Source organism: Paenibacillus sp. FSL H8-0317 (assembly GCF_045040685.1).
Taxonomy (GTDB): Bacteria; Bacillota; Bacilli; order Paenibacillales; family Paenibacillaceae; genus Paenibacillus.
The window spans coordinates 4612499-4670169 of sequence record NZ_CP150294.1 but is presented as its reverse complement, the minus strand read 5'-3'; the positions used below and the strand labels follow the sequence as shown (position 1 = coordinate 4670169).

Annotated in this window: 59 protein-coding genes and 1 other annotated feature (2 of these 60 running past the window's edge); of the genes, 57 read left to right on the top strand and 2 right to left on the bottom strand. The window is 46.7% G+C overall.

All coding sequences use genetic code 11. The features are described from left to right. The 11 genes from MHB43_RS20870 to MHB43_RS20820 form a co-directional block, all read left to right on the top strand. Positions 1-449, top strand: the final stretch of a protein-coding gene (locus tag MHB43_RS20870; RefSeq protein ID WP_405117914.1) for a D-alanyl-D-alanine carboxypeptidase family protein. The gene continues 739 nt to the left of window position 1, outside the view; the window shows 449 of its 1188 coding nt (coding positions 740-1188); its start codon lies beyond the left edge, outside the window; it ends in the stop codon at positions 447-449. A gap of 31 nt (positions 450-480) precedes the next feature. Then, a complete protein-coding gene (locus MHB43_RS20865) occupies positions 481-1107 on the top strand; it encodes a nucleoside recognition domain-containing protein (RefSeq protein ID WP_036672256.1) in 627 nt (208 codons plus the stop codon). 6 nt (positions 1108-1113) lie between these two features. Further along, on the top strand, positions 1114-1647 hold the full coding sequence (locus MHB43_RS20860) for a spore maturation protein (protein WP_017687658.1): 534 nt from the start codon (positions 1114-1116) through the stop codon (positions 1645-1647). 63 nt (positions 1648-1710) lie between these two features. Further along, on the top strand, positions 1711-2529 hold the full coding sequence (locus tag MHB43_RS20855; RefSeq protein ID WP_405117913.1) for a serine protease: 819 nt from the start codon (positions 1711-1713) through the stop codon (positions 2527-2529). Between the two features lie 196 nt (positions 2530-2725). Beyond that, positions 2726-3475, top strand: coding sequence for a pseudouridine synthase (locus MHB43_RS20850; protein ID WP_036607741.1), 750 nt, complete (start codon positions 2726-2728; stop codon positions 3473-3475). Positions 3476-3609: 134 nt separating this feature from the next. Further along, entirely contained in the window at positions 3610-4137 is a 528-nt protein-coding gene (locus MHB43_RS20845; protein WP_221822071.1) for a redoxin family protein, read from the top strand. 14 nt (positions 4138-4151) lie between these two features. Continuing rightward, positions 4152-5825 carry a cytochrome c biogenesis protein ResB gene (locus tag MHB43_RS20840; protein ID WP_237174685.1) on the top strand — a complete coding sequence of 558 codons (1674 nt, stop codon included), beginning with the start codon at positions 4152-4154 and terminating at the stop codon, positions 5823-5825. Continuing rightward, the gene (gene ccsA / locus MHB43_RS20835; RefSeq protein ID WP_017687663.1) at positions 5822-7084 is read left to right on the top strand and encodes a cytochrome c biogenesis protein CcsA; all 1263 of its coding nucleotides are present in this window, start codon (positions 5822-5824) and stop codon (positions 7082-7084) included. The genes MHB43_RS20840 and ccsA overlap by 4 nt, the downstream gene beginning before the upstream one ends. A gap of 139 nt (positions 7085-7223) precedes the next feature. After that, positions 7224-7940, top strand: coding sequence for a response regulator transcription factor (locus tag MHB43_RS20830; protein WP_017687664.1), 717 nt, complete (start codon positions 7224-7226; stop codon positions 7938-7940). 55 nt (positions 7941-7995) lie between these two features. Continuing rightward, complete coding sequence (locus MHB43_RS20825) at positions 7996-9393, top strand: HAMP domain-containing histidine kinase (RefSeq protein ID WP_017687665.1); 1398 nt, start codon at positions 7996-7998, stop codon at positions 9391-9393. 194 nt (positions 9394-9587) lie between these two features. Next, on the top strand, positions 9588-14366 hold the full coding sequence (locus MHB43_RS20820; protein ID WP_405117912.1) for a BclA C-terminal domain-containing protein: 4779 nt from the start codon (positions 9588-9590) through the stop codon (positions 14364-14366). A 315-nt stretch (positions 14367-14681) separates the two neighbouring features. Here MHB43_RS20820 and serA read toward each other — a convergent pair whose 3' ends face one another. Next, positions 14682-16277, bottom strand: coding sequence for a phosphoglycerate dehydrogenase (serA, locus tag MHB43_RS20815; RefSeq protein WP_047843574.1), 1596 nt, complete (start codon positions 16275-16277; stop codon positions 14682-14684). 199 nt (positions 16278-16476) lie between these two features. Continuing rightward, positions 16477-16707 (bottom strand) — a binding site (T-box leader). 335 nt (positions 16708-17042) lie between these two features. Here serA and MHB43_RS20810 point away from each other — a divergent pair. Genes MHB43_RS20810 through MHB43_RS20800 form a run of 3 tightly spaced genes read left to right on the top strand, consistent with a single transcriptional unit; the run spans position 17043 to position 18912 of the window. Beyond that, positions 17043-17636, top strand: coding sequence for a CPBP family intramembrane glutamic endopeptidase (locus MHB43_RS20810; RefSeq protein WP_036607728.1), 594 nt, complete (start codon positions 17043-17045; stop codon positions 17634-17636). Continuing rightward, positions 17633-18085, top strand: a complete 453-nt coding sequence (locus tag MHB43_RS20805) for a hypothetical protein (protein WP_405117911.1) — start codon at positions 17633-17635, stop codon at positions 18083-18085. The genes MHB43_RS20810 and MHB43_RS20805 overlap by 4 nt, the downstream gene beginning before the upstream one ends. Positions 18086-18114: 29 nt before the next feature. Next, positions 18115-18912, top strand: a complete 798-nt coding sequence (locus tag MHB43_RS20800) for a metallophosphoesterase (RefSeq protein ID WP_405132455.1) — start codon at positions 18115-18117, stop codon at positions 18910-18912. Between the two features lie 45 nt (positions 18913-18957). Here MHB43_RS20800 and MHB43_RS20795 read toward each other — a convergent pair whose 3' ends face one another. After that, a complete protein-coding gene (locus tag MHB43_RS20795; protein WP_405117910.1) occupies positions 18958-19854 on the bottom strand; it encodes a polysaccharide deacetylase family protein in 897 nt (298 codons plus the stop codon). Between the two features lie 94 nt (positions 19855-19948). On the opposite strand from MHB43_RS20795, the gene MHB43_RS20790 reads away from it, so the two are divergent. The 43 genes from MHB43_RS20790 to MHB43_RS20580 all read left to right on the top strand — a co-directional run. Continuing rightward, on the top strand, positions 19949-20302 hold the full coding sequence (locus tag MHB43_RS20790) for a hypothetical protein (protein WP_221820297.1): 354 nt from the start codon (positions 19949-19951) through the stop codon (positions 20300-20302). Positions 20303-20489: 187 nt separating this feature from the next. Then, the gene (locus MHB43_RS20785; protein WP_339177534.1) at positions 20490-21104 is read left to right on the top strand and encodes a genetic competence negative regulator; all 615 of its coding nucleotides are present in this window, start codon (positions 20490-20492) and stop codon (positions 21102-21104) included. 43 nt (positions 21105-21147) lie between these two features. Then, a complete protein-coding gene (prsW, locus tag MHB43_RS20780) occupies positions 21148-21843 on the top strand; it encodes a glutamic-type intramembrane protease PrsW (RefSeq protein WP_237174690.1) in 696 nt (231 codons plus the stop codon). Between the two features lie 114 nt (positions 21844-21957). After that, the gene (locus MHB43_RS20775; RefSeq protein ID WP_165980215.1) at positions 21958-22128 is read left to right on the top strand and encodes a hypothetical protein; all 171 of its coding nucleotides are present in this window, start codon (positions 21958-21960) and stop codon (positions 22126-22128) included. A 121-nt stretch (positions 22129-22249) separates the two neighbouring features. Beyond that, positions 22250-23596 (top strand): germination protein YpeB, encoded by a 1347-nt coding sequence (gene ypeB / locus MHB43_RS20770; RefSeq protein ID WP_124116198.1) that lies wholly within the window; start codon positions 22250-22252, stop codon positions 23594-23596. 148 nt (positions 23597-23744) lie between these two features. Next, positions 23745-24398: a flagellar brake protein gene (locus MHB43_RS20765; RefSeq protein WP_076209903.1), complete on the top strand. Its 654-nt coding sequence runs from the start codon at positions 23745-23747 to the stop codon at positions 24396-24398. A gap of 63 nt (positions 24399-24461) precedes the next feature. Further along, positions 24462-24686, top strand: a complete 225-nt coding sequence (locus MHB43_RS20760; RefSeq protein ID WP_237174691.1) for a hypothetical protein — start codon at positions 24462-24464, stop codon at positions 24684-24686. Positions 24687-24789: 103 nt separating this feature from the next. Beyond that, positions 24790-25494 carry a (d)CMP kinase gene (gene cmk, locus MHB43_RS20755; protein ID WP_405117909.1) on the top strand — a complete coding sequence of 235 codons (705 nt, stop codon included), beginning with the start codon at positions 24790-24792 and terminating at the stop codon, positions 25492-25494. Beyond that, complete coding sequence (locus MHB43_RS20750; protein ID WP_076209906.1) at positions 25491-26078, top strand: 1-acyl-sn-glycerol-3-phosphate acyltransferase; 588 nt, start codon at positions 25491-25493, stop codon at positions 26076-26078. The genes cmk and MHB43_RS20750 overlap by 4 nt, the downstream gene beginning before the upstream one ends. A gap of 142 nt (positions 26079-26220) precedes the next feature. After that, on the top strand, positions 26221-27435 hold the full coding sequence (rpsA, locus tag MHB43_RS20745; protein ID WP_036607712.1) for a 30S ribosomal protein S1: 1215 nt from the start codon (positions 26221-26223) through the stop codon (positions 27433-27435). A 185-nt stretch (positions 27436-27620) separates the two neighbouring features. Further along, positions 27621-28943, top strand: a complete 1323-nt coding sequence (gene der, locus MHB43_RS20740; protein WP_076209907.1) for a ribosome biogenesis GTPase Der — start codon at positions 27621-27623, stop codon at positions 28941-28943. An 11-nt stretch (positions 28944-28954) separates the two neighbouring features. Beyond that, a complete protein-coding gene (gene plsY / locus MHB43_RS20735; RefSeq protein WP_076209908.1) occupies positions 28955-29578 on the top strand; it encodes a glycerol-3-phosphate 1-O-acyltransferase PlsY in 624 nt (207 codons plus the stop codon). Then, a complete protein-coding gene (locus MHB43_RS20730) occupies positions 29571-30611 on the top strand; it encodes an NAD(P)H-dependent glycerol-3-phosphate dehydrogenase (RefSeq protein WP_091018053.1) in 1041 nt (346 codons plus the stop codon). The genes plsY and MHB43_RS20730 overlap by 8 nt, the downstream gene beginning before the upstream one ends. Before the next feature lie 103 nt (positions 30612-30714). Then, positions 30715-30990, top strand: a complete 276-nt coding sequence (locus MHB43_RS20725) for a stage VI sporulation protein F (protein ID WP_017687687.1) — start codon at positions 30715-30717, stop codon at positions 30988-30990. 173 nt (positions 30991-31163) lie between these two features. Then, on the top strand, positions 31164-31343 hold the full coding sequence (locus MHB43_RS20720; protein ID WP_017687688.1) for a DUF2768 family protein: 180 nt from the start codon (positions 31164-31166) through the stop codon (positions 31341-31343). Positions 31344-31426: 83 nt separating this feature from the next. After that, positions 31427-32044 carry a hypothetical protein gene (locus tag MHB43_RS20715; RefSeq protein WP_405117908.1) on the top strand — a complete coding sequence of 206 codons (618 nt, stop codon included), beginning with the start codon at positions 31427-31429 and terminating at the stop codon, positions 32042-32044. Positions 32045-32061: 17 nt separating this feature from the next. Then, a complete protein-coding gene (locus MHB43_RS20710) occupies positions 32062-32412 on the top strand; it encodes a 2Fe-2S iron-sulfur cluster-binding protein (RefSeq protein ID WP_405132454.1) in 351 nt (116 codons plus the stop codon). A gap of 46 nt (positions 32413-32458) precedes the next feature. After that, a complete protein-coding gene (locus MHB43_RS20705; RefSeq protein ID WP_405117907.1) occupies positions 32459-33232 on the top strand; it encodes a hypothetical protein in 774 nt (257 codons plus the stop codon). A 460-nt stretch (positions 33233-33692) separates the two neighbouring features. Beyond that, positions 33693-35171, top strand: coding sequence for a stage IV sporulation protein A (gene spoIVA, locus MHB43_RS20700; RefSeq protein ID WP_017687692.1), 1479 nt, complete (start codon positions 33693-33695; stop codon positions 35169-35171). Positions 35172-35388: 217 nt separating this feature from the next. Further along, positions 35389-36486 carry a sugar ABC transporter substrate-binding protein gene (locus MHB43_RS20695; protein WP_036672016.1) on the top strand — a complete coding sequence of 366 codons (1098 nt, stop codon included), beginning with the start codon at positions 35389-35391 and terminating at the stop codon, positions 36484-36486. Positions 36487-36600: 114 nt separating this feature from the next. Continuing rightward, on the top strand, positions 36601-38118 hold the full coding sequence (locus MHB43_RS20690; protein ID WP_237174698.1) for a sugar ABC transporter ATP-binding protein: 1518 nt from the start codon (positions 36601-36603) through the stop codon (positions 38116-38118). Continuing rightward, positions 38115-39101: an ABC transporter permease gene (locus tag MHB43_RS20685; RefSeq protein WP_405117906.1), complete on the top strand. Its 987-nt coding sequence runs from the start codon at positions 38115-38117 to the stop codon at positions 39099-39101. The genes MHB43_RS20690 and MHB43_RS20685 overlap by 4 nt, the downstream gene beginning before the upstream one ends. A 217-nt stretch (positions 39102-39318) precedes the next feature. Next, positions 39319-39591 carry an HU family DNA-binding protein gene (locus MHB43_RS20680; protein WP_024630670.1) on the top strand — a complete coding sequence of 91 codons (273 nt, stop codon included), beginning with the start codon at positions 39319-39321 and terminating at the stop codon, positions 39589-39591. A 286-nt stretch (positions 39592-39877) separates the two neighbouring features. Beyond that, a complete protein-coding gene (gene mtrB / locus MHB43_RS20675; protein ID WP_017687697.1) occupies positions 39878-40099 on the top strand; it encodes a trp RNA-binding attenuation protein MtrB in 222 nt (73 codons plus the stop codon). Between the two features lie 121 nt (positions 40100-40220). Then, the gene (locus MHB43_RS20670; RefSeq protein WP_405117905.1) at positions 40221-40772 is read left to right on the top strand and encodes a hypothetical protein; all 552 of its coding nucleotides are present in this window, start codon (positions 40221-40223) and stop codon (positions 40770-40772) included. Positions 40773-40873: 101 nt separating this feature from the next. Beyond that, positions 40874-41737: a heptaprenyl diphosphate synthase component 1 gene (locus MHB43_RS20665; RefSeq protein WP_405117904.1), complete on the top strand. Its 864-nt coding sequence runs from the start codon at positions 40874-40876 to the stop codon at positions 41735-41737. A 15-nt stretch (positions 41738-41752) separates the two neighbouring features. Continuing rightward, the gene (locus MHB43_RS20660) at positions 41753-42481 is read left to right on the top strand and encodes a demethylmenaquinone methyltransferase (protein WP_036607690.1); all 729 of its coding nucleotides are present in this window, start codon (positions 41753-41755) and stop codon (positions 42479-42481) included. Beyond that, positions 42474-43340 carry a UbiA-like polyprenyltransferase gene (locus MHB43_RS20655; protein ID WP_076250002.1) on the top strand — a complete coding sequence of 289 codons (867 nt, stop codon included), beginning with the start codon at positions 42474-42476 and terminating at the stop codon, positions 43338-43340. The genes MHB43_RS20660 and MHB43_RS20655 overlap by 8 nt, the downstream gene beginning before the upstream one ends. After that, on the top strand, positions 43341-43961 hold the full coding sequence (locus tag MHB43_RS20650; protein WP_405117903.1) for a UbiX family flavin prenyltransferase: 621 nt from the start codon (positions 43341-43343) through the stop codon (positions 43959-43961). It begins immediately after the preceding gene. A 344-nt stretch (positions 43962-44305) separates the two neighbouring features. Beyond that, the gene (locus MHB43_RS20645; RefSeq protein ID WP_017687703.1) at positions 44306-45280 is read left to right on the top strand and encodes a polyprenyl synthetase family protein; all 975 of its coding nucleotides are present in this window, start codon (positions 44306-44308) and stop codon (positions 45278-45280) included. A 154-nt stretch (positions 45281-45434) separates the two neighbouring features. Further along, entirely contained in the window at positions 45435-45878 is a 444-nt protein-coding gene (gene ndk / locus MHB43_RS20640) for a nucleoside-diphosphate kinase (RefSeq protein WP_017687704.1), read from the top strand. Between the two features lie 25 nt (positions 45879-45903). Further along, the gene (locus MHB43_RS20635) at positions 45904-46698 is read left to right on the top strand and encodes a protein-glutamate O-methyltransferase CheR (protein WP_047843560.1); all 795 of its coding nucleotides are present in this window, start codon (positions 45904-45906) and stop codon (positions 46696-46698) included. Between the two features lie 178 nt (positions 46699-46876). Next, positions 46877-48046: a chorismate synthase gene (aroC, locus tag MHB43_RS20630; protein ID WP_017687707.1), complete on the top strand. Its 1170-nt coding sequence runs from the start codon at positions 46877-46879 to the stop codon at positions 48044-48046. 1 nt (position 48047) lies between these two features. Then, positions 48048-49142, top strand: coding sequence for a 3-dehydroquinate synthase (aroB, locus tag MHB43_RS20625; protein ID WP_127549783.1), 1095 nt, complete (start codon positions 48048-48050; stop codon positions 49140-49142). Between the two features lie 5 nt (positions 49143-49147). Continuing rightward, positions 49148-49525: a chorismate mutase gene (aroH, locus tag MHB43_RS20620; RefSeq protein ID WP_036607677.1), complete on the top strand. Its 378-nt coding sequence runs from the start codon at positions 49148-49150 to the stop codon at positions 49523-49525. A gap of 729 nt (positions 49526-50254) precedes the next feature. Further along, complete coding sequence (trpE, locus tag MHB43_RS20615; protein WP_036607674.1) at positions 50255-51823, top strand: anthranilate synthase component I; 1569 nt, start codon at positions 50255-50257, stop codon at positions 51821-51823. Positions 51824-51891: 68 nt separating this feature from the next. After that, positions 51892-52932 (top strand): anthranilate phosphoribosyltransferase, encoded by a 1041-nt coding sequence (gene trpD / locus MHB43_RS20610; RefSeq protein WP_091034830.1) that lies wholly within the window; start codon positions 51892-51894, stop codon positions 52930-52932. Continuing rightward, complete coding sequence (trpC, locus tag MHB43_RS20605) at positions 52922-53710, top strand: indole-3-glycerol phosphate synthase TrpC (RefSeq protein ID WP_405117902.1); 789 nt, start codon at positions 52922-52924, stop codon at positions 53708-53710. Before trpD ends, trpC begins: the two co-directional genes overlap by 11 nt. 35 nt (positions 53711-53745) lie before the next feature. Further along, entirely contained in the window at positions 53746-54447 is a 702-nt protein-coding gene (locus tag MHB43_RS20600) for a phosphoribosylanthranilate isomerase (RefSeq protein ID WP_405132453.1), read from the top strand. Next, positions 54444-55643, top strand: a complete 1200-nt coding sequence (gene trpB / locus MHB43_RS20595; protein ID WP_405117901.1) for a tryptophan synthase subunit beta — start codon at positions 54444-54446, stop codon at positions 55641-55643. Before MHB43_RS20600 ends, trpB begins: the two co-directional genes overlap by 4 nt. Continuing rightward, a complete protein-coding gene (gene trpA / locus MHB43_RS20590; RefSeq protein ID WP_405117900.1) occupies positions 55640-56446 on the top strand; it encodes a tryptophan synthase subunit alpha in 807 nt (268 codons plus the stop codon). The genes trpB and trpA overlap by 4 nt, the downstream gene beginning before the upstream one ends. Before the next feature lie 86 nt (positions 56447-56532). Next, positions 56533-57633: a histidinol-phosphate transaminase gene (gene hisC / locus MHB43_RS20585; protein WP_221820327.1), complete on the top strand. Its 1101-nt coding sequence runs from the start codon at positions 56533-56535 to the stop codon at positions 57631-57633. A gap of 26 nt (positions 57634-57659) precedes the next feature. Next, a protein-coding gene (locus MHB43_RS20580; protein ID WP_221820328.1) for a prephenate dehydrogenase crosses the window boundary here: on the top strand, positions 57660-57671 show its start. Its footprint extends 1083 nt past the window's final position; 12 of the gene's 1095 nt are visible here — the first part of the coding sequence; it begins with the start codon at positions 57660-57662; its stop codon lies beyond the right edge, outside the window.

Here is a 57671-nt window from a genome sequence, read left to right as displayed (position 1 = left end):
AGCTCGCCGCGGTAACGCTGAACGACGGAAACGATTGGAACGATCATGCTCGGATGCTAGATTTCGGGTTTGAATACTTCCCATTGGTAGAGGTCGCCAAGCAAGAACAGCCTGTGCAAAATACGGATGTCGTTACGGGCCGGGGATTCTGGTACCCACTGGCTAAGAGTGAACAAGGCTCATTGACCAAGAAATTGATACTACACGAAAATCGAGGACAGTCGGAAACGGAAGGCCAGGAACAATCGACAGATCCTTCGTTCGGATTGGCAGGTCGCATTGATATGCAGCTTGACGGCAAACTTGTTGGCTCAATTCCCGTGTATCGCAAAGGCAGTTATATTCCTCCTGAACCGAAGACAGAAGATGCAACACTGGGTGGAGTCGGTGATGTCTCTTCCTGGGCAGCTGCATGGCGTGCCGTGTTAAGCCATCTATTGTCTCCTTAGCCAAATCGCCATTGAAGGGAGGATATAATCCGTGATTAATTTAATTTGGCTGCTCATGATTTTAATCGGATTTGCTTTTGCAGCCGTCAACGGCAATATCGAAGTGGTCACACAAGCTGCTTTTGATGGGGCGGCAACGGGAGTCACGGTCTGTTTTGGACTGATTAGTGTGCTAGTGTTCTGGATGGGCATGATGAAAATGGCTGAGGATGCTGGCCTCTTGGCCCGGATTGCCAAGCTGCTTGGCCCGGTTGTGGGTTTCTTGTTCCCCGATGTGCCCAAAAATCATCCGGCGATGGGTTATATTCTCTCCAATATGAGTGCGAATCTGCTGGGGCTAGGAAATGCGGCTACACCGATGGGAATCAAAGCCATGCAACAGCTGCAGGAGCTTAATCCGGACAAACAAACCGCTTCTCCTGCGATGTGCACCTTACTGGCTCTGAATACGGCTAGTATTACCATTATTCCGACAACGCTGATCGCCATCCGCTTAAACTATCATTCTGCCAATGCAACAGAGATTGTGGGAACAACATTGATGGCTACCATTATCGCTACACTTGCTGCTATAATCGCCGATCGCTGGTATCGGAACAGGGCTTTACATAAACCGCCGCGCATACAGAAAAGTGGCAATCCCGGCATGAAAGGATGAGCACCTTTGTTAACCTTCATCAACTGGATCTCCGTCTGGGCCATCCCGGTTATTATCGCGTTTGTTCCATTATATGCGTTTACCAAAAAGGTCCCGGTTTACGAATCCTTTGTTGATGGGGCCAAGGATGGATTCTCTACTGCAATCAGTATTATTCCGCATCTCGTGGGCATGATGGTCGCAATCAGCGTATTTCGTGCCTCGGGTGCACTGGATTTTGTGATTAGTCTGTTCGCTCCACTTGTGTCATGGATGGGTGTTCCAGGGGAAGTGTTGCCACTCGGAATACTGCGTCCTTTAACGGGGACAGGCTCTCTGGCGTTTACAACCGATCTGATCAAAACCCATGGCCCTGACTCCATGATTGGACGTATGGCATCTACGATTCAGGGAAGTACAGACACCACGTTATATGTGCTGACTGTTTATTTTGGAGCTGTAGGCATAAGGAACGGTCGGTATGCACTCAAAGTAGGGTTGTTTTCCGATGTCGTTGGTTTTATTGCTGCCCTCGCCATTTGTTTGCTCGTTTTTGGTTAAAAGATATCTCCTTTCCTTCCGATATATTAGATATGCTAGAATAATAGCGGAGGAGAGTGAGACATGCAGAAGAGTTGGAAACGAATGCTCCGTGTCGGAATGTCAGGCGTGCTTGCTGTTGCAATGCTCGCGGGGTCAACGGGGTTGGCGGCAGCTCAAGCCGTTCAGACGATACATTTTACAGGTTACTTCGACAAACAGCTGCGTGCACAAATGGCAGTCACAGCGGATTCTTTTCCAGTCGTGAATGTACGTTTGGTCAAGCAGGATGAACCCGATATGGTATATTATGATGTTGGTACCTCAATATTGATCTCAAAGGATGAAGTGCTCACGAATTACCATGTCGTTCAGAGTTTTGCTGAACTGTCTGATGGTGATGAAGGTACACTGACTGTTGCAAGTCCGGGTTCCCTTAGCAAGCCTGTAAAGGCGAAGATTATTAAGACAGATCCGGTCACAGACATGGCACTGCTGAAGCTGGACAAGGAAATAGACGCCCAACCGGTCGCATTTGCAAATGCAAGGGATAACCAGGTTGTCTATACGATTGGATTTCCCAAAAATCCTGCTGGTGATCTTGTCATCCTGGATGAAGATTTTCCTTCAACCTACAATACGATAGCCAAAAGCAGAGTGTTCAGTTCTCAAGCTTCGGACGTTCCAGGTAAAAAGGGAATCGGCAGTATTGTGAAATCCATGGCCCAAGGTAATTCAGGTGGCCCTGTTATGGATCAGAACAACCGGGTCATTGGTATGATGACATTTGTGTACGGTGGACGTACTTATTATATTACTTCCAAAACATTGCAGACTTTCATTAAAGAGAGTACTAAACCTGCCAAAAAACAGGTTGCAGTTGCCGGCAAAGTTTCCAATTAAATGATTTGAGAAAAAGGTCTATCTTTACGCCATCTGTGTTCAACAGGTCGTGTAAAGGCAGGCTTTTTTTGCGTCAACCTCAAAGGGAAAGGTAGTCTAAAATGCATATTCGTGTCGCCAGTTTACAAAATCCTTGGATTATCCTTGTGATTTCCCTGCGTGATGGGTATCATTAGTGTGAGGTGACATGACAAACATGGAAAGATTACAAAAAATTATCGCACAGGCAGGCATTGCATCCCGCCGCAAGAGCGAGGAACTAATCCTGTCCGGCAAAGTAGAAGTTAACGGGGAGGTCGTAACCGAACTGGGTACAAAAGCGAACCCCGAAGAGGATATGATTACGGTTAATGGAAAACCGATCCGCAGTGAGAAAAAAGTGTACTTGATGTTAAACAAGCCAAAAGGCGTAATCACAAGTGCATCTGACCCGGAAGGTCGGAAAATTGTATCCGACTACCTGAAAGGTGTCAAGGAACGTGTATATCCTGTGGGGCGTCTGGATTATGACACAGAGGGCTTATTGATCCTTACCAATGATGGTGAGTTTGCACATTTGCTGACGCATCCGAAGCATCACGTACCCAAAACGTATCATGCAACGGTTAAAGGTGTGCCGCATGGTACAGCTCTGGAGAAATTAAAGACAGGCATTATGCTGGATGACGGCATGACTGCTCCTGCAGAGGTAGAGTACAAAGATGTGGATACAGCGGCCAATGAGTCGGTCATTTCCATTACGATCTATGAAGGACGTAACCGTCAGGTTAGACGTATGTTCGAGGCAATCAACCATCCGGTAACCCGTCTGAAACGGATTTCGTTTGGTGGTATTTTGCTACAAAACCTGAAACGTGGTCTGACACGTCATCTGACCAAAGAAGAAGTCAACAACCTAATTACCCTCGCACAATCAGAACCAGCCAAAAAAATGAAAAAAAGGTAATGTGAGGACACATAATTTTCATAAAACCGCCGCAGTTTTGTGACGAAATTCGCTATAATTGTTCATAGGATGTTCACAGTTGTCTTAGACCAATAAGATGCGAATGCTACAGTCACTTAAAAGGGGAGCAGCACATGGGGAAATCAAGAAGAACGGTGCAAATCGTCATTTTGTTATTGATCCTGGTGTTGGGCGGATATGCGATTACGACATCGGTATCCGGCTCGAATGGCAAGCCAAAGGAAGGGGACAAGTCTCCTTCTTTTGAACTGCTGGGCCTGGATGGTCAAGTTCATACGTCTGATGAGTACAAAGGAAAAGCGATGGTGATCAATTTCTGGGGCACATGGTGTGAACCTTGTGTTAAAGAAATGCCTGCACTTCAGGCGCAAGCTGACAAATGGAAGGAACAGGGAGTACAATTTGTCGGGATTAATGTTGGAGAAGACCAGATGACCGTGGATAATTTTGTTCGGCAGGTTGGGGTTACGTTTCCAATCATGCTTGATCGGGAGAAAAACTCGGTTCGTGATTTTGGGATCTCTCCGATGCCAACGACATTCTTTGTATCCGACACGGGCAAAATCTCTACCATTCATATCGGTCAACTTGATTTGGACACACTTGACGCTCAAATTTCGCAACTGGCGAAGCAGCCCTGACAGGAGGTCTATTCGTGTTCCAAAATACCAAATGTGAGTGCGGACACCAGAATCCGGTAGGCACTGTACTATGTGAAGCATGTGGGAAACCGCTGCTGGAGTCTGAAGCTAAATCGGATGAAGTGTTGGAAATGCGTTATGATGGCATGGCGCGCCGTTCACAGCGTAGTAATCCCAACATCATTGACCGCATATGGAACTTTTTTTCTTCCGTTAAAATTGCCGTCTATATGATTGTTTTTACGCTTGTAGGTTCTATGCTTGGTACGATCTATCCGCAAGAAAGTACATTTCTGAATATCGATCCTTCCGTGTACTACAAAGAAACATACGGTCAGTTGGGACATATCTATTATCTGTTGGGTTTATCCCATACATACGAATCCTGGTGGTTTATTCTACTGCTGGTGCTGATTGGGGCATCTTTGGTGATATGTAGTCTGGATCGCGTCCTGCCGCTCTACAAAGCACTGAATAAACAAAGAATACGTAAGCATACGCAATTTTTGACAAGACAGCGTCTGGTGTACCAAGGTACCATCGAAGAGGCACCAGAAGACTGGATTAAGAAAGCGGTTACGCCACTGAAAAAGAAAGGATACCGCGTGCACACCCAGGGTGATGCATTACTCGCCGAGAAACAGCGATTCAGTCGATGGGGCCCATATGTCATCCATATTGGACTCATTATATTTTTGCTGGCGGTGCTCGCACGAGGACTTCCTGGTCTGAATCTGGACGAGCATGTCGCTTTTCCTGAAGGTGAGATCAAAAAGATCCCGAATACGTCGATGTATCTGCAAAATGAACAGTTTAATGTTGAATTCTACAGTGAGGAAGAAGTACCTGAGCAATTCCGTAACCTCAATAAAACCGTTCCGAAACTGTTCGAAACAAAAGTTGTTTTGTATGAATGTACAGCAGATTGTTCGGATCTCTCGAAGAAACCTCAGTTAGCTGAGGTGGCCAGACATGATGTACGCGTGAATCATCCATTGAATTATAACGGTCTGAAAGCATATCAGTTTGATTATGATCTAACACCCACCATTCGGTCCGTAACACCTGATCTGGTCAATACAAAGACGGGTGAAGTATACGGGGCACTCAAGATCGATATGGTAGATACCCAAAGAACATTTGAAGCTGGTCCTTATAAGCTTACGGTAAAAGAAAAGTTTATGGACTTTGGATTGGATGAGAATGGTCAGCCCAAATCAAAATCGCCTTCACCTAATGCACCTGCTTTTCTCTTTCTCATCAAGGGACCGGATCTGCCCGAAGAGGGGATACAATATCTGTACTTTGCGAAGCAGATTGATAAACAACGGTTTCAACAGGATGCGATTAACCAACAGCTGATTGGAGCTGATATTCCTTTACAGCTGGAAGTAGACAGCATGGACAAGGTCGATATTATTCAGTCCGTAAGTTATCTCAATATAAGAGTGGATAAGGCAATGCCTTTTGTGTGGGTAGGAGCCGGTATTGTTATGTTGGGTCTGGTCATGGGTTTTTATTGGCATCATCGCCGCATTTGGATTCGTTTTGATGATAAACAGCTCACCTTGGGTGGACATACCAACAAAAACTGGTTTGGCTTCAGGCGTGAAGTTGCGGCCGTTTTGAAACAGATGAATCTGGAAGTTGAAGAGAAGTCGTTGGATAACGGGGGGAACCAGGCATGAGATTATTGGATTTCAGCAGCGACGCATTTATCGTATCTTTCTTTCTCTATTGTGCTGCATTCTTGTTATATGCTGTCGCGGTCATGGGCAAAAAATGGAGTAATCGTGATCCTCTGGACCATATGAATCGCTGGGGTAAAAGAGCTTTTATCGCTTCGACTGTTGCCTTGGCGGCGCATATCGTATTTTTTGTAACCCGATGGGCTGGGGCAGGTCATATCCCGGTCAGTAACATGTATGAGTTCATGTCTTTTCTGTCCATGATGATCATGGTTGCATTTATTGTTGTATATGCCATATACCGAAAGTCATTACTGGGTTTGTTTGCCTTACCACTTACCATTATTATTATGGCGTACGCCGCTGTATTTCCTCAGGAGGTACAACCATTAATCCCGGCGCTTCAGTCCATTTGGCTGAAAATTCACGTGACATTGGCTGCGCTTGGTGAAGCATTCTTCGCCGTGGGTTTTGCCGCAGGGTTCATGTATTTGCTCCGTACTGTTGATTTCAGTGGTAAAGATAAGTCTTCAAGACGTCAACGAGGATGGGTTGAATTCACCTTGGTTACGATCGTTGTAGTCATCGGATTTATCGGAACGGTATTTGCCTTTCGTACAGCTGGTTACGAGGCGGTTTTTGTACAGAAAACGGTCAGCATTGACACAGAGGTACAGGAAAATAGTACAATAGAGAAAGTGATTTATCGCATGCCTCCGATTTTTGCACCATATAATAGCGAAGTGGAGAGCATGACACCGTTTCTTGGCATGAAAAAACCTTTACTTGAGACGCCTTCCTGGATGAACGGGGTAAATGCCGGGCGCAAGCTGAATACGGTGGTTTGGTCACTTATTGTAGGTCTAATCCTGTATGGAATTGTACGACTTCTTGTGCGCAGACCACTGGGACAAGCGTTACAGCCAATGATGGATGGAATCGATGCCGATGATCTGGATGAGATAAGTTATCGCGCGATTGCCATTGGTTTTCCGATATTTACGCTGGGAGCATTAATTTTTGCCATGATCTGGGCTCAGATTGCCTGGAGTCGCTTTTGGGGTTGGGACCCCAAAGAGGTGTGGGCATTGATTACATGGCTATATTATAGTGTGTATCTGCATTTGCGTTTATCCAGAGGTTGGCAAGGTCAGAAGTCTGCATGGCTTGCAGTTCTTGGCTTCCTGGTCGTCATGTTTACACTAGTTGGGGTGAATTTGATCATTGCCGGATTACATTCTTATGCTGGAGCTGACTAGGACAGACTCGTATTGCAAAGGTTGAGTTTAGAAGCGGGAAACACAAACGTACCTTTTTATTGAAGGGTATTCAAATATTGTTCGCCAGATCGAACATAATAGAAGTGATGAGGAGTTATTGCAAAGGGGCTGGAGAGGCATGGCTGAACATGAGAATCGAATACTGGTCGTGGATGACGAAGAGAGAATCCGCAGGCTTTTGAAAATGTATCTTGAAAAAGAAGGTTATGAAATCGATGAAGCTGAGGATGGGGAAACTGCGCTGCGTAAAGCAACAGCAGGGGACTACGGGCTGATTTTGCTTGATGTGATGTTGCCGGGTATGGATGGTGTTGAAGTGTGTACCCGTCTTCGTCAGGTGAAATCAACGCCGGTTTTGATGCTCACTGCAAAAGGTGAAGAGATTAACCGGGTTCAAGGCTTCGAAGTTGGCGCTGATGATTATGTTGTAAAACCATTCAGCCCGCGTGAAGTGATTTATCGCGTCAAAGCGATTTTGCGTCGATCTTCCGCGACAGCTTATCTCTCCAAGGAGAGCAATTCGAGTAACAACATCGTGTTCCCGCATCTGGTTATTGAGCATGATGCCCACCGGGTAACCGCTGGTGGCGAAGAGATTAGTCTTACACCAAAAGAATATGAATTGCTGCACTACCTGGCAACATCTCCCGACAAAGTTTTCTCCAGAGAAGAATTGCTCAAAGATGTATGGAATTACGAATTCTTTGGCGATCTTCGTACCGTGGATACGCACGTGAAGCGTCTTCGCGAGAAACTTAACAAGGTATCGCCTGAATCGGCGGCCATGATTACGACGGTGTGGGGTGTGGGTTATAAACTGGAAGTACCGAAGTAGTTTTAGTTTCTGGAGATCACTGGTCGGGAAGTTATGGATCACTATTATCTGCCTTGTGGGTTGTGTACTTATAGCGCTGGGTCTTTTTTTGCTGCCCTACATTGATACAAACTTTGCAGAATCCGAATCCAGAGATATTAAGCGGTTGTTCACCTATATCTGTATTATCGGATTCAGTTTAACCACGTTTTTTGCATTGTTTCTATTCACCAAAATAACGCAACCCATGCAGCAATTGATTCAGGCAGCCAATGCGATTCGCAAAGGGAACTACGGAACACGTCTCTCCCTGGTAACGAGTGATGAGATTGGTGAACTTGCCAACACATTTAATCATATGGCTGCCCAACTGGAAGATAATATTCGAAACCTTAACCATGAGAAGGAACATTTGGCGAGTGTGCTTCGCAGCATGACCGATGCGGTGGTTACATTTGATGGTGAAGGCAAAGTTATTCTGACGAATCCGCCTGGAGAAAAGATCATGCAGACATGGTATGATTTGGATTGGGCAAAAATGGACGAAGGACAAGAATCCGAGCAGTCTGACAAGACATCGCGTGATGTACCTGAGCCCCTTCTTCCTTTGTTCAGAATGGTGATGGAGCAAGGTGGGGACCAGAACTCCAATGTTCACGTACAGCAAGGTGTCTGGTCTGTTCAGATGGCACCGTTGTATGCTGACAGTGTTGTCAGAGGGGCTGTGGCTGTCTTAAGAGATGTAACAGAAGAAGTGCGTCTGGAGAAAATGCGGCGTGATTTCGTGGCTAACGTATCTCATGAGATACGTACCCCATTATCTATGATGCAAGGCTACAGCGAAGCGCTTCTGGACGGCATGGCAACCTCACCCGAAGAGAGCGAAGAACTGATCCAAGTCATTCATGATGAGTCCTTGCGGATGGGCAGACTGGTTAAAGACTTGCTTGACCTTGCGCGGATGGAAGCTGGACACACGGACATGGTGATGAAGGAAGTTGACCTCGGAGAGCTACTTGAACGTGTATATCGGAAGTTCTCTGTGCGTTCAAAAGAACAGGGAATTCAACTGCAATTTAAGTTCGAACAACCAACTATTGAACTTCAACAGGCAGATGAGGATCGACTTGAGCAAGTATTTACGAATTTGCTGGATAATGCGTTCAGACATACACCTACTGGCAAAAATGTAATGATCTCAGCCGAGAGGGTCACTTATCTTCGTGCTCCATTTGTCAGAGTTTCTGTGAAAGATCAGGGTGTAGGTATCCCTTCATCCGACTTGCCATTTATTTTTGAACGATTCTACAAAGCAGACAAGGCTCGTGTTCGGGGAGAAAGTGTAGGTACGGGGCTTGGTTTAGCGATTGTGAAAAATATTGTTGATGCGCATCAAGGCATGATTACTGTCAATAGTGTGCTTGGCGAAGGAACAGAGTTTATTTTGCAATTTCCTTTGGATTCATCGAAATAGCCTGAATTTCATACAAAAAGTGCGGAAACACCCTCTTAAGGAGGGTGTTTTTTTGTTGAAGACTACCGTTTAATCTTGTTCAACGTGGAACATGAATGGTCTTTTTTTGACTAAAAAGAGTGTCCAAGATAATTTTCCTTCCTATGTTACATAAGCTTGAAAAGCGAGCAAGATAGAGGAGGATTGAGATAAGCATGTCCGATGATCGAAAAAGGGTCAATATTAAAGCTTTTCTGGACGGCAGATCTTTTAGAGCGGGCTCTCCGTTTATTCCAATAACTACAAGAGAACTGGAGGAGTTTGAATCCATACTGCGTTCTTTGGCTATGGCTATTCCTGCTGCAATCAGTCAGCCGACTTCAGCCAATATACTGTCTTTGCAGAACGCATTACGCCAGTTACTTACTTTTGTGAATCAATCCGGATTTCGTGCCGGAGTAAAGGCAGAATTACAAGCCGTATTGGAATTAACGATTGCAGGTTCAGAGATTGTCCCTGTTCCTCTTATTAATCTCGCAGGTAACTTGCAGAACTTACTGGATGACTTGTTAAGTGTGACGTTGCTTCTGGAAGCACCACCTGCAGAAAAAGATAAACTTGTGGGATTAATTCGATCGATCTCCATATCGTTAGGCCGGGCGACGACAACTCTTGGAACTGGAGGGATTACCGGACCAGCTGGTCCACAGGGAGTGCCAGGAGTTCCGGGGGTACCCGGTGTCCCGGGAGTCCCTGGGGTGAAAGGGGCTACTGGAACACCTGGAGGAATTGGACCTGTAGGGCCGGTTGGCCCAGTCGGTCCACAGGGAGCACAGGGTCCGGCAGGAGCACCTGGTGTTGGCTTGAACAATATTACTGCATATGATCCTGCACTGGGACCAACTTATGCTCAAGGTCAAGTAGTAAGCTACGAGGGCAGTCTTTATGTTGCCAATGTAAACGGTCCCTCGGGTACACCCGGAAGTTCTCCAGACTACACTCTTTTGCTGTCGGGTGGAACGACTGGAGCAACGGGAGCAACCGGAGGTGGTTTGACAGGAGCAGTAGCATTTAATCCAGCGCTCGCCCCGGGTTATCCAGCAGGTCAAGTCATTACGTATAACGGTAGTACTTACATTGCAAGTGTAGCTGGTCCTCTAGGAACACCGGGATCTTCATCGGATTACACATTAATCGCTGCTGCGGGGGCGACTGGTGTAACTGGAGCCACAGGTGCAGGATTAAGTGGCATCGTGCCATTTGATCCCGCATTAGCCCCGACATATCCAGCTGGACAGATCGTCACGTTTGGTGGCAGTACTTACATTACAAATGTCGCTTCGCCAACGGGTACGCCAGGAAGTTCTCCAGATTATACGTTGTTAGCAGGATCGGGAGTTACAGGTGAGACCGGAGCTACGGGCATCGGTCTCAATGGTGCAGTTCCGTTTGACCCTGCAGTAGCTCCAACGTACCCAGCAGGTCAGGTCGTTACCTTCAATGGCAGTACGTATATAACGGCTGTGGCTTCACCTACGGGTACGCCAGGTACTTCGCCAGACTATACATTGCTTGCAGGTGCAGGACCTACAGGAGCGACAGGTGCGTCAGGTGTAACGGGAACAACCGGGGCGGGATTGACAGGCCTAGTGCCATTTGATCCAGCCGTAGCCCCAACGTATCCAGCGGGTCAGGTCGTCACTTTCAATGGTAGTATGTATATTGCAAATGTGGCATCGCCAACCGGAACGCCTGGGACTTCACCGGATTACACTTTGCTTGCTGGGGCAGGATCAACGGGAGTTACGGGAGTAACTGGAGTTGGAGTAACGGGAAGTACCGGAGCTACAGGAGCGACTGGTCTTACGGGGTTGACTGGGGCGACGGGAATTACAGGAGCCACGGGTTTAAGCGTAACGGGATCAACAGGAGTAACTGGAGGAACCGGGGCAACTGGTGAAACAGGAGCGACAGGCGTAGGTTTGAGTGGTATCGTGCCATTTGATCCAGCCGTGGCCCCAACGTATCCAGCGGGTCAAGTAGTAACGTTCAACGGCAGTACGTATATTGCGAATGTGGCATCGCCAACCGGAACGCCTGGGACTTCACCGGATTACACGTTGCTTGCTGGAGCAGGAGCAACGGGAGTTACGGGAGCAACTGGAGTTGGAGTAACGGGAAGTACCGGAGCTATAGGAGCGTCTGGTGTTACAGGGTTGACTGGGGCGACGGGAATTACAGGAGCCACGGGTTTAAGCGTAACGGGATCAACAGGAGTAACTGGAGGAACCGGAGGAACCGGTGCAACTGGAGCGACAGGCGTAGGTTTGAGTGGCATTGTACCATTCGATCCAGCCGTGGCCCCAACGTATCCAGCGGGTCAAGTAGTAACGTTCAACGGCAGTACGTATATTGCGAATGTGGCATCGCCAACCGGAACGCCGGGCACATCGCCGGATTACACGTTGCTTGCGGGCGCAGGAGCGACAGGTGTGACCGGTGCAACTGGAGTTGGAGTAACGGGAAGTACTGGTGAAACCGGAGCGACTGGTCTTACAGGGTTGACTGGGGCGACGGGAATTACAGGAGCCACAGGATTAAGCGTAACGGGATCAACAGGAGTAACTGGAGGAACTGGGGCAACTGGCGAAACAGGAGTGACAGGCGTAGGTTTAAGTGGTATCGTGCCATTTGATCCAGCCGTAGCGCCAACGTATCCAGCGGGTCAGGTCGTCACTTTCAATGGTAGTACGTATATTGCGAATGCGGCATCGCCAACCGGAACGCCGGGGACTTCACCAGATTACACGTTGATCGCTGGAGCAGGAGCGACAGGTGTGACAGGAGCAACCGGCATTGGAGTAACGGGAAGTACCGGAGCTACAGGAGCATCAGGGGCAACTGGATCGACAGGCGTAGGTTTGAGTGGCATTGTACCGTTCGATCCAGCCGTAGCCCCAACGTATCCAGCGGGTCAAGTCGTAACGTTCAACGGCAGTACGTATATTGCAAATGTGGCATCGCCAACCGGAACGCCGGGGACTTCACCGGATTACACGTTGCTTGCGGGCGCAGGAGCGACAGGTGTGACCGGTGCAACTGGAGTTGGAGTAACGGGAAGTACTGGTGAAACCGGAGCGACTGGTCTTACAGGGTTGACTGGGGCGACGGGAATTACAGGAGCCACAGGATTAAGCGTAACGGGATCAACAGGAGTAACTGGAGGAACTGGGGCAACTGGTGAGACAGGAGCGACTGGTGTTACAGGGTTGACTGGGGCGACGGGGATCACAGGAGCCACGGGATTAAGCGTAACAGGTAGTACTGGAGCTACAGGTGAAACAGGAGCAACAGGCGTAACGGGAAGTACCGGGCCAACTGGTGCGACTGGGGAAACAGGAGCCACAGGTATAACCGGAGCCACGGGAGTCGGCGTAACGGGAAGCACCGGGGTAACTGGTATCACAGGGGAAACCGGAGCGACAGGTATAACGGGAGCCACAGGAGTCGGCATAACAGGAAGTACTGGAGTAACTGGAGTAACTGGTGTCACTGGGGAAACCGGAGCAACTGGTGCGACTGGGGGAACAGGAGCGACAGGTATAACCGGAGCCACGGGAGTCGGCATAACGGGAAGTACCGGAGTTACTGGTGTCACTGGGGAAACCGGAGCCACAGGAGAAACCGGAGCCACAGGAGTCGGCATAACGGGAAGCACCGGGGTAACTGGTATCACTGGGGAAACCGGAGCGACAGGTGTAACCGGAGCCACAGGAGTCGGAGTAACGGGAAGTACCGGAGTTACTGGTGTCACTGGGGAAACCGGAGCGACAGGTATAACCGGAGCCACAGGAGTCGGCGTAACGGGAAGTACCGGGCCAACTGGTATCACTGGGGAAACCGGAGCGACAGGTATAACCGGAGCAACAGGAGTCGGCGTAACGGGAAGTACCGGAGTTACTGGTGTCACTGGGGAAACCGGAGCGACAGGTATAACCGGAGCAACAGGAGTCGGCGTAACGGGAAGTACCGGGCCAACTGGTATCACTGGGGAAACCGGAGTGACAGGTATAACCGGAGCAACAGGAGTCGGAGTAACGGGAAGTACCGGAGTAACTGGTGTCACTGGGGAAACAGGAGCGACAGGTATAACCGGAGCAACAGGAGTCGGCGTAACGGGAAGTACCGGAGTTACTGGTGTCACTGGGGAAACCGGAGCGACAGGAGTCGGCATAACGGGAAGCACCGGGGTAACTGGTATCACTGGGGAAACCGGAGCGACAGGTATAACGGGAGCCACGGGAGTTGGCATAACGGGAAGTACTGGAGTAACTGGTGTCACTGGGGAAACAGGAGCGACAGGTATAACCGGAGCAACAGGAGTCGGCGTAACGGGAAGTACCGGAGCAACCGGTGCGACTGGGGGAACAGGAGCAACAGGTATAACCGGAGCAACAGGAGTCGGCGTAACGGGAAGTACCGGAGCAACCGGTGCGACTGGGGGAACAGGAGCTACAGGTATAACGGGAGCCACGGGAGTGGGCGTAACCGGAAGTACAGGAGTTACCGGAGCAACAGGTGCAACTGGAACATCTGTAACATCTAACTCGGCTTTTGCTGAGAACACTAATGGTACGATTGTTGTAATATTGGGTGGTACACTCGTTCCGTTACCGAATAACCAAAATATTGGCACAGGTATAACCGTCAATGGGGCTAATGACACCTTCACACTGACCAACGCAGGTCGTTACTATATCTCATACAAAATAAGTCTGACAGCTGCACTTGCTATCCAATCTCGGGTTTTACTTAACGGTACAGTTATTCCAGCGAGTGTAGTATCTCCAGTACTTTCTCTCAGTCAGCTGCAGTCGGACTTTATGATTACCGTTACCGCTGGTTCAACAATACAGTTACAATTATTCGGGCTCGTTGGCACAGCTATTCTTTCTCCTCCGGGATCTACACTAAACATCATTCAGTTAAGTTAATAGTTCGATAATGTATAAAGACTATTTCTCTAATGGGCAAAAGAAGCTGAACTCATATGAGATTGGTGCATTTGATTGTCGAGAAACCCAGATCAATTTAAGATCTTGGGTTTCTCTTTCTTTCTAGGTAGTAGTGGTCAATCCTACATTAGATGTTTGGGACGACCGAAAGAGTCAGTTCCGCAAGGCCAAGAGTATCACTCACCATTATCAAATTAACTTTAAAATTGAAATGAATTCGCAATATACATAGCGACAAAAAAGACGGAACCACGAGGGCCCCGTCTCTCCTTATACATTTAAAAATATGTTTGATTATTCCAGAACAATTTCAACAGCAGTATTGATTTCTGGCAGCGCAGCAAGCTGCACAAGCACATCTTTTGGAACAGCTTTATCTACGGTCAGAATCATGATCGCTGCACCACCAATAATTTTACGTCCAACTTGCATGGAGGCGATGTTGACATCGTTTTGTCCAAGTAGGGTTCCTACACGTCCGATAATACCTGGTTTATCGTTGTGGGAGATCAAAATTTGATGACTTTCCGGAGCGATATCTACCGGGAATTTGTCCAGACGAACAATACGTTCTCCATAACCTGCAAGCAATGTACCTGCTACACGGCGTTCCTCAGCATCCTGAGTTGTAACCAATGTTACGGTAATCAGGTTAGTAAATCCTTTAGTTGTTGAGGTTTGGCTTACAACCACATTCAGATCACGGATTTTGGCCAGATGCATGGAGTTAACGATGTTGGCTTCCCCACCCAAATGTCTGGCGAGAATCCCTTTCACAATGTAACGTGTGAGAGGAGAAGTATCTACTTCAGAAAGTTCACCAGCATAGTCGATCCGAATCTCTTGCACTGCATTTTGTGTAATCTGTGCTGCAAAACTACCCAACGTTTCACCCAGTTTGAAATACGGCTGCAATTTGTTCATCACGGTTGGTGCAACAGCAGGCATGTTAACTGCGTTCTTGAACGGTTCATTGCGCAGAATATGAAGAACTTGTTCCGATACATCGATAGCCACGTTCTCTTGTGCTTCTACTGTGGATGCACCAAGGTGAGGCGTAACGATAATGCTTGGGTGATTCAGGAACGGGTGATCAGCGGCTGGCGGCTCGCTTTCAAATACGTCAAATGCTGCACCAGCAACAATACCTTGATCAATGGCTTCCACAAGTGCCATCTCGTCAACTACACCACCACGGGCACAGTTGATGATACGCATGCCTTTTTTCATCACTTCGAATTGTGGACGTGAAATCATATGCCGTGTTTCCGGTGTTAATGGCGTGTGAACGGTCATGAAGTCCGCATTGCGAATGATATCATCTACACTAGCAAGTTTCACTTGCAGCTTCTCGGCACGCTCCTCCGTGAGGAACGGGTCGTAAGCAAGAATGTCCATTCCGAATGCTTTGGCGCGCTTGGCAACTTCACTACCGATCCGTCCCATACCCAGTACACCGAGTGTTTTATTTCTTAATTCCACACCCAGGAAGGTTTTACGATCCCACGTACCCTGAATTGTTTTGGCGTAGGCCTGAGGAATGTGTCGTGCCAATGCCATCATCATGGCAAACGTGTGCTCACAGGTTGTGATGGTATTGCCATCAGGTGCATTAATAACGATAATACCGCGCTGTGTAGCAGCTTCCAGATCAATGTTATCTACACCAACACCTGCACGTCCGATCACCTTAAGGTTGGTACCAGCCGTCATAATACGATCTGTAACACGAGTCTGGCTGCGAACCAAGAGGGCATCATAATCACCAATAATGGCAACAAGTTCATCTTCACTAAGACCGGTTTTCTTCTCAACAACAACATCATTTGCATCCACCAGTTGCTGGATTCCCAGATCACTGATTGGGTCCGACACTAACACTTTGTACATGGTTTCTTCCTCCTTAGGTATGTGTATCTATATCGTCAAGGTCTGACCTCAGCGAAGAGGTATTCCTTAAAACCAGGTTGATTCTTCCGCCCAACAACGCGGTGTCGCAACAGAGGGGGAAGGTGAAGCAAATAGAGTGATCCCACAGATATCCTTTAAAATAAATCAAAAAACTCTCAATCCACATACTGCTTGCGCAATAAGGGACGAGAGTTGTCGTGGTACCACCCTAATTCACCGCCGTTTCGCAACGACAGTCTTAGCGGTCAATGAAGACCGAAGAGGATAACGGGTCTAAACCGATTGCACCTACTCCAATTTCAATGCAATAACTCAGGAGCGCTCAAGACCATTTGCCTGCCACCGATTCACACCTACCATCGGCTCTCTGTAAGACGAAGCAACGTCTTTTTTCCATCATCGTGTTTAACGTGACTAATTTTTTCATAATGTATCATGGCTGACATGAGCATGTCAATAGACTTAAATGTTTTAAAATGTTTTGCAGATGTCTTTAGATTCATACATAAACAGAGTCACCATAAGTAATACAATAGTTAATATACCTACGACAAGAAGATGGAAAGTAAGCTGTTTGGTGAACTGAATTTTACTGCTTTAATGAAGTAATGGTACGGACATAAAACCAGGACTAGGGGCAGGCCTTGAACCTAATTGGTTTTTTGGCTATCATTTAGTATACTATCCGATTGGACAACGTAATTGTTATCCATCAAATTTAACTCAAGAGGACAGACGCATCCGATGAAAAAATTCAAGTTTCCCAAGTTCAAGATTCAAAAGGCTGAGCCACAGCAGCTCACCGAGCGTTTGCTTTTAATCAATCTATACTTTACACAAGGTCTGACACTGATTATCGGAGTTGTGTGGATCTTATTGCAGAAACGAAACTTGTTAGATGTACTCGCATGGCCTGACAATTACCAATTTATATGGTGGGGTCTTGGTCTTGCAGGAATTATGCTTGTTATGGACTTGGTACTGTCGTATGTTATACCTCAGGAAAGCATGGATGACGGTGGAATTAACGAGATGCTGTTCCGTGGGCGTCCGATCTGGCACATTGTATGCATAGCAGCCATTGTTGCAGTGTGTGAGGAATTATTATTCCGTGGAGCCATCCAACATGCCATCGGTCCTTACTGGACAAGTATTTTATTCGCAGTTATCCATATTCGTTATTTGCGCCACTGGATTCCAACAGGCTGGGTGTTTGTCTCAAGTTATGGATTGGGTTGGATTTACTTGCAGTCCGGCACATTATGGGCGCCTATATTATGTCACTTTATTATTGATTTGGTGTCCGGATTAGCGATACGTTTTCGGAGGGGATCATGAATCAGCCATTAAGTAGAATGAAGACATATGGCAGTCAGCGCCATCGTCAATCGGATAAAAAAGAGAAATCCGAGCGTCAGGTGGCTTCTCAAGTAAGCATCGTTGCTGAAACGGCAGCAGCTGCTGAGGTTGGCGGAATCACACCAATTACTTCCGTTTCTTTACCTAGATCACAGCGCAAGCCCTATACAGAAAAACTGGAAAGTCCAGTACTTCCTCAAAGGGCACCATCACGCTCCAAAAAAACGCCAAATTCAACGGAAGAAGCGATCCCCGAAGCGGGTTCGCTTCCTACACGGACAGAATTACATCCTTCACGTCGGTTAAAATTGAGCAAAAGGTTTGTCAATTCACTCATTTTTATTTTTGTCATGTTAACGATTAGTCTGGTTTGGTGGGGGGTTGAAGGGGCACCCGCTCTGAATACGTTCCTTCCCTTGCCGTGGTAATGCTTTTACTCACAGGTTTTATCATTTTGATGGGAGTTTTACTATTTTTTCACATGTGGCGTGAAGCCCGCGTTCATCAAATGATTGAAGAAGAGGTTGAAGTGCCACATCTGCCAACATCCTTTGACGGGGCTAAGATTTTGTATGTATCCGACACGCACAAGCGCAAGCTGAACCAGAAGGATCTGGAAAACGTTAAAAACAAGGTGGACTGGGTTCTCATCGGCGGGGATGTTGCGGAAAAAGGAATTTCATGGTCTCTAGTTAGACATAACATGAAAATTTTATCGAACATTGCTCCTTCATTTACGGTGTATGGCAACCATGACAAGAGGGCTGGTACCGCTCAACTTGCGCGAATTCTTCGTGAATCGGACGTTAAACTCCTGCAGGATAATGTGGAATATCTGCAAAGGGGCAATGACAGACTGAGTCTGATCGGCATAGACTATCGTTCCAAACAGGGCGATGTATTACTACAGCAGATCGGTAACCGTTTTTGCAAAATTGCTATCGTTCATGATCCTTTGCAGGCCCTTCGCTTGGAAGAAAATGCAGATCTTATTTTAAGCGGTCATACACATGGCGGACAATTGGTTGTACCATTTTTCGGACCTGTGTTCCTTGGAAAATCGTATCGTCCCGTATCGAACGGGTGGTACTCCCTGAAGCGAAGTCCGGAGGACATTCACCAAGAAGGCAAAATGCTTGTTAGCAGAGGATACGGTACAAATCATCTTCCTCTCCGACTAGGTTGTCCTGCGGAGATGCATATCATCACGTTAAGAGTGCCCGCAGAAAAAGCACTCACAGAGAAACAGCCTTGATCCATTGGATCAAGGCTGTTTTATTTTAATGCGCAAAATTACAATTTAACGAGCTTCCAATTCAATTGCACGCGGATCAACAAAGGAATAACCTTTCTTCTCGAGCTTGGTCAGCAACTCATCCAATGCTTCAACCGTCCAGGGCAACTCATGCATCAAAATATTGCTTCCGGGATTTAACTGGTCTAGTACATTTTGGATGACTTTTTCCGGTTTGTCTTTGGTGCTTTTATCCCAATCGAGCGAACCATTAGACCAAGTCATATATAACATGCCATTTTTCTTCACAGCAGCCTTCAGTGCATCATTTCCCGAACCAAAAGGTGGACGGAAGAATTGCGGTTCCACACCAATGGTATCCTTCACTATTTTTTGGACATCTGTAACCTGTTTTGCCGCCTCAGCGTTGGACATTTTTTTGAGATCCTCATGATCCCAGGCATGATTGCCTACAATCTGACCCCGTTCATGTATGAGTTTGAGCAATTCCGGATGGCTTTTCACCCGATATCCATTGACGAAAAATATCGCTTTAGCGTTATGTTTATCTAAAGTGTCGATCAGTGAAGTAATCATTTTTTCTTCTTTGGGTCCATCATCAAAAGTTAACAAGACGACCTTGTTTGGGCTCGCTTCATCGTTTGGTTTAATATAATAATTTTCATTCATATGATACGTTTTATCCACTTTCTCTTCTGTAGAAACCTTCTCCGAAGATTCAGGTTTTTCTTCAGTCGCAGTTGAATCTTCCGTTGAAGGCTCGGGTACAACAGTTCCGGGTTTTCCTGTTTCAGATGGGTTAGAGTTACCTTGCTCTTCTTGAACCGTGGTAGTTGATTCGCCCGCTGGTGCGGAATTATCAGATGATTTTTCTTCCACTGTCCCACAAGCTGACAGCAGCAAACTTGCAGCAATGATCAATGCGGCTGTATGTCTGAACATGATTTCAACTCACTTTCCTGTATTTATACGGAATGAGATCGCTCACTACCGCAAACACTAAATATGATTTTAACACTTGAAGGAGGTTGGTGTAATGAAGACGTCATCCTTTTTTTGGGGCATTGTCATTGGTGTTGCAGCCAGTTCATGGCTGTCCAAAGGCAGATTGCCCATGATGTCATCGGGTTCATCACGTAACATGATGGATCAGGCAAAACATAAGATGATGGAAATGACTTTCCCGGGTATGGACGGGTTCACAAGCAAGCAAAATCAACATGGTGAATCCCACAAAAATCCGGCAGCAAAGACCGCAAGAGCAATCACACCGCAGGAAAAAGAAGCGAATATGAGCATGCTCAAAGATTTTATTCGCACCAATCCGGATGTGAAGCATGAAGTTGAGCAAATTTTAAGTCAAACAAACACAACAGTACCGGGTTTATAAACCAAAACCTCCAATTAGAATCATCCACAGTCTAGATTGGCTGTGGAATGATTCTTTTTTTGTCGATTTTACTTCGTGCATTTAGAGGTATAAAATGATAACATAACTACATAGATTTATTTTCAGCACATATTGTTTTGTGCTTCATAATCTGTTATAAGACTTGCTTATAAAGGGGAGATCCTGTATGAAAATAGAACGACTAAGTCACGATAAGATACGGATTTTCCTGACCTTTGACGATCTGAGCGAGCGCGGAATACAAAAAGAAGATATGTGGCAGGAAATACCTAAGGTTCATGAACTGTTCACTGAAATGATGGATCAGGCCTATTCCGAACTTGGATTTGATGCCACAGGTCCACTCGCTGTCGAAGTATTCGCACTTCCCGCTCAAGGGATGGTTGTCATTGTCACACGAGGAAAATATGATCCGCAACAATATGGTTCAGGTCATGAAGATGATCTTCCTGAAGAAGTATATGAAATGGAAGTTACACTCGAGCAAAGCGATTCCATCGTTTATGCATTCAAGGACTTTGAAGTGCTCATTGAAGCTGCACATATGTTGCGTCAGCATGTTACGGATGCTGGGAGACTTTATTCTTATAAAGACAAGTGGTTCTTGCATTTGGAGCCAGATGAGGTAGATACCACCAAACATGCGGCATTGATTGCCTTGCTTGCTGAGTTTGGCGAAGGCTCCTCAGTTACTCCAGCAGTTATGGAAGAGTATGGTAAGGTTGTTATTCCTGCACAAGCGATTGATGTTATCTGCACCCACTTCAAACGCCAGGATTAATCTCTAGTTGTAATCGCGTCTTTAGTCAGAGGAGGGAATTTCGGTGCTTTTGTTTTCGGTCTTAGCGGCAGCAGTTGCTCCGGGTCTCGCCTTGTTAACATACTTTTACCTGAAAGACCGTTATGATTATGAGCCACTTCATATGGTATTGCGGGTTTTCCTCATGGGAATTCTGATGGTACTGCCTGTGATGATTATTCAGCGTGGCATGATGATATGGCTCGGGGATAATCCTTATCTTGAGGCCATTATGATCTCAGGTGGTGTGGAGGAATTCGTTAAATGGTTCGTACTTTATCATATCATCTATAATCACACCGAATTTGATGAGCCGTATGACGGGATCTTATATGCAGTCGCTGTTTCACTTGGATTTGCCACTGTTGAGAATGTGTTGTATGCCTTTGCGGGGAATGCATCCGTCTCAGCCATGTTCCTTCGGGCACTGCTCCCTGTTTCAGGGCACGCTATGTTTGCGGTAATCATGGGTTATTATATGGGTAAAGCCAAGTTTATCGGTGGTAAGAAAAAGCGGTGGTACCTGGTTCTTTCTCTGGTTTTACCTTTTTTCTGGCATGCATTGTACGATGTCATCATGAACACCATGGTTAATCATTGGTTGTGGTTTATAGCGCCGCTAATGGCGGGCCTGTGGTATGGGGCAATGGGTAAAATCACACGAGCTAATAACCGTTCTCCTTTTCGTTTTGTGAAGCGGGAGGAAGAGGTTAAATTATAAAAATACGGACACACTGGTGGACATAAAGCGCATATTGCGCCTATGGCTCCGGTGTGTTTTTATTTTTACAGATAAACTCCCGGGGAATGACCAACAGAAACGGAGATCGTTGTGATGAGAATTAAAATTAAAATCAGATGCAAACAATGCGGTGAACGATTTACATTACGAGGCAAGAAAGAGCGGGGCCGAATTGAGACGGGATTCAAGCAGTGCCTATGTGATAACAGAGACCAGTTCGAAATTGAAGAAGAGGGCATGGCAACTGGGATTCAGCTGAATTAAAAGGAGGACCCAAAAGGGACTTTAGTAGCCTGCTTGTGTGAGGACTGGAAATCGCATGCATAAGAGATCTTTCTTCGATCCACAATAGAGGTAGTGGTTTAGAAGAAAGGAGACTCTACGGATGTATAAACGTTTAAGTTCAGTTATGTTTCCGATATTTGCGGTTCTGCTGGTCGGTGCGCTCGTGTGGGGTTATCAGGAGAATCAGGAGAAGAATGCAATTCTGATCAAGGCAGAGAACCAATATCAGCGTGCCTTTCACGATTTATCTTTTCATATGGACAAATTGCATTCGGAGATTGGTAACACCTTGGCGGTTCACTCTACATCACAGGGGATGCATCGCAAAGGTTTGATGAATGTATGGCGACTCACCAGTGAAGCGCAGAATGAGATCAACCAACTGCCACTCACCATGCTGCCATTTAACGAGACAGAGGAGTTTCTCTCACGTATTTCCAACTTTGCCTATCGGGCGTCGATGCGGGACTTGACGAACGAACCGCTAAGTGAGAAGGAAATGGGCAACCTGAAGAAGCTGTATCAGAATTCATCCGAGATTACCAAGAATCTGCAGGATGTGCAGCAGAAAGTCTTGACGGACCGATTGCGCTGGATGGATGCAGAGACTGCCATGGCAACGCAAGAGCAAACAATGGACAACACGATCGTTGATGGTTTTCGTACTGTGAACAAAAAGGTACAGGAATACCCGGAGCTTGATTGGGGTCCTTCCGTATCCAATATCTATGCAAAACGATCAGTAAAGAAACTGGGCGGTTTGCCGGTGACCAAAGAACAGATCCAGAGCAAGGCTGCAAAATTTTCTGATGCGGATCGTAGCAAAATCCAAGTACAGGAGAACGGCAAAGGAACAGACTGGGAGTCCTACACTGCCACGATTGATCATGCCAACAATGGCAAACTGATGATGGATTTCACCCGTAATGGCGGAATGCTGATCTCTTACAGTGATACGCGTCCAATCGGAACCAAAAAAGTGTCTCGTCAGAATGCAATGGCTAAAGCAGATCAATTCCTAATGAACAAAGGTTATAAGGATATGAAGGCCGTAAACTACGATGAATATGGTAATCTGGGTAACCTTACTTATGTACGTAAGCAAGGAGACACTTTGATCTATCCTGAGAAAATGTCAGTTCGTGTAGGTTTGGATACAGGTGAAGTAACCGGCTTCCAGGCGAGTGACTTTGTCTACGAACATAATGACAAGCGCAAAATTCCGAAAGCAACTCTTACGGAGCAACAGGCGCGGAAAAAGCTTAACTCGGAGTTCGAAGAAAATTATGTTCGCAAATCCCTGATTGAGAATGATTACAGCAAAGAAGTATTGTGTTATGAATTCGGAGGGAAAATTAACGGTTCTCGTTACCGGATATACATTAATGCAAATACAGGAATGGAAGAAGCGGTTGAAGAGATCAAACCGGTCAATGCAACCTCATAAAAAGATGGATAATCTGAATTTTAAGCTGAGCGAATAACTGCGGCAGACCACGATGTGGTCTGTTTTTTTCTTGTTCAATGTGAGAAAGGTCATGGTATAATAGTCCTCGTACATACGAAGATAAATACATAAAGTGGCGGTGAACAGCTTGTTTCCTAAAATAAATGAAATTTTATACATCCAGATTGCTTCTGCAGATGAAAAAGAGGAACACAAAGAATACAAATCACGCATTGCAGATATGGATGACACCAGTTTTCTGATTGAGGTCCCGATGCAACAAGGAAGCAGCCGTCTGAAAAGGCTCTTTTTCGGAGAGGAATTGTCGATTTCATATATTACGGAGGATGGAGTCCGGCATTATTTTAATACCTATGTCACGGGATTTGAGGAAGATGTGGTCCGTCTTGTCCGTATCCGCAAACCGCTTCCGAGCGATATATCCAAAATACAACGGCGCAGCTTTCTTCGTGTTCACGCAAATCTCGAACTGGCCATCCAGAGTGAAGATCTGACCCGTGCCGTCGGATTGACTGAAGATATTGGTGGCGGTGGATTGTCCATCTACGGCGAAACAGGGTTTTCAATAGCTGAAGGTCAAAAATTGAAATGCTGGTTGCTGGTTCCCTACCGGAATTCAACCATTGAACATGTGAATTTTGAAGCTGAAGTTGTGCGGATCAAAACTCTGGAAACCGGCAGACAGCTATGCATGCTGAAGTTTGTGCAGATTTCAGATTCGGAGCGCCAAAAAATTATCAAGTTTTGTTTTGAACGGCAACTTGACTATCGCACGAAATAGGAATGTTGTGGCATAAGAAGAGGGAACTGCGGGTACCGTAATGAAAAAAACGGAGGTATTGCCTTGAATCATCGTCATGCAACCCGCAGATATGAACGACTTTATTATGTTTTCTCCAGGCGAATGGAACGAAAGGTTACGATTCTGATTACAGCCCTTCTAATCCTGCTTGTGGTATATCAATTACTGCTGTTGGTACCAGGCTTCAAAAAGAATTTGACCACCATTGACCGCCTGGAAGGAACGCCAATTGAAGTGCAAACGGTGAATGATTACAAACGTCGTTGATTTGTCTGTTTTTGCATCCATGTGTAGAGTGTGGTATAATTTTCACGATGCAGGCAATGCCTGTTTTTTTATTGAGGTTTATCGTTTGAGGAGGAATGCCCCGTTGGCAAGCCAGAACACATCAGAGAACGGGAAAATGAACGTTGCAATTGACGGACCTGCCGGTGCCGGGAAAAGCACGGTGGCTCGATTGGTTGCAGAGGCGCTCGCGTATGTATACGTCGATACAGGCGCAATGTACCGTGCGGTTACCTTGCACATGCTTCGGAAAGATATTGCGCCGGAAGAAGTGGTACAGGTACTTCAGGAAGCCCAAAAGCTGGTCATTGATTTACAACCGGATCCCGACGGACAGAAAGTGTTCTGTAATGGGGAAGAAGTAACCTCGGAAATCCGCTCCCGTGAAGTGACGGGAATCGTGTCCCGATATGCGCAAATCGAGGGGCTGCGTACGCAATTAGTGGATACTCAGCGGCAAATGGCTTTGCGCAAGGGCGTCGTCATGGATGGACGCGATATCGGAACGACAGTACTGCCCGATGCGGAAGTGAAAATCTTTATGACTGCCAGTGTCGAAGAGCGTGCGCTTCGCCGCTTCAAAGAACTGGACCCCTCTGATGGACTGACGTTGCAACAGCTGGAGCGAGACATTGCCACCCGTGACAGATTGGATGAGAATCGGGAAATTTCCCCATTGCGTTGTGCTGAGGATGCTATCGTCCTTGATACAACGGAGATGAACATTCATGAAGTGGTTGACAAAATCGTATCTTATTGCACAATGGTCAGAGGAGAGATCGGTCTATGATTTACACATTTTGCAGCACATTACTGCGGATCATTTATACCATTCTTTTCCGCTTGGAGGCCGTTGGACGGGAGAATATTCCGAAAGAAGGCGGCGTACTTTTATGTTCCAATCATATTAGTAACTTCGATCCTCCAACCGTTGGTATCAAAATTCGCCGTCAGGTGCGTTTCATGGCCAAAAGCGAATTGTTTGACATTCCGGTACTCGGCCGAATTATTAAAGCCGTGGGTGCTTTCCCCGTTAAACGTGGAGGTGTCAGCAAGGAATCCATCAAAACCTCACTCAACATTTTGCGTGATGGTCAAGTGCTTGGAATCTTCCCCTCGGGAAGCCGTCACAATGATGGAGGTATCGGCAAAAAAGGGGCAGCGAGTTTTGCTCTCCGCAGTGGCGCTACAGTTATTCCTACTGCTATTATCGGTAACTACAAAGTTTTTCGTAAGATGAAAGTTGTATATGGAGCACCAGTAAGTTTGGACGAGTTCAAGGAAGACCCATCTGGAGAAGCTCTGGAGAAGGCGACTGAAAAGATTATGTCCAAGATTAACGAAATGGTGCAAACGGGCGTGCCAAGCAAGTAATGGCTTCGTCAGTAGCTGAGTGCATGTTTCCATATTTTTGAGGGAGACTAAAGTTTGAGCACTCAGTGATGAAAGTGTTTTGAACTCTGCTACAGGCAGGTTTGAATATAATGGGGTTTTTGAATTGAGGAGGGTATTTGACATGTCGGAAGAAATGAAAAATCAAGAAGCAACCCAAGATGAGTTGGATCAATTCGTTTCCTTGAAAAAAGGAGATACCGTAAAAGGAACCATCGTCAAATTGGAAGATAACCAAGCCTATGTGAGCATTGGATATAAATATGACGGTGTCATTCCAATTCGTGAACTGTCTTCATTACATGTTGACAGCGCGTCTGACGCAGTAGAAGTTGGACAAGAAGTTGAAGCTAAAGTTCTTAGCATCGACGACGAGAAAGAAAAACTCGTTCTGTCCAAACGTGCAATCGACAGCGAAAACGCATGGGATCAATTGCAAAAGCATTTTGAAGACCAAGACGTATTCGAAGTTGTTGTAGGTGATGTTGTTAAAGGCGGTCTGGTAGCAGACGTGGGCGTACGTGGATTTATCCCGGCTTCCATGGTTGAACGCCATTTCGTTGAAGACTTCAGCGACTACAAAGGACGCACACTGCGTGTTAAAGTGAAAGAGATCGACCGTGAGAACAACAAAGTGATCCTTTCCCAAAAAGACGTACTGGAGCAAGAATTCGAAGCAAACAAAGCTACAGTAATGGCTGGTTTGCAAGAAGGTCAAGTAATCGAAGGTACAGTACAACGTTTGACTCAATTCGGTGCATTCGTTGATGTGGGCGGAGTTGACGGTTTGGTTCACGTATCCGAGCTGGCTTGGACACACGTTGAAAAACCATCCGATGTACTGTCTGAAGGTGATAAAGTTAGTGTGAAAGTGCTGAAAGTTGACCCTGAAAAAGGCAAAATCAGCCTGAGCATGAAAGCTGTTCAACCAGGTCCTTGGGAAACAGCAAGCGAAAAATTCAATTCCAGCGATATCGTAACAGGTGTTGTAAAACGTCTGGTAGACTTCGGTGCATTTGTTGAAATCGCTCCTGGTGTTGAAGGACTTGTGCATATCTCGCAAATCTCTCACAAACACATCGGCACTCCTCATGAAGTGCTGAAAGAAGGACAGGAAGTTCAGGTTAAAATCTTGGACATGAACCCTTCTGAGCAACGTGTAAGCTTGAGCATCAAAGAAACAGAAGAAGCTCCAGCTCAACCACAAAAATCAGAAAGACCTTCAAGAAACAACGCTCCGCGTGAAGAAATTAACAATCCAAACGTTTCCTTGAACAATCAAGGTATGAGCACTACGCTTGGCGAACTGTTTGGAGACAAACTCAGCAAATTCAAATAAGTTAACAATGCATGGTTCTAAGTTATATACTGCATATTTTGCTGAATAACAAAAGCAAGATCGGCGAGCCCAAGGCGGGTTCGCCGATTGTTTTTATTGCGAGTAATTTGGCATGAAACGTTAGCCAAGACATATCTTTTTTGCTATGATGAGTATCGTAAGTATGGACAGGAGGAGTGGAATGTATGGCAAGACCCGTTGTGGCAATTGTCGGACGACCGAACGTGGGTAAATCCACCATTTTCAATCGGATCATCGGCGACAGACTGGCCATTGTGGAAGACAAGCCGGGCATTACCCGTGACCGCATATATGGAATCGGTGAATGGAACGGTAAACCATTTAGTATCATTGATACAGGTGGTATCGAAATTGATGGTGAAGATGTAATCTTAAAATCGATTCGGATGCAAGCAGAGCTGGCTATTGAAGAAGCGGATGTTATTGTATTCATGTGTGATGCAAAAGCAGGTATTACGCAATCGGATGAAGAGGTAGCAGAGATGCTCTACCGCTCAGGCAAGCCTATTGTTGTAGCCGTTAACAAAGTGGATAATATCGGACGAAGTGAGCTCATTTATGAGTTTTATGGATTTGGTTTCGGTGATCCCATCGGCGTATCCGGAAGTCATGGTACAGGTGTAGGTGATTTGCTTGATGCAATTGTGGAGAAGTTGCCAGAACTCGAGGAAGAGACTTACGATGAAGATGTTATTCGTGTAGCTCTGATCGGACGTCCTAATGTGGGTAAATCTTCACTGGTGAACGCTATTCTGGGTGAAGAGCGTGTCATTGTAAGTGACGTGGCTGGAACGACCCGGGATGCAATTGATACACCTTTTGAAAAAGACGGCCAACGTTACGTGCTGATTGATACAGCAGGTATGCGTAAGCGTGGTAAAGTATATGAAACAACTGAGAAATACAGTGTAATGCGTGCGATGCGTGCGATTGAGCGTGCAGATGTTGTTCTGATTGTCATTAATGGTGAAGAAGGCATTATTGAACAGGACAAGCATATTGCAGGATATGCATTCGAAGCGGGTAAAGCGTCATTGTTTGTTGTGAACAAATGGGACGTGGTAGAGAAGCATGACAAGACGATGAAAGAGTTTGAGAGAAAAATTCGGGATCACTTCCTGTTTATGACTTATGCTCCGGTCGTATTTTTGTCGGCTCTCACAAAACAACGCTTACAAAAACTGTTGCCGGTTGTGCAACGTGTAGCAGAGCAACACTCGTTACGTGTGCAGACACATCTGCTTAACGATGTGGTGTCTGATGCGGTTGCCATTAATCCTCCGCCAACAGATAAAGGACGGAGAATGAGAATTAACTATGTGACTCAGGTTGCAGTTAAACCGCCGACCATGGTTATTTTTGTGAACGATCCTGAGTTGATGCACTTCTCATATGAGCGCTATCTGGAGAATAAAATCCGTGCAGCGTTTGATTTCGAAGGAACACCAATTCGCATATTTACTCGGAAGAAGTCCGACGAAAGTTAGGGGAGAAGTGTGTGATTTTACAAATCGCAGCGATTGTACTGAGTTATCTGCTCGGTTCGATCAGCTTTAGTGTCCTCCTTGCCAAAGCGATACGGGGGATCGATATTCGTCAGCACGGAAGCGGAAACGCGGGAGCTACCAATACATTGCGTATTTTGGGTAAAGGACCGGCAATTGCTGTTCTGTTACTTGACGTACTTAAAGGTGTTGCAGCTGTATGGATTGGAATCTGGCTGAGTGACGGTTCTGCCTGGATTCCTGCACTCAGTGGTATAGCAGCCATTGCAGGACATAACTGGCCGCTTTACTTCCATTTTCGTGGAGGAAAAGGCATTGCCACAGCCATTGGTGTTCTGGTGAGTCTTGCTTTCCTACCTGCGTTATGTGCTGGGGTGATCGCCATTCTGTCTATTGTATTGACACGCTATGTTTCATTGGGGTCTCTGATTTTTGTAGCATTTACACCCATCTTTATCCTGGTATTACCCGGATATTCAATGAATATCTTCTGGGGGAGTCTGATTATTTGTCTGTTTGCGTTCTGGAGACATCGTACCAATATTGCGAAGCTCGCCAAAGGACAGGAAAATAAATTGGGATCGAAAAACCCTGGAGGGGGTAAACGAGTTGTCTAAAAAAGTTGCTGTTCTGGTCGCTGGAAGCTGGGGGACAGCTCTGGCCAGTGTACTCGCCGCCAATCAGTTGGACGTGATGATGTGGACACGTGGTGAAGACCAGGCTAACGAAATCAATAACAAACACACCAATACTCGCTATCTTCCGGATGCGGAGCTTTCACCACGAATTCAAGCAACAACTGATATGGAAGCTGCGGTGGAAGGCGCTATAGCTGTGTTAATTGTTGCGCCTTCATCAGCCATGCGTGCAGTTACGAACCAGCTTAAGGCTTATTACAAGCCTGAGATGTTAGTCATTCATGCAACCAAAGGTTTCGAGACAGAAAGCCTCAAACGGATGTCCACAGTCATTTCAGAAGAGCTTGAATGTGAAGAAGGACGTGTTGTTGTTCTTTCTGGCCCAAGCCATGCGGAAGAAGTGGTGAAGCGTTGTCCAACGACAGTGGTTGTAGCTTCACTGGATAAGTCATCTGCCGAGTCTGCCCAAGCTTTGTTTATGAATGCCTATTTCCGGGTTTACACGAATCGGGACATGATTGGTGTTGAGCTTGCAGGCGCATTCAAAAATATCATTGCTCTTGGTGCAGGCATGTCCGATGGTCTGCAATTTGGTGATAATGCCAAAGCCGCTTTGCTAACACGTGGTCTTGCAGAAATCACACGTATTGGTGTTGAGATGGGAGCAAATCCGCTAACGTTTTCGGGACTTGCCGGAATCGGGGATCTGGTTGTAACGGCTACAAGTCAGCACAGTCGGAACTGGAGAGCAGGTTCCATGTTGGGCCAGGGACAGAAGCTGGATGATGTACTGAAGTCCATGGGCATGGTGGTAGAAGGCATTCGAACTACGCAAGCTGCCTATTTCATCTCACAAAAATACGGTGTACAAATGCCAATTGCGGATCAGTTATATCACGTTTTATTCCAGGAGAGACAGCCGCGTGATGCGGTTGAAGCCTTGATGGGGCGTGACCCGAAGACTGAAATGGAAGTCATGAAGCTTGAAACCTGGGAGCAGTGGCATTCCTGATTGTAATCAGCCTAAACGTACCTTGTGAAATAAGAAGCTTATTCACCTTTTCTGTAGCAGACTCATACTATACACATGAGTATTGCCGGAGGAGGGGAGACGAATGGGTAACAACATTTCCAAAGATGCACTGAATGCAATCAACAAGAAAACGGGTAAAACGATAACGGAAGGTGCCGTTAAGAAATTGGCGAGCACGGTGAAACCAACGACGATTCAGAATGAAGCTCAGTTGCGCCAATTGATCAAACAAGTATCCGCCATGGCGAAAGTTCCGGTATCTGAGGATACAGTTAAGGATATTGTGAGTGCGGTCAAGAAAAGCGGATTGAATCCGAGCAGTATGGAATCGTTAATGAAAATGATGATGAAAAAATAATAGATCACACCTGCTTGTGCAGGTGATCCAGTAAGACAAAAAGACGAGTCGGCTTCTGCCGGCTTGCTTTTTTGTCTTTTTTTTGGAAAGTTGAGCTGAATTTCATGTTATAATGGTTGCAATTGTCACAGTGTCAGTGATGAATATCGGACTGAAGGGGAGACTGCTGGATTATGAGCGCAATGGACAAGATGTGGCTGTCATTGGTGGCCATCCTCATTATGGGACTATCTGTATTCCTGATTACGTTTGCTCGTGCCAAAACAAAAGGTATTGTACGAGGGATTCTTTCTCTGATTGCATTTTTGATTATGCTGATTGGCTTTTTCGGTGGAATCGCTTCTCTGACCTGATTTCCCATGCCTGAAAGATAACATCCGCATAAGCACATCATAAGAACTGACACAATGAACACGGATGAGGGGAGTGTGAGCCTATGAGGCCGCATGATACGGAGGGGCGGACAGAGCGTTATCCGGAATTACACGCGGCTTTGCTGGAAACGGCCAAAGCCTGGAACACACAGCCGCAGACATGGTTACTTGGAGGAAGTTGTGGGTTGCTGCTTCAAGGGGTGGAGTTGCAACAGGCTCCGAGAGATATTGATATCTATGCGGATGTTGCTGCTGCTAAAGAACTTCACCGTAGCGCTCCGGGGGAAATGCTTGACGAGCCTACAGTGGACAAAACAGGACCGTATGCTTCTCTGCTGAGCCACTATCAGGTGGGTGAATGTGCGCTGGAACTGGTTGGTGGTTTCGAAATATGGGCTCGCAAAAGTTGGTACCGTATCGAGATTGAACATGTACTTGCTCCGCATGCACCAGTAGCACAAGTGGGTTCATATACCCTGCGACTGATGCCGCTTGCGCATGAGCTGTTGTTTAATCTGCTGCGAGGTCGTGAAGATCGTTATGTCCCCATTGCGACACAGATGCGTGAGCAGCCAGATGCACATCAACCTATAATGATGCTTTTAAGTCAACAGAATGTATGGACAAGCCGCTTCAGAGCCGAAGTGGAAGAGCTTGTTGGCTTTACATGGCCCCAGTAGGTTGAGGGAGGAAAATGATGGACTATAAAGTTACTTTTTTACCTATGAATAAATCGATAGCGCTCAAACCAGGGGTGACACTTCTGCATGCAGCACGACGTGCTGGAGTCCAGATTACGACCCGATGTGATGGTAAAGCGGCTTGCCTGATGTGCAAAGTGAACGTAGATGAAGAACATCGGGCGGAACTGTATCCACCAACAGATGCAGAAAAGCGCAAGCTGGGTTCTCTGTTGGAAGCAGGTACACGACTGTCCTGTCAGGCCAAGGTGTGTGGATCTCTATCGGTTCATGTTCCAGAGGACCCGCTGAAGGCAGCCGTTCGGAAACAACTGGAACGACAGCAACAGGAAGATGACTGGTTCTGAGCGTTATGAAATGGATTCTCTAATGAGTTATTCAAGGAGGACACGAATGATTAGGAACAAGCCAAAATGTGTGGAAGGAAGCGGACGGCAGCGTCTGAGACATCAGACGGGCGGTCTGCTGTTATTCCTGTTGTTTGCTTTTACAGCAAGTGGTTGTATGTATCCATCCCAGAGCAATTCGGACCCTAAGATAGCGTATCGGGAAAGCGTGAGCCGTATCCAGAGTGCGGTTGAGGCATTCCAGCAAGATGAGGGGATTTTGCCAATCATCAATGCAGATATGGAAACGCCTAAATATGAAAAGTTCAGAGTGGATCTGCCCAAGTTGAAACAACTGGGGTATCTGGATGAAATACCGGGGACTGCTTTTGAAAGCGGTGGGAGCGCTTACTTCCTTATTCAGGACGAAGAAGTGAATCCGACCGTTAAAGTGATGGACCTTCTGACCGTACAGAAAGTAAACGATGTGCAACGAATGGTTAATCAATATAAGTCCGTACATAACAATAAGCTGCCAAGTGGGGAAGAACTGTATCCGGGGTTATATGTTGTGAATATGGAGCAGGCTGCTCAGGCAGGTACTCCTTCCATTACGCTGAATAGTGTATATTCAGGTCAGGCGTTACCTTTTATGATGGATGACGAAGGCAAGGTCTATGTGGATTATGCTTTTGACATTATGCAGGCAGTGGAAAAGTCTGACATGTCTCCAGCAGACACTGAAGATGTTCGCGATTTTCTGTTGGAACACTCCTACTTCGTACCCGTTAAATCGGTTCCCTATGCTTGGCAAAATAATGCACCGGTTGCAAGCCAATAGAATAAGCGTGAATTGAAATTTAAATGATCTAACTGTATGACTACCATGGCTCCAATGTTTAAAAAAGAGATATTCCAAATAAGGGATATCTCTTTTTTCTTTTGTCAGTATGAGCAATAACCGTCATAAAAGCTTCACGGATCACATAAAGTAGATTGAAATAAAGACGCTCAGTCCGAGATCGGGGGATTCTCCTAATGTCATCACCATAAGATAAAAAAACAAAAATACGCGTCATATTGCCGCATACGGATACATAAGATGATACTAGTCCAATTGCATGTACGAGTTAACGCCGCTCTCGCCGGTTTCATCAGAATGCAACGTTCGGCGGCGGACGACTTCCGGGCACTCACAAAGGCGGCTCTACCGTTGCAGGGATTTCAGTCTTCTGATTGAAAAAACGAAGCGGATGCTCTTTAGCATTTTTCCTTCGGAGTAATTTAGGGAGGGGATTTCATTGGAGAAAGTGGACATTTTTAAGGACATAGCTGAGCGGACCGGAGGGGATATTTATCTCGGGGTTGTCGGCGCAGTCCGGACGGGAAAATCAACATTTATTAAACGATTCATGGAAACGATCGTATTGCCTAACATCGCAAGCGAGGCTGATCGTGCCCGTGCAGTGGATGAACTTCCACAAAGTGCAGCAGGCAAAACCATCATGACAACCGAGCCAAAATTTGTACCGAATAACGCAGTCCAGATCAAGGTGGCCGAAGGGCTGGATGTCAATGTACGTTTGGTGGATTGTGTAGGTTACGCGGTGGAAGGAGCCAAGGGATACGAGGATGAGAATGGTCCACGCATGATCTCCACGCCTTGGTTCGAGGAACCAATTCCATTCCAGGAAGCCGCCGAGATTGGTACTCGCAAAGTCATTCAGGAGCATTCTACACTGGGTGTTGTGGTAACAACAGACGGCACAATCGCCGAAATTGCCCGCAGTTCCTATGTGGAATCTGAAGAACGGGTCATTGCGGAATTAAAAGAAGTGGGTAAACCGTTTGTCCTGGTCATCAACTCCACTCGTCCTCGCAGTGAAGAAGCCCTGCAATTGCGGAGTGAGCTTGCTGCCAAATACGACATTCCGGTGATGACACTCAGTGCAGCGACCATGACGGAAGATGATGTGACGGGTGTACTTCGTGAAGTGCTCTATGAGTTCCCTGTGCATGAAGTGAATGTAAACTTGCCAAGCTGGGTTATGGTGCTCAACGAGACTCACTGGCTGCGGAGCAACTACGAAAATTCCGTACGGGATACCGTCAAGGATATTCGCAGACTTCGTGACGTGGATCGGGTTGTCGCACAGTTCATGGAATATGAATTCATTGATCGCGCAGGTCTGAGTGGCATGAATATGGGGCAGGGTGTAGCCGAAATTGACCTGTATGCGCCGGATGAACTGTATGATCAGATTCTCGTAGAAGTGGTTGGCATCGAGATTCGTGGTAAGGATCATCTGCTGCAATTGATGCAGGAATTCTCACATGCGAAGAGAGAATATGACCGCTTTGCAGAAGCGCTGGAGATGGTCAAAACGACCGGATACGGCATTGCTGCTCCATCTCTTGCCGAGATGGCTCTGGATGAACCTGAGCTCATTCGTCAGGGCACCAAATTTGGCGTACGGCTGAAAGCAACGGCACCGTCCATTCACATGATCCGGGTTGATGTGGAATCGGAGTTCGCTCCAATCATCGGCACAGAGAAGCAGAGTGAGGAACTGGTGAGATACCTGATGCAGGACTTCGAGAACGATCCGATCAAGGTATGGGATTCAGACATGTTCGGTCGTTCCCTGCACTCCATTGTGCGAGAAGGTATTCAGGGCAAGATTGCCATGATGCCGGATAATGCAAGGTACAAATTGCAAGAGACGCTGGGAAGAATCATTAACGAAGGTTCGGGCGGCTTGATCGCCATCATTCTGTAAAACATCAAAAGACCGTAAGGGGGCATCCCCTCGCGGTCTTTTTTATGTGATTTCTTTATTTTGGATGAAATGGATAGGAAGAATAGTACTTTCGAAAAAATTTAGCGAGTTTTAGCTTTAAATTGCTAAAACCCATTTACATACTAGGGATTAGCCGTTATATTAATATTCAACTATTGTGATCGAGATCACAGAGAGTGGACAGGGGGATACAGAGATGAAAAGAAAAGAGACAAAATGGGTATGGTTGAGTGTGTTATTAGTATTTACATTGGCGTTGTCCGCTTGCGGAATCAAGAAAGAACCGGCAGCCACTCCGGCTTCGGGTGCATCAGATGATACACCAAAAACGGAAGCAGTTACAGGCCCTCTAAGTGGCAAACGGATCGCACTTATTATGGAATTCAATACAGGTACTTTCTCGCAGCAATATGTACAGGGTGTAAAAGAAGAAATCGAAAAATTCGGTGGAGAACTGACAACGTTTGTTGCCGATAATGACAAAGCAAAGATGGTATCCTTGCTTGATAGCGCTATTAACCAGAAGTTCGATGCCATTCTCACAGATCACGGTGATTCCCTATTAGAGCCAGGCGTGAAAAAGGCAGTAGAACAGAATATTCCAGTGGTCGTGTTTGACGCAGCTATTAGTGTTCCGGGAGCTACAGTCCTGTCGCAGGATGATCAGAAGATGGCTGAACTGACGCTGGAGCAAATGAAAAAAGATATCAATGGACAAGGCAATATTGTCAAAGTATGGGTAGCTGGTTTCGCACCGATGGAACGCCGTCAGATCGCATACGGTGAATTCATGAAAGCAAATCCGGACATCAAGGAAATAGCTACATTCGGTTCTGCACAGAACCCGGCGCTGGATACTCAAGCCAAAATGGAAGCTATTCTCAAGCAATATCCAAAAGGTGAGATTACAGCTGTATGGACTGCATGGGATGAGTTCGCCAAAGGTGCAGCGCGTGCGATTCAACAAGCTGGACGTGATGAGATCAAAGTGTATGGTATCGATATGAGTGACGAGGACCTGCAAATGATTCAGGACCCGAAAAATCCTTGGGTTGCTTCTGCTGCTGTTGATCCAACGGATATTGGACGCGTCCAGGTACGTTATGCTTATCAAAAACTGAACGGGGACGAGACGGAAGATGCAGTTGTTCTTAACCCGGTCTATGTTCAACGTGAAGCTCTTCCAGATAAACAAATCTCCACTTCGGAGCTGTCAGAGTTCGTTGAAGGTTGGGGTGGCAGCACACAAGGAATCAAGGACTGGATGAGCGAATACGGAATTACTGCTAAATAAGCAGCGTATGGGAAGCGCGCCGCAAGGCGCGCTTTTTCAAACATAAATGAAGATATGTGTGGTCTGGATGAAAAAAGGGATGCTCCCGGAAGGGAACGATTGGAGGTTAACATCATGAGCACTGCACCGATTCTGCTTCAAATGGAACATATCCACAAGCAGTTTTCAGGTATTCCTGCACTGAAGGATGTGGATTTCTCTGTAAAAGGTGGGGAGATTCATGCGCTGTTGGGTGCCAATGGTGCCGGTAAGAGCACGTTAATGAAAATTTTGTCCGGTGCCTATCCATTGGATCAGGGTACGATTCAGTTGAGTGGACAAGCGCTACATTTAAGTTCTCCAGGAGACGCAAAGGCAAGTGGGATTCACTGTGTCTATCAGGAAGTGGATGCAGCACTGGTGCCACAGCTGACGGCTGCGGAGAACATTATGTTGGATCAGTTGGCTTCATCTGCCGGGGGTTGGTGGAAAAGTCCACGAAAACTGCAACAGCGTGCGGTTGAGGCGTTGAAGCAATTAGGAGCAGACATATCCGTTCACCAAAAAGTGGCCGATCTGACACTTGCAGAAAAACAGATGATTTTGCTGGCACGGATTTTGATCCAGGATGCCAAAGTCATCATTTTTGATGAACCTACCGCACCGCTGAGCCAGGAAGAGACGGATGCATTTTTCCGGATTGTTCATCTCCTGAAGGATCGGGGCGTAGCTTGTATTTTCATTACCCATCGTCTTGCGGAAGTGACAGGTCACTGTGATCGCGTTACGGTTATGAGAGATGGGCAACATGTATTTACCGGTGAAGCAAAGGGTCTGACGATCAACGATTTGGTTACACAGATGCTGGGCAAACCATTCGAAGAAGAGTTTCCGAAGACGGAAGCGCCCGTGGGGGAGCTGTTGTTAGAGGCACGTGGGCTTCGTCGTGGAGTGAAAGTCAAAGGTGTTGACCTCTCTGTACGCCGAGGTGAAGTCCTAGCTGTGGTAGGTCTGGTAGGCGCGGGTAAAACGGAAAGCTCTCGTTTGCTGATTGGTGCAGATCGGCTGGAGGGAGGCGAGATCCGGCTTAATAACCGTAATCTCCGCCTGTCTCAGCCTGCGGATGCGGCGGCTCTGGGGATTGTTTCTGTACCGGAGGAGCGACGTAAACAAGGAATCCTGATTCAGGAGAACGTGGAACGGAATTTAAGTTTGCCTTTGCTAAGCCGTCTTAGCACATTGGGTTTTGTAAGCCGCAAGCGGGAACGACTAAATGCAGAGTCATTGGTGAAACAGCTTGGAATTAAAACATCGTCCGTGAAACAGGAAGTGAAATATCTAAGTGGTGGTAATCAGCAGAAGGTAGCCATTGGTAAATGGCTTAATGCGGATGCGGATGTATTTATATTTGATGAGCCAACCAAAGGCGTAGATATTGGGGCGAAAAGCGACATTTTCCGCATCATCAATGAACTGGCTTTGGCGGGTAAGGGTGTCATCTATTTCACCTGTGAACTGGACGAAGGCATGGGAATTGGCGACCGAATCGCTGTCATGTGCGAGGGTGTTATCGTAAAAGAGTTCAAACGAGGCGAGACTAACCAAGAACAGCTGCTATACTATGCAAGCGGTGGACAAGAGGTGCAATCATGAAGGATAAATCACTGGATTTTGCGTTCCGTTACGGGGCGATTATTGTCATCATAGGTGTTATCGCATTTTTCGGCATTAAATTGCCTTATTTCTTTACGTACAGTAACTTGACCGATATTTTGGGCTCGATCTCGATCGTTACGTTTGTAGCGATCGGTGTTACGTTATCTCTCATTGTTGATGGATTTGATCTCTCGGTTGGGGCGACTGTCTCATTAACTACCGTCGTTACGGCTTCATTAATGATCTGGTATCAGCAACCGCTCGCAATCGTCATTATCGTGCCATTGATTATCGGAGCTGTTATTGGTTTACTGAACGCTTTGCTGATCGTAAAATTGCGTATTCCGGATTTGCTCGCAACCCTTGCCACGATGTACATCATCGGAGGTATTCACAAAACGTATGCACAGGGATATACCATTTACAATCACATGCAGTTCCCTGATGGAAGCAAAGCTGCGGGAGAGATGGACCCGACATTCCTGCTAATAGGGCAGGGCAAATGGCTTGGTATGCCGATATCGGTTATCATGCTACTTATTGCGGTAATAGGTGTGCATATCTTTTTGACGTATACGAAATATGGTCGCCAGATGTACATTACCGGTGGTAATGAGGAAGCTGCACGGTTGTCTGGAATCAAGGTGAAAAAGGTGCGTACACTCGCCTATGTAGCCGCTGGAGTGTTTGCAGCAATCGGGGGTATTATCTATGCTTCCAAAGTAGGATCTGGGCAAATTGATGCGGGATCACCGTTGTTAATGGAATCCGTAGCTGCAGTATTTGTCGGTTTCTCTGTGTTTGGCGCGGGTAAACCAAATGTCATCGGAACCTTCACTGGTTCGGTTCTGATTGGTGTACTTGTGAACGGTTTAACGATGATGAACGTACAGTATTTCACACATGATATTGTAAAAGGTGGGGTTCTCGTGCTTGCCCTGGCGGTTACATTTTACGTCTTAAACCGCAACCGGACTTGAAATTGTGGGCTGTCTGTATTAGTATGAAATTTGTTCGGCGTCTGAAATGCCCGTGGTTTCAGACGACATTCTGCCGAAAATGACTGTTGACCGCAGGCGGAGATTTGTGTTCAGCGCTCAAGATGTACGTAGATTTTTTGCGTATGAACGTATATTTCGCTATAAAACGGAAACACAGTATAACATTCAGGACATTGATACAGGAGGTGAAAAACAAATGAACAAATCAGACTTGATTACACACGTATCTGAAGCGACTGAATTGTCCAAGAAAGATGTAACGAAAGCGGTTGATGCCGTATTCGAAGCAATCTCTGAGGCTCTTCAAAGCGGAGATAAAGTACAATTGGTTGGTTTTGGGAACTTCGAAGTTCGCGAGCGCTCTGCACGTAAAGGACGCAACCCGCAAACAGGTGAAGAAATCGAAATTCCTGCGAGCAAAATTCCTGCATTCAAACCAGGTAAAGCGCTCAAAGACGGAATTAAATAAGATTTCTACATATTCCATATGTCGACAAAAAGACCGTGACTTGTTCACGGCCTTTTCTTTTGCCCTTTAATGATGATTCTTTCGGCTCTTTTAACTGATGAATATGCTCGTCTGTAAGTGCGGCAGGGGTGTACTTCATCCAGATTCTCCTTTCTGAGGCTGTATAACTGTAGTATGACCCGAGGGTAGCCGATTCTTACGGTTCATTCGAATAAGGCGCAGGTTGACAAATGAAACAATCTTTATCATCATTAACGCTATCGAACGAAAGAAGGGGACATGCGTGATGGATCATCCAACCGGCAATGATTATATTGTAATTAAGGCAGAGGAAAATGGTGTCCAGGTGATCGGATTAACCCGAGGTCAGGATACACGTTTTCACCACACCGAGAAATTGGACAAGGGTGAAGTGATGTTTGCCCAATTTACCACCCATACTTCAGCTATTAAAATCCGGGGCAAAGCCACGCTGATTACCAAGCATGGACAGATTGAATCGGAGTAATGTACAGATTGAATATATTCAAATGAAGATTGCAGGCATAGCCTGCTTTTTTTCATTGTACAATGAGGTATGAGCTTTTACCGGACAGACTACACTAACAGGTAAAGGCAGGGAGGCGTATATGAAACCGCGGATGATTGTTACTGCTTCAATGCTGGCAACGGTTGCGGCGGTCTTTCTGCTTGTTGCGATACAAACCTTACATATGCGTACATGGGGTGGGGACAACGTACAGCCTGCCTCTGCAGCACATCATCCAGTTCAGCTAACGAATGACAATCTGGTTGATGTGCTAAGTTCCATGCAACTATCAACGCCCATTGCAAGAGTGGAATGGAAACAGTCCATTTTGACGCTGGACCTCAAAGTTAAAGGAACGGGTACAAGTTACACTGAAATCTATGAGAACATGGCAGCTGTGGCGGATCTGGGCTTTCGGAGCCTGGATAACGTGGATCAGGTGCTGCTGCGTGTGATGGCAGAAGATGAATGGATGCATAAACGACATCTGTTGCTTGCTGCTGATATTCGGCGTGGAGAGTGGCCTCTGTATGCGATTGAAACATTACGGAACTGGAAAAGTGCGGCCTTTTCAGATGAATTGAAGGACTGGTTTCATTTGATGGAGACCGAACTCTGGAAGAAGCAATTCGAAATGACAAGTCAGGGGTAATAGAATAGCAGGATTCAGTGCGTGCCCGTTCAACATATGCTATAATATATAAGATTGTAGTGCAGAAATGGTTTAACAATGTTAAGGCTCGGAGGCTGAGAATGAATTCATATCGCGTACCCCAACTAGCAAAGAAATATACGGATTACGACATGATTCGACAACATACGGAAATCCCATCATTTCCGGATAGCCGGGCACGTCTGTTGCAGGTATTTGTGGGCCGCACAGACGAAAAGGTGCATCAGGAGTTATATGCTCTTGCAACTTCGCTCGTTCAGTTGGCCATGGATACGCATGATCGAATCGATACCATTTCCGGTGAGCGGAGAGAGCAGGAGATGCGTTCACGCCAGTTGAATGTACTCGCCGGGGATTATTTAAGTAGCCGTTTTTATCAATTGCTTGCCCAAGCGGGCAGAATTGAAATGATTGGCAAACTCAGTGGTGCTGTATCCGGAGTGAACGCACGCAAGATGACGCTGTATGAACGGATGAAGAAGCTTCTCGTTTCGGCTGATGAATACTTGCGTGAAACGGTACAGCTGAGGATGCAGCTGTTTCTTTCATTTACAGGCATGATTCAACATAACGAAGAGTCATTATGGAACAGCCTGCTGACTGAATTCAGCTCCTGCGAAACGATCGTGGAAGAACTGAAGCGGATGAATGACGCAAAACAATATCTTCATAGCTATGCATACTGGCACATATACGAGCATGGTAATGACGATGAACGCAATGTGTTGCGTCAGTCTGAACCGGATGCACGTGCATGGAACGCTATGGTGCTGAAGCATAGGGTTGGCGAGGTTTTGCTGGACAAGCTTCGCGAGTGTACACACCGCATTCAACTGTTGTTGCAAGACGAGGAAGGGCGGATGGGTTTGTATGAGATACATGCAATTCTAGAGCCTTACCTGGCATATTTGCAGCCTTCACATGCGGCAGTAAGGGAAGATTGAGGGGGAGACAGACGAATGGGGAGCGGAGAGACCAAACCGAAAGAAGAATATGTCCATTCGGTTTTTCAGAGTATAGCCGGAAAATATGATGTCATGAATGATATTCTAAGTTTCCGCAGGCATAAGGCTTGGCGTAAATTCACCATGAAAAAGATGAATATGTCCAAAGGCGATACCGGTCTTGATTTGTGCTGCGGCACATGTGACTGGACGCTTGCTATGGCAGAGGCAAGTGAAACGGGGCACATGCATGGACTTGATTTCAGTAGCAACATGCTGGAGGTCGGCCAGACAAAGATCAATGCGGTGCAACGTCAAAAACAGATTACCCTGACACAGGGAAATGCCATGTCACTTCCTTTTGAAGACAATTCGTTTGATTATGTGACGATCGGGTTTGGGTTGCGTAATGTACCTGATCTCAGACAAGTGTTGTCTGAAATGAAACGTGTGGTCAAACCGGGTGGTATGGTTGTGTGCCTGGAATTGTCCAAGCCAACATGGCAGCCATTCAAAGGCATTTATTATTTTTATTTTGAGAAGGTTTTACCGAATCTTGCCAAAGTGTTTGCTAAAAGTTTTGAGCAGTACAAATGGTTGCCGGACTCACTGGCCATTTTCCCGGGAAGGCAGGAACTGGCAGACATTTTTGCAGAAACTGGATTACAACAAGTGCAGGCCTACCCTCTGACCGGAGGTATCGCGGCACTGCATATTGGAACCAAGGAGAATCAGCATGTTTAGGAAAATTCGCATCTTTTTAGAAATGATCAAGATTGAACACACGCTTTTTGCTTTACCTTTTGCATTTATGGGGGCGATCCTCGGCTCCATGGTAGTGAATGATACCTTCCCAAGCTGGATGCAGATCATGTGGGTATTGCTTGCGATGATCGGTGCACGTAGTGCGGCTTTTGGTTTGAACCGAATTATTGACCAAGCGATTGATGGCAAAAACCCGCGTACCGCGATGAGAGCCATCCCGGCAGGACTGTTGAAAAATGGGGAAGTTGTTATATTTGTCATTATCTCATTTATATTGTTATTCTGGGCCTCATCCAATCTTAATGTATTATCGATGCAGCTGTTACCTATTGCTGTGTTTATGTTGGTACTGTATTCGTACACCAAACGATTCACATGGTTATGCCACATTGTTCTCGGAATGACGATTGGTTTGGCACCACTTGGTGGCTGGGTAGCTGTAACAGGAACGATGGATTGGACAGCGATTGTGCTGTACGTTACGATTGTGTTCTGGACAGCGGGTTTTGATATTATCTATGCATGTCAGGATCTGGAATTCGATCAGGGAGAGGGCCTTCACTCCATACCTTCCCGTTTTGGCCTGGTTAAATCCTTGCAGATCGCCAAGTTCTTCCATGTGATTACTGCAATTGGTTTTCTTGCGTTATTGTTGATGACAGATCTGAGCTGGTGGTATGGCGCAGGCATGTTGGTGACGTATGGAATTCTGTTCTATCAACACTATATTGTATCGCCTAATGATATGAGCCGTGTTCAAACGGCGTTTTTTACCATGAACAGTTTGCTTAGTTTAATTGTATTTACGTTCACTCTGATTGATCTGGCGGTGAAATAAATGATACAGCAGTCGGACAATAAACGACTGGTTGTCGGAATTACCGGAGCGAGTGGCAGCATATATGGCATTCGATTAATTGAAACACTGCTTGATTTGGAATATCACGTTCATCTGGTCATATCCAATGCAGGGTGGCGTGTACTGAAAGAAGAATTGGACTGGGATGTGACGAATCGGGACGCGGTGCTGGAAGAAAAATTCGGCAACCGTGCCGGTTCTCTGATCTATCATCCTGTGAGTGATATAGGGGCCTCCATTGCAAGTGGTTCTTATCTGGCAGACGGCATGATTATCATGCCATGTTCGATGGGAACTCTTTCGTCCATCGCGCAGGGATCATCGGATAATCTGATGTCTCGCGCAGCCGATGTTATGATGAAAGAGGGAAGAACATTGATCCTCGTACCACGTGAGACACCTCTTCATGCAATCCATCTGGAGAACATGCTGAAGCTATCTCGGCTTGGTGTACGAATGATACCGGCTATGCCTGCTTTTTATTACAAACCTCAGACTATGGATGAGTTGATTCTGTTTTTGGTGGGAAAAGTGCTGGATAGCTTGCGCATCCCACATCAACTGTTTACAAGATGGGGAGAACCGGATGAACGGGGATAACGACTGAGTTCGATACAAGGCTGTTTTTTTGCCAAAGTGTTGCTCGGTTTATTTGTCCCCCGAATCCCGGGGTATTGGTGAGTGCTGATGGTGAGTCTTCATGAACCACAGTCTTGACCCATGCTCCGGCAACTTCTGTATTTTGTTTCAGAACAAGTCGCAGAGTTTAATTTCCGGGTGTCGGCTATGACATTCGGAGAAGAAAAATACGTTAGATTACCTTATAGCAAAACACAAGCAAGAACGGTAAGCCGGGTTTTTCGTAATGCCTGCAGGCCCGACTTGCTGGAGGGGAAGGTAAGCATGAATTTATGGACTGACAATACGCTGATACGGGTGAACGAATGAAACTATTGGATATTTTCGGGTTGTTAAAAAAGGACATGGATTACATTGAGAAAGAGTTGTATCGCAGTGTTCGAGGAGAACAGAAGCTGCTGAGTGAAACGTCACTTCATTTGCTCAAAGCAGGAGGAAAACGGTTACGGCCCGTTTTTGTGTTACTTGGCGGGAAATTTGGTACATACGACATTGAACGTCTGAAGCTGGTTGCGGTTCCGCTGGAGCTGATTCATTCGGCATCCCTCGTTCACGATGATGTTATTGATAATGCGGAGACACGCCGAGGCAAACCCACGGTGAAGTCAAAATGGGATAATCGGATTGCCATGTACACTGGAGACTATATCTACGGTAAGGCACTTGAAATGACTGCCGGATTATCCGATCCAGCTATTCATCGTATCCTTGCCAAAGCCATGGTACAGATGTCCATTGGTGAGATGGAGCAAATTCGCGACTTTTTCAATACGGGGCAAAGTGTTCGTAACTATCTGCTGCGGATTCGCCGCAAAACAGCACTTCTGATTGCGGTTAGCTGTCAGTTAGGGGCATTGGCTACACGTGCGCCTGAACATGTATCTTCCCTTCTGTATACGTACGGATACAATGTGGGGATGGCTTTCCAGATTCAAGATGATGTACTTGATCTGGTGGGTACCGAGAAACAACTTGGCAAGCCACCAGGCAGTGACATGAAGCAAGGGAATATCACTCTTCCTGTACTTTATGCCTTGGAAGAATCCGATCTGCGGGAACCTTTGCTTAAGGAGATTTCCCGTGTCCAGCATGAAGAAGGACGGGCAAGTGCATCGGATGCAATTGGAATGATTCGCCAAAGTCAAGGAATTGCTAAAGCAGAAGCCCTTGCTGACCGATATATGAAGAAAGCGCTCGATGCTCTCGATCAGCTACCTAACATCAAGACGACCAAAAACCTGCGTGATATCGCTCATTTTGTGGTTAAACGTACGCATTAAACTTTGTATGACCTTCAACTCTCGGATTGCTCACACCCAAAGATGAACAGAACTGTGATATTCCTCATTGGGAGGATTTGGACATGTATGTTACAATCAGAGGGATTGCGTTTACATAGTGATTAACTTTGAACCGTGAGTGAGGAGTGAGCTGATGGATCGTACATTTTTGATGGTGAAGCCGGATGGTGTGCAGCGTGGATTGATCGGTCGAATTATTAGCCGTCTGGAAGACAAAGGATTTAAGTTGGTGGCAGGCAAATTGGTGCAGATGTCTGAGGATCAGGCAAAACGCCATTATGCTGAACATGAGGGCAAACCATTTTTCGATGATTTGGTTCGTTTTATCACATCTGGGCCTGTATTTGCCATGGTGTGGGAAGGCGACGATATTGTGGCGCTTGCGCGCATCGTCATCGGAAAAACCAATGTGAAGGAAGCAGCTCCGGGTACCATTCGCGGAGACTTCGCCAGCCACACACCACATAATCTGATTCATGGGGCAGATTCACCAGAAAGTGCTTCCCGTGAAGCAGCAAATTTCTTTGCTTCAGATGAACTGGTGGTATACGACAAGAGCATCGCAGCCTGGTTGTAATTATTAGCCAAAAGGGTGATACACGATGCTGGAGCAAGAACAACTACTAGACCCGGATTACACCGGATTCATTCGTAAAATCAAAGAGAGCACAGGCATTGATCTTGCTCAATACAAGGAAGGCCAGATGAAAAGAAGGCTGACCACACTTCGCAACAAAAACGGGTTTCATACATTTTCTAACTTTTTTGAAGCTATGCAGAAAGATAAATCATTGTTTTACGAGTTCCTTGATCGTATGACGATTAACGTGTCGGAATTCTGGCGTAATCCCAATCGTTGGGAAGTGCTGCGGGACGAGATTCTGCCTGAGCTGTTGGGCTCCAAGCGTCGTGCTAAAGTTTGGAGTGCAGCCTGTTCAACAGGTGAAGAACCTTATACACTCGCCATGATTCTGGACACGATGGGTATTTTGAAGGACAGCTCCATTACGGCAAGTGATCTGGATGAAGGTGCATTGGCCAAAGCCAAGGAAGGGCGTTATATGGAACGCTCGCTTAAGGATGTGCCTAAGGAAACCGCGAACCGTTACTTCAAGCAGGATGGCTTGGTATACCGTATTGATGAGCAACTCAAAAATTCGATCAAGTTCATGAAACAAAATTTGCTGGTGGACCGTTTTGACGATGGGTACGATCTGATTGTGTGCCGAAATGTCATGATCTATTTTACCGAGGAAGCCAAAAACCTGTTGTATCACAAATTTGCAGCAAGTTTGCGTCCAGGCGGTATTTTGTTTGTGGGCAGTACGGAGCAGATCTTCTCCCCGGGACAATATGGTCTGGAGACAGCAGAGACATTTTTCTATCGGAAAAAATAATGATAATGGTTGTTCAGCCGTCTGAAGCACATGTACATGTGTTCAGGCGGTTATTTGTATACCAAGTACAAGAAAGCGCCGACTTTCTTGTCAAAGACGGTCAGCTATACTATAATAAGCAAAGAAATTATGGGATTTTAGCAATGTGAAGTTTAACAGTTTAAAGGGGGAACGTATTATGAGTTTACGCTATTTAACCGCAGGGGAGACGCACGGACCCCAATTGACCGCTATTATTGAAGGATTGCCAAGTAATTTGACGATTGATTTTGAAGAACTGAATTTCCAGCTTCACCGCCGCCAAAAGGGATATGGCCGTGGACGCCGGATGCAGATCGAGAAGGATCAGGCGAATTTCGTTGGTGGTATCCGTCACGGATATACAACAGGTGCTCCGGTAGCGCTGGTTGTTCAAAATAACGACTGGAAACATTGGCAGAATATTATGAATATTGAGCCGATTGAAGGCAGTGACGAAGAGAAACGTCGCGTTCATCGTCCACGTCCCGGACACGCTGATCTGAACGGTGGACTCAAGTATAATCTTAAAGACTTGCGTAACGTACTGGAGCGCTCCAGTGCACGTGAGACAACGGTACGTGTGGCATGTGGTGCCATTGCACGTCAATTCCTGGCTGAATTCGGAATCAAGGTAGCTGGACGTGTACTTCGCATTGGAGAGATCGAAGCTCCATATCAGGACCTTCCGATTGATGAACTGATCGCAGTGACAGAAGCTTCCTCTGTACGTGTTACGGATGCTGAGACAGAGAAGAAGATGGAAGCCTACATCGACCAGATTAAACAAGAAGGCGATTCCATCGGAGGAATAGTGGAATGTATCGTTGAAGGTGTACCTATTGGTCTTGGTAGTTATGTTCAATACGATCGCAAACTGGATGCACGAATCGCTCAAGGCGTAATGTCCATTAATGCATTCAAAGGCGTAGAGATTGGTATCGGATTCGAAGCCGGAGTCATTCGGGGATCACAGGTGCATGATGAAATCATGCATACGGACGAGCGCGGCTACCACCGGGCAACCAACCGTCTGGGTGGATTCGAAGGTGGTATGACGAACGGTATGCCAGTCGTTGTGCGTGGTGTGATGAAGCCGATCCCAACGTTGTATAAGCCACTGCAAAGTGTCGATATCGATACAAAAGAAGCATTTACGGCTCAGGTTGAGCGCTCGGACGCTTGTGCTGTACCCGCAGCGAGTGTGGTTATGGAACATGTTGTAGCGTGGGAAATTGCCAAAGCATTCCTGGAAAAATTCGGCGGGGATTCCATGGAAGAGATCCGTGCCAATGTTGCTAGTTATAACGCTCAACTGGAGAATTACTAATATGCGTCAGCTGACGGTACAGTTGGAGGAACGCTCATATCCGATTCTGATTGGCAGCGGCCTATTGGCACAAGCTCCTCAATATTTTGAGCAGTATGGCTTGACCAAAAAAAGTCCGCTTCTCATCATTACAGATGAAAATGTGGCTCCCAAATACTTGTCAGGTTTGGAGCAAACGCTGCGTACGGCTGGTTATACAGTCGTATCGGCGGTTGTGCCCTCTGGTGAAACATCGAAATCCCTTTCGGTGTACCAGGATATGATGACCGTTGCGATCGAAGGCAAACTGGATCGGAGTTCTGCGATTCTGGCCTTAGGTGGTGGTGTCGTAGGTGATCTGGCTGGCTTTGTTGCCGCTACATATATGCGTGGAATCAAGTTTGTTCAAGTACCTACAACGATTTTGGCGCATGACAGCAGTGTGGGCGGCAAGGTGGCTGTCAATCATCCGCTGGCCAAAAATATGATCGGTGCATTCCACCAACCTGAGCTAGTACTCTATGATGTGGATACACTTCAATCCTTGCCGCCACGAGATGTATCGGCAGGATTGTCAGAGATGCTGAAGCACGGACTGATCCGTGATGAGGCTTTTGCACATTGGTGTGAGGAACATGCGGAAGAACTGCTTGCGCTTAATCCGGAAGCATTGGGATACGGCTTGGAGCGTGGTTGTGGTATTAAAGCAGAGATTGTATCCAGAGACGAACGTGAAAATGGAGAACGTGCGTTGTTGAACCTGGGACATACGATTGGTCATGCCATTGAAGCGATTGCCGGTTATGGAGAATTCCTGCACGGAGAAGCGATCTCGATCGGTATGGCTGGATCAGCATTGCTTGGTGAGAAGCTTGGTGCGCCAGCAGGGCTCTATGAAGATACGGTCCGCATGCTGCGTTCACTTCGCCTTCCAACAACGATGCCTGCGCATCTCGACACGGATGCATTAATGGAAGCGATGATGCATGACAAAAAGTTCCGTGAAGGTCATATGGTGTTTATCATTCCTGATCGGATTGGGGCTGCAAGAATTGTGAAGGACGTACCTGTGTCGGCAGTTCGGGACGTCATTGAAACGCTCAGGAAGGGAGAATGACAGCAATGGTCACACGGGGAATTCGCGGGGCTACAACAGTCACGCAGAACAACGAAGAACAGATTTTGAAGGAAACGGCTGTATTGTTGCAGGAGATCGTGGATCGCAATGAGATCCAACCGGAAGATATCTGCAGTGTGTGGATTACGTTAACTGGGGATCTGGATGCTGCATTCCCGGCAAAAGCTATTCGCCAACTGGATGGCTGGGAACTCGTACCACTGATGTGTGCACTGGAGGTTCCTGTTAAAGGTGCCTTGGCGCAGTGCATTCGTTTCATGGTGCATGTGAATACAAACAAAGCTCAGAATGAAATCAACCATGTGTATCTGAACGGTGCACAGGCATTACGTCCGGATTTGGCAACACCTTCTGGCTCTTAAGTAGTGGGTTGTCAAACCGATCATAATGATGTATAGTGAGAACCAGTTGAGTAGAGTAGAGATTGAGCTGAGAGCAGCTGAGCTAGTGGAGTATATAGCAGAGTCCAGTGGGTGGTAACCGGGGCAACAGAAACCGGTCAACTGATTCACGGTACGTCGTGCTACGGAATAGGTAACAGGAACAGGGAAAACAAACGTGTCATAAGACACCTTTTGTTTTGATATATTTTGGTACAAACACAATCAATGCACTCTCCTATATTTTACGAAATATTGGAATGAGTAGTTGACGTGTTATAACTGATATATCTGCCCGAATTGGATGATGTGAAATGCATCAATTCAGCGACCTGTGAATAATCCGACAGCGAAGTATAAGGACTTGTTATTTATGAAGCATCACCCTGTTAAATACAGCTTATAACCAAACCTCTACCTGATGGTAGAGGTTTTTTTGTACATTGAATTGTTTCTTCTACCCCTATAAGTTCAACTAAACTTTTACACAAAAACGGAGAGAACAGAAATAACGTGAAGAAGCGAAGCGTTCGCCTAAAAGCTTTCTGAAAGAAAGCTACATCGGAAGCATACGCTATCCCCGGATTTTCCCTTTTGAAAGGGAATCAAAAAATCTGGGGATAACAGCGATCGGAAGGTTGTTCTGTCATCGGAGTGCTCAGTGTAAACCTCTTTAGTTGAACTTACCTAAATCTGAAAGGACGTGATCTGATGATAACGCCAAACGTTAATCAAGTACTGAAAATGTCGAATGAGTATAATCTGATTCCGGTAGTCAAACGGATTCTGGCAGATATGGAGACTCCGATTCGAATATTCCGCCGTTATGCTGACAACGACCGGGCATTCCTGTTGGAAAGTGTAGAGGGCGGTATCCAATGGGCGAGATACTCGTTCATCGGTACAGATCCGTTCCTGATGATTTCGGCCAAGAAGGGCCGGATTGTTGTAGAAGAAGCAGGGAAGACCCGTGAATTGCCAGGCAAACCGATTGAAGAACTGAAAGCACTGCTGCGTAAGTATCGCAGTCCAAAAGATGATGAACTGCCACCATTCACAGGTGGGGCAATTGGGTTCTTCGGATATGATCTGCTCTCCTATTATGAGAAGCTTCCAGCTCACGCGCTGGATGATCTGAATATGGATGACATTCGTTTTATGTTCTGTGACCAGATTATCGTGTTTGACCATGTGAAGCAGCAGATGTTGCTCGTCGGTAATGTACACGTCAAGGACGGTGCAACGGATGACGAGATACGTCAAGCGTATGCAGTGACTTCGGAGAAGCTGGAGCAGGCCGCAGAACGTTTGCAACAGCAAGGACCAGGGGAGAACCTGAATCCGCGTTCCATTCCGGGAGACGTGGAGCTGGGGGACATCCGCTCCAACCTCACGAAAGAGCAGTTTATCGGTAATGTGGAGCAAGCCAAAGATTACATTCGCGCAGGTGATATTTTTCAAGTGGTATTATCCCAGCGTTTCCACATTGATACGGAAGTTTCTCCGCTTCACGTGTATCGTGTGCTTCGGACCCTGAATCCATCACCTTATATGTACTACCTCAAAATGGATGATGAGATTATCGTGGGAACCTCACCAGAAGCGCTAGTCAAGGTGGACGGGAATCGTGTGGAGACACGACCGATTGCAGGTACACGTCCAAGGGGGGCAACAGAAGCGGAAGATCGTGCACTCGCTGCTGATCTGCTCCAGGATGAGAAGGAACGCGCGGAGCATCTGATGCTGGTTGATCTGGGGCGTAACGATCTGGGCCGGGTATCCAGCTTCGGCAGTGTGAAGTGTGACATGTTCATGGAGATTGAACGGTATTCTCACGTTATGCACATGGTATCCAATGTTACGGGCGAGCTAAGAGAAGATAAGGATTTCTTCGATGCATTCCTCTCTTGCTTGCCAGCGGGTACCGTATCCGGTGCACCGAAACTGCGAGCAATGGAGATTATCGCGGAACTGGAGAAAGAGGCACGGGGTGCTTATGCAGGAGCAATCGGATACCTCGGATTCTCGGGTAACATGGACTCCTGTATTACGATTCGTACGATTATTTTCAAAAAAGGAAAAGCTTATGTACAGGCCGGAGCGGGAATCGTATGGGATTCTGTACCTGAGAATGAATATGAGGAAACGGTTAACAAAGCTAAAGCGTTGCTCAAAGCGATTCGAACAGCAGAAGCAATGTTTCCTGCCAAAGAAAAGGACAGCACGTTGAGACTGGCGAATGCAGACTACTTTGTCACACCAGCGGCCGCTAAGAACTGAGAGAGGAGAGACCGGAGATGAACATAAACCCAATAATGAATGAGAACCCTGTAACCCCCATTGCTGAGATTACTCGTGAGGAAGGCATGAAGAATGGCCTGGCGAAGATTTTGGAGGGCAGCCATCTGGAGCAAGCCGAAGCAAGAGATTTGATGTACTCGATTATGAGAGGTGAGGCAACGCCGGCTCAAATCGGAGGTTTGCTGATGGCGCTGCGGATGAAGGGGGAAACGGTGGATGAGATCACCGGTTTTGCTGAAGCCATGCGTGGTCAGGGTGGACGAATTCTAACGGATGGCAGCGGTTTGCTGGACACGTGTGGAACAGGTGGATCGGGTATTCACAAATTCAACATTTCCACAGCATCCGCCATCATTGCTTCGGCCGTTTCGGTTCGGGTCGCCAAACATGGCAACCGTTCAGCTTCAGGTAAAGCGGGTAGTGCAGATGTATTAGAGGCACTCGGTGTAAATATCCATCTGAACGGGGAGCAGGCCAGACAATGTCTGGATGATATCGGAATCTGCTTCTGTTTTGCCCAGGTATATCACCCTTCCATGCGACATGCGGCAGGACCAAGAAAAGAGCTGGGAGTTCGCACCATTTTCAATATGCTCGGACCATTAACCAATCCTGCGGGAGCAGATCGCCAACTACTTGGCCTGTATGATCGTTCCCGGACGCCGATGATTGCTGAAGTACTGAATCGTCTTGGTCTCAAAAGAGCGTTGGTTGTGGCCAGCCATGATGGTCTGGATGAAATTAGCATCTCGGCACCGACTCAGGTATCTGAACTTCGCAATGGTGAAGTGCACACCTATGATATTGATCCACGTGATATGGGCTTGTCTCTGCATCCGCTCGAAGCGGTACTTGGAGGAGATGCGGCACAGAATGCCGAAATTATTAAGAGGATCTTCCAGGGTGAGCAGAGTGCCTATCGTGATGTCGTTCTGTTGAACGCCGGAGCGTGCATCTATGTATCCGGTCTTGCAGATAGCATTGCTGAAGGGGTAACACTTGCCGCAGAAGCGGTAGATTCGGGCAAAGCTGCCGGGAAGCTTGAACAGTTAATTCATACAACGGAGGCGTACAGTCATGTATCTTGATCGAATCGTTGCAACCAAACATAAAGAAGTTGAAGTTCTTGCACAGACATTTCGCATGGATGAAGCTATCCAAAAAATCGAACAACTACCCGCAACTCGGGGGTTTGAAAAAGCATTATCAAGCAGACGCAATCGCAAACTCGGCCTTATTGCTGAAGTGAAGAAGGCTTCGCCGTCCAAAGGGTTAATTCGTCCGGATTTTCATCCGGTAGAGATTGCTGCCGCTTATGAGCGAGCGGGTGCTGACTGCATCTCCGTATTAACGGATGTGTCGTATTTTCAAGGCAGCAACGAGTACTTGCAGGCGATTCATCAAGCGGTGAACATTCCGCTATTACGCAAGGATTTTATTATAGATGAACGACAGATTGCCGAGGCCAGATTACTGGGTGCAGATGCAATACTGCTGATTGCCAGCATTCTGACACCTGAACAGATTCGTCAATATCTGGAATTTGCCAAAAGCTTGGGGTTGGATGCCTTGATTGAAGTCCATGATCGAACAGAACTGGAGCAGGTATTGGAGATTCCGCAGGCAACCCTTGTGGGCATCAATAATCGGAATTTGAAAACATTCGAAACCAGTCTGAACACGACACTGGATTTGATGGAATTGATTCCAAGTAGCGTTACCTTGATTAGCGAAAGTGGTATTGACGGACCAGAATCAACAGTACCTCTGATCCAGGCCGGCGTTCACGGTATTCTCGTAGGTGAGCATCTCATGCGCAAGGATGATGTCGAGGCGGCTGTATATGATCTGATGGGACCCAAATGATGAATACTTCCATACACGATGGCACAGGCGACAGTATGTCAGAACTGAGAAACCCGCTGCCAGCGGCCGTAAAAATATGTGGACTTCAGGACGTTGAAGTGCTAAAATCGATGATAAACTTGCCTGTGAATTACATTGGTGTTGTTTTTGCCAAATCACGCCGCCGAATCGAACCCGAGCAGGCTGCTGCATTAAGAACGGTGCTGTTCGAATGGTCTACCTATGATCGGCCGAAGCTTGCGGGTGTATTTGTGAATCCTACGCTCGATGAACTGGAACACATTATGGAGGTTGCTCACCTGGATGTTATTCAACTGCATGGACAGGAGTCTGCGGAATTTTGCCAGCAGGTGAAGCAGCGGTGGAGTGCCAAAGTATTCAAAGTTTTTTCTTTTCCCAAAGATGAAACGGGACCGGAAGCTGATGAAGCAGCCATAAGGGCTCTTGATACTTACGATAAATTCGTGGATGCGATATTGCTTGATACCCATGATCCTCTATATGGAGGGGGCTCCGGGAAAACGTTTGCCTGGGAGCGAATCCCCGCCTATGCTGAATGGGCAAAAAGTCGCGAAATTGCTCTGTTCGTTGCAGGAGGTTTGCAGCCGGACAATGTACAACAACTAATACAGACATATGCACCTTTCGGCGTCGATGTATCCAGCGGAGTTGAGACTAAAGGTGTGAAGGATATTGCCAAAATTACAGCATTCGTAGAAAGGGTGAAGCAGGCATGACACATCAATTGCCGGATCAATACGGGCGTTTCGGTCACTTCGGAGGCCGCTTTGTACCTGAGACACTAATGAACGCACTCATAGAGTTGGAGGAGGCATATAGCCACTTCTCTGAAGATGAGGAATTCAACAAGGAACTGAACTATCTGCTAAGCGAGTATTCTGGACGTGAAACGCCATTGTATCATGCAGAGCAATTGTCACGCCGATTAGGCGGACCGAAAATTTATCTGAAACGTGAAGATCTCAATCATACAGGCGCACACAAAATTAATAACGCCATTGGACAAGGTTTGCTTGCCAAACGGATGGGCAAAAAGAAAGTTATTGCTGAAACGGGTGCAGGTCAACATGGCGTTGCAACGGCAACTGTAGCCGCATTACTTGGACTGGAATGCAAAGTATTTATGGGCGAAGAAGATACAGAGCGTCAACAGTTAAACGTATTTCGGATGAAGCTGCTTGGAGCAGAAGTGATTCCGGTTACGTCTGGAACACGGACACTGAAGGATGCTGGTAATGAAGCACTTCGCTACTGGGTCAGCAATGTGGAGGATACATTCTACGTGCTGGGATCAGTGGTTGGTCCTCATCCATATCCGATGATGGTGCGGAATTTCCAACGTGTGATTGGTGATGAGACCCGTCGTCAGATTCAGGAGATCGAAGGGCGTTTGCCGGATGTAATTGTAGCAGCTGTAGGTGGAGGAAGTAATGCGATCGGTATGTTCTATCCATTTATCGGTGATCAGGATGTGAAGCTTGTTGGTGTTGAAGCCGCAGGCAAAGGGGTCGAAACCGAGTATCACGCTGCAACGATGACCAAAGGTACACATGGTGTATTCCAGGGATCTATGAGTTACCTGTTGCAGGATGAGTATGGGCAGGTTCAGCCAGCACATTCCATCTCGGCCGGTCTTGATTATCCGGGTGTTGGTCCGGAGCATTCCTATCTCAAGGATATTGAACGGGCAAAATATGTACCAATCACGGATCAGGAAGCACTGGATGCCCTGCAACTCCTATGTCGGACGGAAGGAATCATTCCTGCTCTGGAGTCTGCACATGCGGTAGCTCAAGTTGTCAAACTGGCGCCTGAACTCACAGCAGATGATATTGTAGTCATTTGTCTGTCGGGACGTGGAGACAAGGACGTAGAATCCATCATGAAATACACGGGAGGTGACTTGGGATGAATCTGATGGACCAGACCTTCCAGCAATTGAAGCAACAGAATCGCACAGCACTTATTCCATTCTTAACCGTGGGAGACCCGGATGTGGATACAACGATTGATATCATCAAGGAGCTTGAACAGGCTGGAGCGGATATTTTGGAACTGGGTGTTCCCTATTCCGATCCGCTTGCGGATGGCCCAGTCATTCAGCGTGCTTCCGAACGTGCGCTGAAAAGCCAGATTACCATTCGTACTGTTATGGAAACCGCTGCAAAAGCTCGTAATGCAGGTGTGAAACTGCCGTTTGTACTGTTCACCTATTATAATCCGGTATTGCAGACAGGACTGGATGTATTCTTTGATGAATTGGTCAAACACGATATTAGTGGCATGATCATTCCGGACCTGCCGATTGAGGAAGCGGAAGAGATGCGAGAACGCGCAAATCGTGCTGGTGTGCATCTGGTGCCGCTTGTTGCACCTACATCTAATGCCCGGATTGAGCGGATTGTAACGGGAGCGAGTGGCTTTATCTATTGTGTATCATCCCTTGGGGTAACCGGAGAGAGAGCTTCTTTCTTTGATGGCGTAGAGAGCTTCATTGAGACGGTGAAAAGTCTGACAGACCTCCCTGTAGCGGTAGGTTTTGGTATCTCGAGTCATGAGCAGGTGGCACATTTCTCCCGCATCTGCGATGGCGTTGTTGTAGGTAGTGCCATTGTTCGTCAAGTGGAAGATGCGATTCCTCTGCTTGAAAATCCGGATACGCGTGCAGCGGGACTGTTGCAAATTCGCAACTTTGTGGCACAATTAAAGGGATAGGGATGTCCTGAAAGGACATCTTTTGGACACGTGAGGTGCACGCTGATTCGTGTCTAACATTATTTCAATAACAGGAGGCGGTCGGGTTGAAACCGAAATCCCAGATTGTCAATCTGCCTGTGTACCAGCCGGGCAAACCGATTGAAGAAGTGAAACGTGAACTGGGGCTTGAACAAGTCATCAAGCTGGCCTCCAACGAAAACCCGTACGGCAGTTCTCCTGCCGCCCTGGAAGCCATTACGAGAGAAATGACGAATATAAGCATATACCCAGACGGTAGCTCGGTTGAGCTGACGGGAGTTCTTGCCAAGCATCTTGGCGTTGAACGGAACAACTTAATATTTGGTTGTGGTTCCGATGAGATTATTGCTTTGATCACGAGAGCTTTCTTCTTGCCGGGTGACGAGACCATCATGGCAGATCAGACATTTTCTGTATATAAAAGCAATGCAGATATTGAGGGTGCCGTGTCCATCGAAGTGCCTCTGAAAGATGGCACGCATGATCTGAGCGCGATGCTCGCGCAAATTAATGACAAAACCAAAGCAGTATGGGTGTGTAATCCAAATAATCCGACAGGTACGATTATCTCCGAGCAGGAACTTACAGCCTTTATGGACCGTGTGCCTGCTCATGTGATGGTTATACTGGACGAAGCTTATTATGAATTCGTAACCGATGAAGCATATCCGCAAAGTATACCATTGATCGAACGGTATCCGAACTTGGTCATCCTGCGGACATTCTCCAAAATTTACGGTTTGGCTTCGCTTCGAATCGGATATGGTATTGCACGTCCCGAAATTATTGATTTGATTAACCGTGTACGTGAACCGTTTAACACCTCCCGTTTTGGACAGGTTGCGGCAACCGCCGCACTACTGGATCAGGATTTTGTTCAAGAGTGTTCGAAGCGGAATGCAACGGATCGGGATTACCTGCAAAATGAATTTACACGGCTCGGATTGTCGTATTTCCCTTCACAGGGTAATTTCATTATGGTTGACCTGAATATGCCTTCGGCAAATGCGTTCCAATCCTTGCTCAAACAAGGCATTATCGTTCGCTCAGGATTCCACGTATACCCAACTTACATTCGTGTGTCCGTCGGAACATCAGAACAGAACCGTGCATTTGTCACGGCACTGGAGAACACGCTGGCTGAGAAGGCGGTAGCACGCCCTTAATACTGGCGATGAAAGAGTGAGGACCCATGAAACTAAAA

Bases quoted from the DNA above. Each gene is read 5' to 3' on its own strand.
- MHB43_RS20855 (WP_405117913.1), top strand. From the start codon at position 1,711: ATGCAGAAGAGTTGGAAACGAATGCTCCGTGTCGGAATGTCAGGCGTG.
- MHB43_RS20850 (WP_036607741.1), top strand. From the start codon at position 2,726: ATGGAAAGATTACAAAAAATTATCGCACAGGCAGGCATTGCATCCCGC.
- MHB43_RS20845 (WP_221822071.1), top strand. From the start codon at position 3,610: ATGGGGAAATCAAGAAGAACGGTGCAAATCGTCATTTTGTTATTGATC.
- ccsA (WP_017687663.1), top strand. From the start codon at position 5,822: ATGAGATTATTGGATTTCAGCAGCGACGCATTTATCGTATCTTTCTTT.
- MHB43_RS20830 (WP_017687664.1), top strand. From the start codon at position 7,224: ATGGCTGAACATGAGAATCGAATACTGGTCGTGGATGACGAAGAGAGA.
- MHB43_RS20820 (WP_405117912.1), top strand. From the start codon at position 9,588: ATGTCCGATGATCGAAAAAGGGTCAATATTAAAGCTTTTCTGGACGGC.
- serA (WP_047843574.1), bottom strand. From the start codon at position 16,277: ATGTACAAAGTGTTAGTGTCGGACCCAATCAGTGATCTGGGAATCCAG.
- MHB43_RS20810 (WP_036607728.1), top strand. From the start codon at position 17,043: ATGAAAAAATTCAAGTTTCCCAAGTTCAAGATTCAAAAGGCTGAGCCA.
- MHB43_RS20805 (WP_405117911.1), top strand. From the start codon at position 17,633: ATGAATCAGCCATTAAGTAGAATGAAGACATATGGCAGTCAGCGCCAT.
- MHB43_RS20800 (WP_405132455.1), top strand. From the start codon at position 18,115: ATGGGAGTTTTACTATTTTTTCACATGTGGCGTGAAGCCCGCGTTCAT.
- MHB43_RS20795 (WP_405117910.1), bottom strand. From the start codon at position 19,854: ATGTTCAGACATACAGCCGCATTGATCATTGCTGCAAGTTTGCTGCTG.
- MHB43_RS20790 (WP_221820297.1), top strand. From the start codon at position 19,949: ATGAAGACGTCATCCTTTTTTTGGGGCATTGTCATTGGTGTTGCAGCC.
- MHB43_RS20785 (WP_339177534.1), top strand. From the start codon at position 20,490: ATGAAAATAGAACGACTAAGTCACGATAAGATACGGATTTTCCTGACC.
- MHB43_RS20775 (WP_165980215.1), top strand. From the start codon at position 21,958: ATGAGAATTAAAATTAAAATCAGATGCAAACAATGCGGTGAACGATTT.
- ypeB (WP_124116198.1), top strand. From the start codon at position 22,250: ATGTATAAACGTTTAAGTTCAGTTATGTTTCCGATATTTGCGGTTCTG.
- MHB43_RS20750 (WP_076209906.1), top strand. From the start codon at position 25,491: ATGATTTACACATTTTGCAGCACATTACTGCGGATCATTTATACCATT.
- rpsA (WP_036607712.1), top strand. From the start codon at position 26,221: ATGTCGGAAGAAATGAAAAATCAAGAAGCAACCCAAGATGAGTTGGAT.
- der (WP_076209907.1), top strand. From the start codon at position 27,621: ATGGCAAGACCCGTTGTGGCAATTGTCGGACGACCGAACGTGGGTAAA.
- MHB43_RS20725 (WP_017687687.1), top strand. From the start codon at position 30,715: ATGGGTAACAACATTTCCAAAGATGCACTGAATGCAATCAACAAGAAA.
- MHB43_RS20720 (WP_017687688.1), top strand. From the start codon at position 31,164: ATGAGCGCAATGGACAAGATGTGGCTGTCATTGGTGGCCATCCTCATT.
- MHB43_RS20715 (WP_405117908.1), top strand. From the start codon at position 31,427: ATGAGGCCGCATGATACGGAGGGGCGGACAGAGCGTTATCCGGAATTA.
- MHB43_RS20710 (WP_405132454.1), top strand. From the start codon at position 32,062: ATGGACTATAAAGTTACTTTTTTACCTATGAATAAATCGATAGCGCTC.
- MHB43_RS20705 (WP_405117907.1), top strand. From the start codon at position 32,459: ATGATTAGGAACAAGCCAAAATGTGTGGAAGGAAGCGGACGGCAGCGT.
- MHB43_RS20695 (WP_036672016.1), top strand. From the start codon at position 35,389: ATGAAAAGAAAAGAGACAAAATGGGTATGGTTGAGTGTGTTATTAGTA.
- MHB43_RS20690 (WP_237174698.1), top strand. From the start codon at position 36,601: ATGAGCACTGCACCGATTCTGCTTCAAATGGAACATATCCACAAGCAG.
- MHB43_RS20685 (WP_405117906.1), top strand. From the start codon at position 38,115: ATGAAGGATAAATCACTGGATTTTGCGTTCCGTTACGGGGCGATTATT.
- MHB43_RS20680 (WP_024630670.1), top strand. From the start codon at position 39,319: ATGAACAAATCAGACTTGATTACACACGTATCTGAAGCGACTGAATTG.
- mtrB (WP_017687697.1), top strand. From the start codon at position 39,878: ATGGATCATCCAACCGGCAATGATTATATTGTAATTAAGGCAGAGGAA.
- MHB43_RS20670 (WP_405117905.1), top strand. From the start codon at position 40,221: ATGAAACCGCGGATGATTGTTACTGCTTCAATGCTGGCAACGGTTGCG.
- MHB43_RS20665 (WP_405117904.1), top strand. From the start codon at position 40,874: ATGAATTCATATCGCGTACCCCAACTAGCAAAGAAATATACGGATTAC.
- MHB43_RS20660 (WP_036607690.1), top strand. From the start codon at position 41,753: ATGGGGAGCGGAGAGACCAAACCGAAAGAAGAATATGTCCATTCGGTT.
- MHB43_RS20655 (WP_076250002.1), top strand. From the start codon at position 42,474: ATGTTTAGGAAAATTCGCATCTTTTTAGAAATGATCAAGATTGAACAC.
- MHB43_RS20650 (WP_405117903.1), top strand. From the start codon at position 43,341: ATGATACAGCAGTCGGACAATAAACGACTGGTTGTCGGAATTACCGGA.
- MHB43_RS20645 (WP_017687703.1), top strand. From the start codon at position 44,306: ATGAAACTATTGGATATTTTCGGGTTGTTAAAAAAGGACATGGATTAC.
- ndk (WP_017687704.1), top strand. From the start codon at position 45,435: ATGGATCGTACATTTTTGATGGTGAAGCCGGATGGTGTGCAGCGTGGA.
- MHB43_RS20635 (WP_047843560.1), top strand. From the start codon at position 45,904: ATGCTGGAGCAAGAACAACTACTAGACCCGGATTACACCGGATTCATT.
- aroC (WP_017687707.1), top strand. From the start codon at position 46,877: ATGAGTTTACGCTATTTAACCGCAGGGGAGACGCACGGACCCCAATTG.
- aroB (WP_127549783.1), top strand. From the start codon at position 48,048: ATGCGTCAGCTGACGGTACAGTTGGAGGAACGCTCATATCCGATTCTG.
- aroH (WP_036607677.1), top strand. From the start codon at position 49,148: ATGGTCACACGGGGAATTCGCGGGGCTACAACAGTCACGCAGAACAAC.
- trpE (WP_036607674.1), top strand. From the start codon at position 50,255: ATGATAACGCCAAACGTTAATCAAGTACTGAAAATGTCGAATGAGTAT.
- trpC (WP_405117902.1), top strand. From the start codon at position 52,922: ATGTATCTTGATCGAATCGTTGCAACCAAACATAAAGAAGTTGAAGTT.
- MHB43_RS20600 (WP_405132453.1), top strand. From the start codon at position 53,746: ATGTCAGAACTGAGAAACCCGCTGCCAGCGGCCGTAAAAATATGTGGA.
- trpB (WP_405117901.1), top strand. From the start codon at position 54,444: ATGACACATCAATTGCCGGATCAATACGGGCGTTTCGGTCACTTCGGA.
- trpA (WP_405117900.1), top strand. From the start codon at position 55,640: ATGAATCTGATGGACCAGACCTTCCAGCAATTGAAGCAACAGAATCGC.